General features: G+C 40.9%; 45 protein-coding genes (1 of these 45 running past the window's edge). 28 read left to right on the top strand and 17 right to left on the bottom strand.

The window, feature by feature from the left end:
• The 9 genes from NG55_RS06260 to NG55_RS06220 all read right to left on the bottom strand — a co-directional run.
• Window positions 1-135, bottom strand: the 5' end (the start) of a protein-coding gene (locus NG55_RS06260) for a DUF2058 domain-containing protein (RefSeq protein WP_065342746.1). The gene continues 405 nt to the left of window position 1, outside the view; only the first 135 of its 540 coding nucleotides appear in the window; its start codon is at window positions 133-135; its stop codon lies off the left edge, out of view.
• Between the two features lie 3 nt (window positions 136-138).
• Window positions 139-819 carry a YoaK family protein gene (locus tag NG55_RS06255; RefSeq protein ID WP_065342745.1) on the bottom strand — a complete coding sequence of 227 codons (681 nt, stop codon included), beginning with the start codon at window positions 817-819 and terminating at the stop codon, window positions 139-141.
• A 6-nt stretch (window positions 820-825) separates the two neighbouring features.
• Window positions 826-2,028 carry a serine/threonine transporter SstT gene (gene sstT, locus NG55_RS06250; protein ID WP_065342744.1) on the bottom strand — a complete coding sequence of 401 codons (1,203 nt, stop codon included), beginning with the start codon at window positions 2,026-2,028 and terminating at the stop codon, window positions 826-828.
• Window positions 2,029-2,225: 197 nt separating this feature from the next.
• Window positions 2,226-3,926: a SulP family inorganic anion transporter gene (locus NG55_RS06245; protein ID WP_016540383.1), complete on the bottom strand. Its 1,701-nt coding sequence runs from the start codon at window positions 3,924-3,926 to the stop codon at window positions 2,226-2,228.
• An 81-nt stretch (window positions 3,927-4,007) separates the two neighbouring features.
• The gene (locus NG55_RS06240; protein ID WP_065342743.1) at window positions 4,008-4,319 is read right to left on the bottom strand and encodes an ArsR/SmtB family transcription factor; all 312 of its coding nucleotides are present in this window, start codon (window positions 4,317-4,319) and stop codon (window positions 4,008-4,010) included.
• Window positions 4,320-4,880: 561 nt separating this feature from the next.
• Complete coding sequence (locus tag NG55_RS06235; RefSeq protein WP_065342742.1) at window positions 4,881-5,447, bottom strand: TetR/AcrR family transcriptional regulator; 567 nt, start codon at window positions 5,445-5,447, stop codon at window positions 4,881-4,883.
• A gap of 477 nt (window positions 5,448-5,924) precedes the next feature.
• On the bottom strand, window positions 5,925-6,437 hold the full coding sequence (locus NG55_RS06230; RefSeq protein ID WP_065342741.1) for a hypothetical protein: 513 nt from the start codon (window positions 6,435-6,437) through the stop codon (window positions 5,925-5,927).
• Between the two features lie 37 nt (window positions 6,438-6,474).
• Entirely contained in the window at window positions 6,475-7,530 is a 1,056-nt protein-coding gene (locus tag NG55_RS06225; RefSeq protein WP_065342740.1) for a linear amide C-N hydrolase, read from the bottom strand.
• Between the two features lie 198 nt (window positions 7,531-7,728).
• The gene (locus NG55_RS06220) at window positions 7,729-8,895 is read right to left on the bottom strand and encodes a cupin domain-containing protein (RefSeq protein WP_016540378.1); all 1,167 of its coding nucleotides are present in this window, start codon (window positions 8,893-8,895) and stop codon (window positions 7,729-7,731) included.
• Between the two features lie 202 nt (window positions 8,896-9,097).
• Here NG55_RS06220 and dnaX point away from each other — a divergent pair, with 202 nt between their 5' ends.
• From dnaX to NG55_RS06125, 19 genes are all read left to right on the top strand, one after another.
• Window positions 9,098-11,146, top strand: coding sequence for a DNA polymerase III subunit gamma/tau (gene dnaX, locus NG55_RS06215; protein ID WP_065343053.1), 2,049 nt, complete (start codon window positions 9,098-9,100; stop codon window positions 11,144-11,146).
• 109 nt (window positions 11,147-11,255) lie between these two features.
• A complete protein-coding gene (locus tag NG55_RS06210; RefSeq protein WP_016540376.1) occupies window positions 11,256-11,894 on the top strand; it encodes a vWA domain-containing protein in 639 nt (212 codons plus the stop codon).
• 34 nt (window positions 11,895-11,928) lie between these two features.
• On the top strand, window positions 11,929-12,570 hold the full coding sequence (locus NG55_RS06205) for a TerD family protein (RefSeq protein ID WP_065342739.1): 642 nt from the start codon (window positions 11,929-11,931) through the stop codon (window positions 12,568-12,570).
• A gap of 37 nt (window positions 12,571-12,607) precedes the next feature.
• Window positions 12,608-13,243, top strand: a complete 636-nt coding sequence (locus NG55_RS06200; protein ID WP_004807629.1) for a vWA domain-containing protein — start codon at window positions 12,608-12,610, stop codon at window positions 13,241-13,243.
• A gap of 30 nt (window positions 13,244-13,273) precedes the next feature.
• On the top strand, window positions 13,274-14,332 hold the full coding sequence (locus NG55_RS06195) for a TerY-C metal binding domain-containing protein (protein ID WP_065342738.1): 1,059 nt from the start codon (window positions 13,274-13,276) through the stop codon (window positions 14,330-14,332).
• A 21-nt stretch (window positions 14,333-14,353) separates the two neighbouring features.
• Window positions 14,354-16,162: a PP2C family serine/threonine-protein phosphatase gene (locus NG55_RS06190; RefSeq protein ID WP_065342737.1), complete on the top strand. Its 1,809-nt coding sequence runs from the start codon at window positions 14,354-14,356 to the stop codon at window positions 16,160-16,162.
• Complete coding sequence (locus NG55_RS06185) at window positions 16,155-17,684, top strand: helix-hairpin-helix domain-containing protein (RefSeq protein WP_065342736.1); 1,530 nt, start codon at window positions 16,155-16,157, stop codon at window positions 17,682-17,684. The genes NG55_RS06190 and NG55_RS06185 overlap by 8 nt, the downstream gene beginning before the upstream one ends.
• Entirely contained in the window at window positions 17,681-18,736 is a 1,056-nt protein-coding gene (locus tag NG55_RS06180) for an ATP-grasp domain-containing protein (protein ID WP_081408979.1), read from the top strand. The genes NG55_RS06185 and NG55_RS06180 overlap by 4 nt, the downstream gene beginning before the upstream one ends.
• Window positions 18,737-18,778: 42 nt before the next feature.
• On the top strand, window positions 18,779-19,918 hold the full coding sequence (locus NG55_RS06175; RefSeq protein WP_065342734.1) for a phosphoribosyltransferase domain-containing protein: 1,140 nt from the start codon (window positions 18,779-18,781) through the stop codon (window positions 19,916-19,918).
• Window positions 19,911-20,732, top strand: coding sequence for an HAD family hydrolase (locus NG55_RS06170; protein WP_004653179.1), 822 nt, complete (start codon window positions 19,911-19,913; stop codon window positions 20,730-20,732). The genes NG55_RS06175 and NG55_RS06170 overlap by 8 nt, the downstream gene beginning before the upstream one ends.
• A complete protein-coding gene (gene stiP, locus NG55_RS06165) occupies window positions 20,716-21,867 on the top strand; it encodes a cysteine protease StiP (protein ID WP_065342733.1) in 1,152 nt (383 codons plus the stop codon). The genes NG55_RS06170 and stiP overlap by 17 nt, the downstream gene beginning before the upstream one ends.
• Window positions 21,868-21,871: 4 nt before the next feature.
• Window positions 21,872-22,753 (top strand): HpcH/HpaI aldolase/citrate lyase family protein, encoded by an 882-nt coding sequence (locus NG55_RS06160; protein ID WP_065342732.1) that lies wholly within the window; start codon window positions 21,872-21,874, stop codon window positions 22,751-22,753.
• A 26-nt stretch (window positions 22,754-22,779) separates the two neighbouring features.
• Entirely contained in the window at window positions 22,780-23,979 is a 1,200-nt protein-coding gene (locus tag NG55_RS06155) for a TerD family protein (RefSeq protein ID WP_065342731.1), read from the top strand.
• Between the two features lie 103 nt (window positions 23,980-24,082).
• Window positions 24,083-24,661 carry a TerD family protein gene (locus NG55_RS06150; protein WP_016540365.1) on the top strand — a complete coding sequence of 193 codons (579 nt, stop codon included), beginning with the start codon at window positions 24,083-24,085 and terminating at the stop codon, window positions 24,659-24,661.
• Window positions 24,662-24,720: 59 nt separating this feature from the next.
• Window positions 24,721-25,791, top strand: a complete 1,071-nt coding sequence (locus tag NG55_RS06145; RefSeq protein WP_023269938.1) for a DUF475 domain-containing protein — start codon at window positions 24,721-24,723, stop codon at window positions 25,789-25,791.
• A gap of 87 nt (window positions 25,792-25,878) precedes the next feature.
• Window positions 25,879-26,454 (top strand): TerD family protein, encoded by a 576-nt coding sequence (locus NG55_RS06140; protein ID WP_016540363.1) that lies wholly within the window; start codon window positions 25,879-25,881, stop codon window positions 26,452-26,454.
• A gap of 81 nt (window positions 26,455-26,535) precedes the next feature.
• Window positions 26,536-27,834 (top strand): VWA domain-containing protein, encoded by a 1,299-nt coding sequence (locus tag NG55_RS06135; protein WP_016540362.1) that lies wholly within the window; start codon window positions 26,536-26,538, stop codon window positions 27,832-27,834.
• Between the two features lie 14 nt (window positions 27,835-27,848).
• Complete coding sequence (locus NG55_RS06130; RefSeq protein WP_004807604.1) at window positions 27,849-28,568, top strand: TIGR00266 family protein; 720 nt, start codon at window positions 27,849-27,851, stop codon at window positions 28,566-28,568.
• Window positions 28,569-28,609: 41 nt separating this feature from the next.
• On the top strand, window positions 28,610-29,191 hold the full coding sequence (locus NG55_RS06125) for a TerD family protein (protein WP_016540361.1): 582 nt from the start codon (window positions 28,610-28,612) through the stop codon (window positions 29,189-29,191).
• A 79-nt stretch (window positions 29,192-29,270) separates the two neighbouring features.
• Here NG55_RS06125 and NG55_RS06120 read toward each other — a convergent pair whose 3' ends face one another.
• Together NG55_RS06120 and NG55_RS06115 are read right to left on the bottom strand one after the other, a co-directional pair.
• The gene (locus NG55_RS06120) at window positions 29,271-29,705 is read right to left on the bottom strand and encodes an acyl-CoA thioesterase (protein ID WP_065342730.1); all 435 of its coding nucleotides are present in this window, start codon (window positions 29,703-29,705) and stop codon (window positions 29,271-29,273) included.
• Window positions 29,702-30,862 (bottom strand): iron-containing alcohol dehydrogenase, encoded by a 1,161-nt coding sequence (locus NG55_RS06115; RefSeq protein WP_016540359.1) that lies wholly within the window; start codon window positions 30,860-30,862, stop codon window positions 29,702-29,704. The genes NG55_RS06120 and NG55_RS06115 overlap by 4 nt, the downstream gene beginning before the upstream one ends.
• Before the next feature lie 550 nt (window positions 30,863-31,412).
• On the opposite strand from NG55_RS06115, the gene NG55_RS06110 reads away from it, so the two are divergent.
• Entirely contained in the window at window positions 31,413-31,874 is a 462-nt protein-coding gene (locus NG55_RS06110; protein ID WP_065342729.1) for a hypothetical protein, read from the top strand.
• A gap of 65 nt (window positions 31,875-31,939) precedes the next feature.
• Here NG55_RS06110 and NG55_RS06105 read toward each other — a convergent pair whose 3' ends face one another.
• Together NG55_RS06105 and NG55_RS06100 are read right to left on the bottom strand one after the other, a co-directional pair.
• Window positions 31,940-32,695, bottom strand: coding sequence for an SDR family NAD(P)-dependent oxidoreductase (locus NG55_RS06105; RefSeq protein WP_023269933.1), 756 nt, complete (start codon window positions 32,693-32,695; stop codon window positions 31,940-31,942).
• 239 nt (window positions 32,696-32,934) lie between these two features.
• Window positions 32,935-33,177 carry a hypothetical protein gene (locus NG55_RS06100; RefSeq protein ID WP_016540355.1) on the bottom strand — a complete coding sequence of 81 codons (243 nt, stop codon included), beginning with the start codon at window positions 33,175-33,177 and terminating at the stop codon, window positions 32,935-32,937.
• A gap of 931 nt (window positions 33,178-34,108) precedes the next feature.
• On the opposite strand from NG55_RS06100, the gene NG55_RS06095 reads away from it, so the two are divergent.
• From NG55_RS06095 to NG55_RS06075, 5 genes are all read left to right on the top strand, one after another.
• A complete protein-coding gene (locus tag NG55_RS06095; RefSeq protein WP_065342728.1) occupies window positions 34,109-34,807 on the top strand; it encodes a hypothetical protein in 699 nt (232 codons plus the stop codon).
• 547 nt (window positions 34,808-35,354) lie between these two features.
• A complete protein-coding gene (locus tag NG55_RS06090) occupies window positions 35,355-35,864 on the top strand; it encodes a low molecular weight protein-tyrosine-phosphatase (RefSeq protein WP_016540353.1) in 510 nt (169 codons plus the stop codon).
• 13 nt (window positions 35,865-35,877) lie between these two features.
• Window positions 35,878-36,912 (top strand): UDP-N-acetylmuramate dehydrogenase, encoded by a 1,035-nt coding sequence (gene murB / locus NG55_RS06085; protein ID WP_065342727.1) that lies wholly within the window; start codon window positions 35,878-35,880, stop codon window positions 36,910-36,912.
• 8 nt (window positions 36,913-36,920) lie between these two features.
• Window positions 36,921-38,057 carry a YdcF family protein gene (locus NG55_RS06080; protein WP_016540351.1) on the top strand — a complete coding sequence of 379 codons (1,137 nt, stop codon included), beginning with the start codon at window positions 36,921-36,923 and terminating at the stop codon, window positions 38,055-38,057.
• A complete protein-coding gene (locus tag NG55_RS06075) occupies window positions 38,057-39,085 on the top strand; it encodes an alpha/beta hydrolase (RefSeq protein ID WP_016540350.1) in 1,029 nt (342 codons plus the stop codon). The genes NG55_RS06080 and NG55_RS06075 overlap by 1 nt, the downstream gene beginning before the upstream one ends.
• A 30-nt stretch (window positions 39,086-39,115) precedes the next feature.
• Here the strand turns inward: NG55_RS06075 and NG55_RS06070 are convergent, their stop codons facing one another.
• Window positions 39,116-40,786: an FMN-binding glutamate synthase family protein gene (locus tag NG55_RS06070; RefSeq protein WP_023269926.1), complete on the bottom strand. Its 1,671-nt coding sequence runs from the start codon at window positions 40,784-40,786 to the stop codon at window positions 39,116-39,118.
• 273 nt (window positions 40,787-41,059) lie between these two features.
• Here NG55_RS06070 and NG55_RS06065 point away from each other — a divergent pair, with 273 nt between their 5' ends.
• Window positions 41,060-41,809, top strand: a complete 750-nt coding sequence (locus NG55_RS06065; RefSeq protein ID WP_016540348.1) for an IclR family transcriptional regulator — start codon at window positions 41,060-41,062, stop codon at window positions 41,807-41,809.
• 43 nt (window positions 41,810-41,852) lie between these two features.
• Here the strand turns inward: NG55_RS06065 and NG55_RS06060 are convergent, their stop codons facing one another.
• The 3 genes from NG55_RS06060 to NG55_RS06050 are packed head-to-tail and all read right to left on the bottom strand — an operon-like array spanning window position 41,853 to window position 45,977.
• Window positions 41,853-43,349, bottom strand: a complete 1,497-nt coding sequence (locus tag NG55_RS06060; protein WP_065342726.1) for a CoA-acylating methylmalonate-semialdehyde dehydrogenase — start codon at window positions 43,347-43,349, stop codon at window positions 41,853-41,855.
• A gap of 35 nt (window positions 43,350-43,384) precedes the next feature.
• Window positions 43,385-44,548, bottom strand: coding sequence for an iron-containing alcohol dehydrogenase (locus NG55_RS06055; protein WP_065342725.1), 1,164 nt, complete (start codon window positions 44,546-44,548; stop codon window positions 43,385-43,387).
• 37 nt (window positions 44,549-44,585) lie between these two features.
• Window positions 44,586-45,977 (bottom strand): GntP family permease, encoded by a 1,392-nt coding sequence (locus NG55_RS06050; RefSeq protein ID WP_065342724.1) that lies wholly within the window; start codon window positions 45,975-45,977, stop codon window positions 44,586-44,588.
• A gap of 432 nt (window positions 45,978-46,409) precedes the next feature.
• On the opposite strand from NG55_RS06050, the gene NG55_RS06045 reads away from it, so the two are divergent.
• Both NG55_RS06045 and NG55_RS06040 read left to right on the top strand, forming a co-directional pair.
• Window positions 46,410-48,116: a ShlB/FhaC/HecB family hemolysin secretion/activation protein gene (locus tag NG55_RS06045; protein ID WP_065342723.1), complete on the top strand. Its 1,707-nt coding sequence runs from the start codon at window positions 46,410-46,412 to the stop codon at window positions 48,114-48,116.
• 57 nt (window positions 48,117-48,173) lie between these two features.
• Window positions 48,174-57,671, top strand: a 9,498-nt coding sequence (locus NG55_RS06040; RefSeq protein WP_065342722.1) for a two-partner secretion domain-containing protein, incomplete at its 3' end; no start/stop codon positions are given.

Here is a 57,671-nt window from a genome sequence, read left to right as displayed (position 1 = left end):
GTCAGCTTTTAAGATAGCATCATCATTTTGCCCAAGACGTTGTTCATGCTGTACTTGCTTGGTTAATTTTTTTGCTTTTTTATTGTCAACTAAGCCTGCTTTTAACAGTTGAGCTTGCAATGCATTTTTAACCATAATTCAATCCAAATTTGAGTTTGATGAAGAACGAAAATAGAAAATCCAGTAGGCCAGACTCATGGCTAAGCTTAACGCAGCTGGAATGAGAAAGGTCTGTAAGTTTAAATAAGGATAGAGCAGACTCGCAATCAGTCCACCACATAAAAAGCCAATCAAAATTAAGAGATGCAGAAAAATACGGCGCGTTTCTACATTTAGGCCTCGTGCTTTATAGCCTAATGCTAAACCGATATCGGTCAGGACGCCAGATAAATGCGTTGTACGGATAATTGCACCTTTATAATGACTCACCATCGCATTCTGTACGCCCATGGCAACACAGGCCCATAACAGGCCGTAGCGTGGAAAATAAGGCAGTAAGAGCCAAGTGAGCACCAGAAAGATCGCAACTAAACTCAGCGGTAGGCCATAACGTCGACCAAAAGCAACGCTCCCATTGCCCAGGATTAAGCCACTATAAAAAGAGCCAATCACAAAGCAAAGGATAACTAGGCTAAGGTAGATAAAATGCTCAGGCTGCCAGTCAAGCAAACTCATTGCTAACATACTGACATTGCCTGTCATGTGTGAAACAGATTGATGGAGGACTGTGAATAAGCCCAAAACGTTTACCATTCCTGCATTCAGTGCAAGGAAGAAAGCACCAAGTTGAATCCAGTTGGGTAAACGTTGAAGTGGCATAGTAACCTATGATCTTGGATGGTCTTTAAAATCAACAGCAGCAGTAAACAGGACGTCAGTTGAAGAATTTAATGCAGTTTCTGTTGAATCTTGCAATACGCTGATAATCATCCCAATTGCAACGATTTGCATCGCAACCTCTGATGATATACCAAATAAACTACACGCAACAGGGATTAATAATAACGATCCACCGGCCACTCCAGATGCGCCACAAGCAGAAACTGTTGCAACCACAGATAAAATAATCATGGTACTTAAATCAACAGGGATACCAAGCGTATGTACAGCAGCGAGTGTTAGCACCGTAATGGTGACTGCTGCGCCTGCCATGTTGATGGTTGCACCCAATGGAATAGAAACGCTAGCCGTTGCTTCATTCACACCTAAACGCTGTGCCAAATCTAGGTTTACTGGAATATTGGCAGCTGAACTACGGGTAAAGAAGGCGGTGATACCACTTTCTTTCAAGCATGTGAATACGAGCGGATATGGGTTTGCTTTCATGGTAATCGCAACCAAGATTGGATTAATCACAAGAGCAACAAATAGCATTGTGCCGATGAGGACGGCTAATAGATGTGCATAACTAGTCAGGGTTGCTAAGCCTTCACTTGCAAATGTCACCGCAACCAAACCAAAGATACCAACTGGTGCGAAACCAATTACGGTATGAATGATTTTATTGACTGCTCCAGCCACATCAGTCAAAACTTGCTTGGTCGTGTCGGAGCTATGGCGCAACGCTAGACCTAAACCAATTGCCCAAGCCAAAATACCAATAAAGTTGGCTTCACCAATTGCTTGAACAGGGTTTGCAATAAAACTTAAAAGTAAATTCTTTAGAATCTCTGCAAGGCTACCTGGTGCTTGAAGGCTAGTTTCTGCCGGTAAATGTAAAAATAGTTGGCTTGGGAAAAATACGCTGGCGGTGACTGCACTGAAGGCAGCAAGTAGCATTCCGACTACATATAAAACCAGCACAGGTTTGATATTTGAGTTCTGACCAATCTGGAAATTTGCAATTGAAGATAAAACTAAAACAAAAACTAAAATCGGTGCAACAGACTTTAATGCTTTAATGAATAATTCACCCAATAAACTTAAATAGGGTGTAAAGTTAGGAAAGAGCAAAGCGACGCCAATCCCTAAAAAAATAGCGATAATAATTTTGCTAACTAAGCTCAAGCGAGACAGTACATTAAACATATAAAGGCCTTATAAACCTATGCACGGTTTAAGGTTAAACAAGCGCGGTATTCTATACCTAAGAACCGTGAATAATAAAATTTTTTTTGCAATTCAATTACTTTAAAAATCCCGAAAAAATTAACACAATGTTTTTAAAAAAAAATTATGAAAACATGACACATCCTTTTGTATAAAAAAAAATCAATAAAAGCTGCTTATTCTACAAGCATTTCAGGCGAAAGTGTTTGTATTGCTTGATAATGTGATAAAAATATTTGGCCTGTCAGATCATTTTTTAGCTGCGATTTACATAGTCGTTCCATTACTGGACTCTTTACTTCGGATAGATGCAATTGGATATTTAACTGAGCCAACTCTCGATTGAGGTGCTCTAACATTTCTAAAGCGCTGAGATCAATATTGCTTATGCTTGAGCAGTTGATCACGACATGTTGCAATAGCGAATTTTGACTCACTGCTGTAATTACATGACCTTTAAGTACATGGGCATTTAAAAAGTTGAGATTTTCATCAACACGCAAAGAAACCACAGCTTGCGTTGTAATGACACTGTAATTAGAAATATTTCTAAAGTGTTGAGTTCCTTCAATTAAACCAATTACAGCAATATGTGGTCGACTGATCCGCCAAAGCAGCAGAACAAAAGTCAATACAATACCAATAATGAGTCCAGTTGAAATATCTATACAGGTGACACCAAAGAACGTCACCCACATTGCTAGTCCGTCAGCTTTTGAATATTTCCATGTTTCAATAAATGGTGTCAGTGTTATCAACTTCCAGATAGAAACAAAAATTGTGGCAGCTAATACAGCTAGAGGTAGGTTTTGAAAGAAGCCTGTAAAGTAAAGACTGACAGCAATCATCAATAAAGATGAAATAACACCAGACATTGGGGTTTTTGCTCCTGCATCAGCGTTGACAACAGTACGAGATAAGCTACCAGAGACTGCAAAACCAGAATTGAGTCCTGCGGCAATATTGGCTAAGCCTAAGGCAATCAGTTCTTGGTTACTGTCTAAGTCATCACGCTTTTGTAGTGCCGTGGCTTGTGCAATGGCTAGTGATTCTACAAAGCTAATCATTGCTATCATGAATGCACTTGGGAGTAGTTGCAGAATCAGCTCAGTGTTCCAGGTCGGAAAATGGAAATTAGGTAGACCTGTTGGAATGACACCGACAGTTTTGATTGCTTGGTCATCATTCCCAAGCAAAGTAATGATTGCAATCGATGCCAAGACCATGAGTAAGGGTAATATTTTATTTAGAAAACTGGATCGAATCAGTTTTGGAAGCATGAACAGGAGTAAAACAGAAATTAGCCCAAAGCTTATGCCTGTCAACGTAACTTGGTGCAAGTTTTGAGATAAGCTCAGTAAAAATTCAGGAATATTGCCTGCCTGTAATGGAATATCCAGTAAAAACTTAAACTGTCCTAAGGCGATGAGTAAAGCGGATGCAATAATAAAGCTTTGAATAACAGGATGACTAATCAGCTGAATAAGAAAACCGAAACGCAATAAACCTAAAAGCAGAGAAATGATTCCGACAAGTAGCGCTAATAAATATGCAGCCTCTATATAGGCAGTTGATCCAGCAGCAAATAGAGGATCAAGCGCTGTAAATACCATCATCGAAATAATGGCAACAGGGCCAATGGAAAGAGTAGTGCTACTGCCAGTAAAGGCATAGACAATCATGGGTAATATACTCGCGTATATCCCCATAATTGGTGGTAGCCCTGCCAACATGGCATAAGCCATACCTTGAGGTACAAGCATGGCTAATACAATGCAAGCAGCGATCAGATCAGACTTTAAACTAGAAAGCTGATACTGGCTTAACCATTTTCGCGCAGGAAATAGTTTAGATAGGTTTGGCTTTAACATTTTCATGCACAGCAGCCTAAATCATAAAATGATATATATTATGCAGAAAAAATGCTAAAGAGGGTATGATGGAATTTGTATAGAGAATTATGCCTGAGGACAATAATGCTCATATAAGGTGTTTAAAACGATTTTCAATTTAGGATCTAAAATTGAATAAAAAATTTGTTTGCCGTCGCGACGGGTTGAAACAACATTACTTTTTCTTAGCATCATCAATTGCTGAGAAAGCGTCGGTTGGAAGATTTGGGTCAACTCTTCAATTTGTGAAACATTAAGTTCTTGTTTAGCTAAATGACACAAAATAATTAAACGATCAGTATTTGCCAGAGATTTCAGTACAGTTACAATTGTACTGGCAGATTCTCTCATTGCGTCGATCTCGAAATCCTTTTGCATGCATATACTCTCTCGGTTACAGCCGTGGCTAGTATAAAGTCACATAACGGAAAAATTGTAGTAAAACTGAATAATTGCAATGGTTTTTAATGAAGAAGTATATCAGTAAAAGTGATAACAAATAGCGATACTGTTGAATAATCGGTAATTAATGAGAAATATGTGATTTAATTCACATTATTGTGATTTTGATAGTTTTTTATCAAGTTGGTGGTAATCAAAATCGAATCTTGGTCAAACAATTTGTTAAAATTACTAAACAATAAAATTAAGTAATTAATATAATTAATAAATATAAAAAAGTTCAAAAAAAGATTGTGCTTTACAAAAAAATATATATAATGAGAGACAAGACAGAACGATCTGTCTGCATAAGAAGGATCGGAAGTGCGAAAGTACGACCGCCAGAGGGTAATAATACTTATTATTCTTTTTACACTCAGACGCAAGCGTGAGCCACAATAATAACTATAAATCACGCTTTATTTTTTTATTCTGATATATCTTTATTCTTTTTTTCATAAAAAAATATCCCTTTATCTATAAAGGGATACTTGATAATTACGCTAATGCTTTTTCAAAACTAATTAGATGCTCTACGCGTTTCCAGTATTCATCCATTTCAACGGAGTGTTTGTTAACATGTGCTTGAATGGTCATACCATCTAAAATGCTAACAATCAGAGTTGCTAGATGAGTTGGATTGCGAATATCTAAGTTCTTTAATAAGTTTTCAATTAAAGCCGTTAACCAAATTTTGTACTGGGTGGCTGGCTGCAGCGTGGAAGGGTAGATTTTAATCACTTCTTCCAATGCTTTTTGAAACATACAACCATTAAAATCTTCGCTATTAAACCACGCAGCATACCATCCAAAAATTGCTTTAAGCTGGGCAAGATGATCATCTGGATCACATTCTGCCAAAGTCGCATTTAAAGAAGTTTGGAGATTAATGTTGCGTTGCACTAAGCATTCTTCAATTAACTTCTCCTTAGATGGGAAGTATTTGTAGAAAGTCATTTTTGCAACGCCAGACTCACTAATGATTCGATCTACACCGATCGAGTTATAGCTATGCGAATTAAAAAGTCTTAATGCAGTGGTAATAATATCTTCTTTTTTTGACATACAACGCCTCGAGTTCGCCCATCGCCAAGAGCATCATGTTGCATTTCATCATGCAATTTTGGCAGGGATTTTACATGGTATTTTGAAAATATCATAGGAAAAAATAACATTATTTATTTAAATGATTCTTTAGTCCGCATTTTCAAGTGCAGGGTTTAAAAATAATGTTCTATATCTATAGAAAATAACTATTAATTAAATCTTAAAATACGATAAAACATTAGAATAATTTAAAATTATTTGATTGGTGATTATTCATCTAATTGTTTTCAAAGGACAACTAGTTTTTTAGGCGATTTTGATTTAATAATCGGACTATATTGAGATCTATTCTTGTTTGTAATTTTGTGTATATTTAAGCAACGGTTCTAATTTTTAATGTTTGCTCAGGAATCTATTTTGAATAAATACATAATATAAAAGCCAGTTAGTTATAGTTAAAATAAATAACTGACTTTCATCGTATAATTTTCTATTTTAAGATTTACTTTGTTGAGATGGCAGGGTTGCAATCAGCTTGATAAAGTTGTGATACAACATCGATTGCTGGCTTGGTGTGTAGACAGAACGCTTGATGTTGCCTTTGTCTGTTTCGATTGAAAGTTCAACATTTTGGGCTTTTTTCAGCTCATATAGAAATGTGCTTGGCAGAACAAAGCTATTCGATGAACGTCTTGGAATCAGTCGATTGATGTCTTTTTGCTGTGTTGGACCAACAGGCTGATAAGTGAATGCTTTATCATCAATTAAGAAAGTAAGGCTTTTTATATCATAATAATCATAACTGCTATTGAGTACCGTCTCGACTCTTAATTGCTCTTTATGTTGTTTATCCCATTCAACAAAAACATTTGGGCACAGTTCGTTTGCTTTGCAGTTCAAAGAGCCTGCGGTTGCAAGATTGCCTGTTGAGCTGGCAGAAGAGTCAGGTAAGGTTGCACAGCCACTCATCACAATACAAAGGCTCAGTAAACTTAAAGTTTTTTTCATCTTTTTAACTCTCTAGGATGTACTCAATATTTCAGTGTTAATGATGTAGTTGTGGACCAAGAAATTCAAATGGTTTTGATATCTTAAATTGATCGGTTGCATCACCAGCAAAAGTATTTTGTTGATCTTTGCCAAGGTCAAGTTTACGCGCTAAACCATCTTTAAAGTTAATTTTCTTTAAATCAACCCAAAATACATTTGGGGAAACAGCGGATTCAAAGAAATAGAGTTGCTGCTTATGGTCTGCGACGGTTCTCCAGCGTGTCGATGAAATATTAGGTTCTTCTGCTGTATTTAAGCCATAAGGCACAGAAGCATTACGAATCACACTAAAAACTGACGCTAATGCATCTTTAGGATTGTCATTTTTGGGGATGGCATTAATATAAAAAGAGGCGCGCGCAAAGCGGTCGGCAGCACGATTGGTACCTGGTAACATAATCGTTCCGCCAATTTGTTGCCAATACGTATTCAGCGCCAGTTGTTGATCAAATATTGGGGAGTTGGTCATGACTTGATATTTTTTGTTGTGATGAATGACTTGCTTGCCCCCGATATATTCGATAATGGCGCTATCACCTGTTTTGTCCGAAATGGATAAATGCAATGTTGCAAGGCGTTGTTCTCCAGGCACACTGTCAGTTATCAGATCAAAAGGTTCTTTTTCTAAGGCACTGATTGCTTCAGCAACGCTTGCATAGTTATCCAGAACATATTGCGCCCAAGCCGAAATGCTGAGTTGCGGTTTTTTAGATTGTTTGGTGTCTGGATATTGAGATTCAACTAACCATAATACATTGGCAACCAATCCTGCTTCATTCATACCGTCGGTCGTTGAAATATCATAACCTGTGGCAATCACACTGCCGTATTTGGCTTTCCATTTTAAAGATTTTGGCCCTGCATTGCTGTCACGAATTACACCACTGGGTAAAATCCAGAGGTTGGTGCCTACATCAACCTTCCAGTCCATTGATCGAGCGGTAATGATATGGTCATTATGACCTAAATAGACTGCTCGGGTGCAGGCGTGGCTTGTCTGTAGAATGAAAGAGGATGCGAGAAAGGAAAAACATAATATTTTTTTAAACACAAGTCATACTCCTTGCTGTTGTATCAAAATGATTTCTATCAAATATTTTTATAATGACTTGGCTTTAGTCTATTAAAAAAAAATTCTTATTCAAGCATTAAAATGTAATCATTATAAAAAGTAGGGTTTTATTTTTGGATCTGGATTTTAGATACATGTGGATAGAGATTAATCTCTATCCACAGAGAAATACATGTTCTAGTTGTCGTTTGGTGGTAATAACATCACAACGGCGGTATTCAGCAGTGTTGTGATATCTTCTAGAATTTCGACTTGATTAAATCGGTCATCTAACAATAAGCTTTCACCATCTGCGATTTGCTTTAGATAAGGAGTGAACGTTTCTGAAACACAGACTGTATCTCCATTCGCCCAAAACTCTAAAGATTCTCCTTGTTTTCTATATAGCAAGCGAGAGGCTGGCTCTAGAATAATTTGATAATCCGCCCCAATAATCTCGGCAACATCATGAGTATCCACTTCTTCGGGCTCTGGAATGTTGTTTGGATAGCTTGCTTCGCTCATATAGGCCATGATCGCTGCATCAAATTCAGGTGCCTGAGTGAGATAATCAAGTAATTGAGTCTTTAAATATGAAAACTCAGTACTGTTAATTTCCCCTAGATGTGCTGTCTGCTGACGTGCAATATCGATCAATGGATTTTTGAGTAAGGTATTCTCTGCAAATTTATCACTGACCTGATCAATCATTTCTGAAAGATTAGGCATGCGGAAACCAAAAGAGAAGGTTAAACAATCATCTTCTGCAACGCCATAATGTGCAAGACCTGGTGGGACATAGAGCAGGTCACCAGGTGCAAGTACTTCATCAAACTGAATATCTAATTCAGCTAAAAGTTTCAGTGGCTGATCTGGTAAAAACTCAGTTGATTCATCGCACATTTGGCCCAATTGCCAACGACGATGGCCATGACCTTGTACCAAAAAGACATCATAAAAATCGAAGTGTTTACCAACAGAGCCACCTTTAGGTGCGTAAGACACCATGATGTCATCACGACGCCATTGAGGGATAAATGGAAACTTCTTCCAAAGCTCTGAAATATCAAATGAATAGTGATCTACTGCTTGAACCAAAAGGGTCCAAAGATTCGGCAGCTTTTGGAAATCACCTTTGGTTAAAGGAGATGATTTCACATGCCATTCATTTGGATTTTTATTTTTTTGACGAATTAAGCGAGCAGTAACGTCTTCTTCTAACGCCAGTTCTTGCACATCTTCTGGCTCTAATAAACCAATGATTTCAGGCATTGCATTACGAACCAGCAACGGCTTTTTCTGCCAATATTCGTTAAGAAATTGTTCTGCGCTGATACCGCCGAGTACCGTTAAAGATTGAGACATGGGAAATAAAACCAACAACATATAAATTAGTGCGTATTCTCCCTTGAGTTGAATATTGGTGCAAGTCTTGTCTGAATGTGATGAAAAGCTCCGAAATAGTCATCAAAAGTGCAGCAATGTATTTAATCTTGATCAATTAGAAGCGGATTCATTCACAGACTTTCAAAAAAACAGTATGCTTAAGACGCAAAAAGGAGCATTCATGTATCAAGTACTGGCAAGAAAATACCGTCCACGTAATTTCAATGAGTTAGTGGGGCAAAACCATGTTTCTCGTGCTTTAACCAGCGCATTAGAACGTGGGCGTTTGCACCATGCCTACTTGTTTACAGGAACGCGTGGTGTTGGTAAAACCACGATTGCCCGTATTTTAGCCAAATGCTTAAACTGCGAGACAGGCGTGACTTCAACGCCGTGTGAAGTCTGTGCAACCTGTAAGGCCGTAAATGAAGGTCGTTTTATTGATTTAATTGAAATCGATGCGGCATCACGGACCAAGGTTGAGGATACACGCGAATTACTCGACAATGTGCCTTATGCGCCAACGCAGGGGCGCTTCAAAGTTTATCTGATCGATGAAGTGCACATGCTTTCAACGCATTCATTCAATGCCTTGCTCAAGACACTGGAAGAACCACCAGAGCATGTGAAGTTCCTCTTTGCAACCACTGATCCACAAAAACTGCCGATTACCGTCATCTCACGCTGTTTGCAATTTACCTTACGTCCTTTGGCTGTTGATGAAATCACAGAACATTTGACAGCAATTTTAAATAAAGAGCATATCGAAGCCGATCAAGATGCGATTTGGCAAATTGCAGAATCTGCACAAGGTTCATTGCGTGATGCATTGTCTTTAACAGATCAGGCAATTGCCTATGGTCAAGGTGCAGTCCATCATCAAGATGTTAAAGATATGCTCGGTTTGATTGACCGAACCATTATTTATGATTTGATTCTGGCAATTCATCAAAATCAGCAAGCACGAGTAAGTCAGCTACTTCTACAATTTAGACAGCAAGCTTTAGATGTATCTTTGGTTTTGGATCAATTGGTTTCGACCTTGCATGAACTGGCATTGTTGCAATATTTGCCTGATCTTGCACTGAAATATAGTGAAGAAATTAACCAGAAGATTCTACAATTGTCGAAACTCATTTCTGCTCAAGATTTGCAGTTGTATTATCAAATTGCCTGTAAAGGTCGAGCTGAGTTGCAACTTGCAGTGACGCAAGAGCAAGGCTTTGAAATGACTGTGTTGCGTTTACTGGCGTTTAGACCTTTGACTTTGAATGAAGTTACCGTAACTGCAACACCTGTTACGCAAATTACAGCACCTGAAGTGCATCAGCCAGTACAGGATTTAAGTACAGAAAATCAGTTTGCAGTTCAGCAAGAAACGGTTAGCGTTGAACCTGAACCTGAACCTAACCGTACAGAAAATCAGTTTGCAGAACCTGAACCTGAACCTGAACCTGAACCTGAACCTGAACCTGAACCTGAACCTGAACCTGAACCTGAACCTGAACCTGAACAGCACAATCAAGAACCTCATCTCATGGTGTTTGATGCCGAGGAAGGTCAGTTAATTGGATTGGATCTATCAGTGCAACAACACACGATTCAGTCGAATATCGTTGCGGCGGATGATGTGCTGGTTTTTCCTGTCGAGCAAAGTCCTCAAGTACCGCTGCAGCAAGTGAAAGTTGAGCAAGTACTTGATCTCGTATCGGAGTCAGTAGCTGAAGTGGTTGTTTCGGAACCGAATGTTGTTGCAGACAAGCCAGTTGCACCCGTAATAAAACAGCAAGATTATGGACAAACTGATCTGATGCCTCAAGATATTTTAAAACTGCGTGAGCAGGTTTTAGAAGGCGAGTGGAATTTAGAGAAATGGGAATATTGGTTTAGAACCAGCCAGCTTTCACCTGCGGTTCAAGAGTTAGCCCAACATGGTGTGATGCAAGGACAGATCAATGCTGTTTCTGTTTTTCAGATTCCTCAAGAATATGAAGGTATGTTGTCACAATTGCAGCATGGCTTGGAGGATGCGTTAAAAGCACAATGGCCACAAACACTGTTTAGTGTGCAATATGCTGCGGTAGATTCCAATACACCTTTAATGATGCAGAATGAGCGTAAAGAAAGAGCCTACCATCGTGCAGTCGAGTTATTACATCAAGAGCCGACGATTAAGAGTTTGGTCGATACTTTTGATGCCGAATTGGTCAATATTAAGCTTAATCCTTAGCTGAAATAGACAGAAGAGTATTTATTTTTTACTTTGTAATGATTTAGATAAGCTAAAAGTGTAATCTATGCTTAAAATTTAAATCATAACGAAATAAGGGTAAAAAATAATGCGTCGTTTACCAGTTTATTTATTACTTGATACCTCTGGCTCTATGCATGGCGAACCTATAGAAGCTGTAAAAAATGGGGTACAAATTTTACTTTCGACTTTGCGTCAAGATCCATATGCGCTGGAAACGGCTTATTTATCTTTAATTAGTTTTGATAGCCAAGCCAAACAGTTAGTCCCATTAACTGAATTGGCTGTTTTCCAAGCGCCAGATTTGCAGGTCACAGGCACCACCGCCTTGGGTGATGCTTTGGCGCTGTTAGCCGATAAAATTGAACAGGAAGTGGCAAAAACCACCGCAGAGGTCAAAGGTGACTGGAAACCTTTGATTTTCATTATGACGGATGGTGTGCCAACAGATGATTGGCGTAAAGGGTTGCAACGTTTACAACAAGTTAAAACAGGGGTGATTGTGGCCTGCGCAGCGGGACATGGAGCCGATACTTCAATTTTAAAACAAATCACAGAAGTTGTGGTTGAATTGGCAACGGCAGATTCAAATACGATTAAAGCATTCTTTAAATGGGTTTCTGCCAGTATTTCAACAGGCAGTCAGAAAGTGGATGCAGGACAAAAAGAAGTTACCGGTTTGGGCGATTTGCCACCACCACCACCTGAAGTCAACATCGTACTATAAAAGTAAAACAAAGTTTAAATAAGAGGGTAAAACCATGGCTGTGAGTTTAAATAAAGGTCAAGGAATTAGTTTAAGTAAAACTGAAAATAATTTGTCTCAAGTAACGATTGGTTTAGGTTGGGATATTCAGGAACAGAAAAAAGGCTTTCTTGGTGGATTATTTGGTGGTAATGGCGCTGAATATGATTTGGATGTGATCGCCTTCCTTGTGGGGAGCAATGGCAAGGTCAATAATCTGGGGCGAGATGCGCAAGGAAATGTCACCTTAGAAAATAGTGACGTTATCTTTTTCAATAATCAAAAACATTCTTCTGGACATATTTGGTTAACTGGTGATAACCGTACAGGTGCGGGAGATGGTGATGATGAACAAATTGTCGTAAAGCTCAATGACCTTGGTCAACAATACCAAAAAGTCGTTTTTGTGGTGCAAATATATAAAGCTGCTGAGAATAAACAACATTTTGGGCAAGTCAAAAATGCATTTATTCGTGCAGTGGATACTACAGGCAAAGAAATGGTCCGTTTCGATTTGTCAGGTACTGGGCAATATGATCAGCAGCGCTCACTACTGTTTGCTGAACTTGTTCGTGAATCGGCAGGATGGAAATTTAATGCAGTCGGACAGGCATCCCAGTCTGATTCATTTGTGGAATGGTTAAAACAATACGCTTAAAAAATTGATTTTCGGCTAAAGAAAGGTTAAGAACAACATGCGCCGTTTACCCGTTTATATTTTATTAGATACCTCTGGATCAATGCGAGGTGAGCCAATTCATTCGGTGAACGTCGGCTTGCAGTCCATGTTGAGTGCATTGCGCCAAGACCCTTATGCATTGGAGAGCGTGCATTTAAGTATTATTACCTTTGATTTGGAGGCGAAGGTTTATTTGCCTTTAACGCCTTTAGATCAAGTACAACTTGCAGATATCGATGTGCCGAGTGCAGGTGCAACATTTATGGGCGCTGCACTTGAGTTGCTGGCAGAGCAAGTGAGTCAGCAATTACAAAAAAGTACCGATGAGGTCAAAGGAGACTGGCGTCCACTGTTATTTGTGATGACTGATGGCTCGCCTTCAGATGTCTACGCCTATCAGCAAGCAATTCCAGTCATACAACAGTTAAATTTTGCCAGTATCGTTGCTTGTGCCGCTGGACCGAAGGCCAAACAGGAACATCTCCTGCAACTTACTGATAAAGTAGTGGTATTGGATACCATGGATGCGGCTTCTTTTGCAGGATTCTTTAAGTGGGTGTCTGCCAGTGTCGTCGTTGGAAGCAGTAGTGCTGGGATTTCAGGTTCTGTTTCATTACCACCACCGCCGCCTGAAGTGCAGTTGGTGTTGTAAATAAAAAAATACATTAAGGATAATCAGAAGATGCGCCGTTTACCTGTTTTTTTCGTATTGGATTGTTCTGAGTCGATGGCAGGGCAAAATATTCAGCAGATGCAACAAGGCATCCAGTTGATTATGCAACAATTACGTCAAGATCCATATGCCTTGGAAACCGTGTATGTTTCTGTTATAGCATTTGCTGGGATTGTTCGAACTTTAGTTCCTTTGGTTGAGGTGTATGCCTATTATCCTGCGAAATTACCTTTGGGTGGTGGGACGCATTTAGGTAAGGCCTTAGAACATTTGATGAATGAATTTGATCGTCATTTGATTAAAACAACGGAAGACACCAAAGGGGATTGGAAGCCAATCGTATATTTGTTTACGGATGGTCGTCCAACTGATGAATGTAAAGATGCGATTTACCGATGGCAAAAGAAATATGCACGACGTTGTACGCTGATTGCCTTGGGAATGGGTAAAAACGTTGATTATGCAACGCTCAAGCAATTAACAGAACACTGTATTGCTTTTGATGAGTTGAATGAGCAAGACTTTAAAAAGTTTTTCCAATGGATTAGTGCTTCTGTCGTTGCACAAAGTAAAAGTATTGGGGATGGGCAGCAGCAAAATCATTTACCGCCAATTGATGAGCGCTATATGCGTCTGGTCAAGGATTTGCCAGCCAAGAAAACCTTGGTGGATGAAAACTGTGTCACTTTTGTGGGGCGCTGTGGCAAGCTGAATCGACCCTATTTAATGAAATTTGAACGTGAAATTCAGTATCAAGCGCCTCAAGATCTAAATATCAACCTGAATTTATATCATTTTCAATTGACTGAATGCTGCAAAATTGATGAGGACTATTTCACTTGGTCTGATCAAACCCAGCATCAGCAGCAGGTCAATACCACGTCGTTACAAGGCACCCCAGAATGTCCACATTGTTTGGCTGAAACGGCTTTTGCGATGTGTGGTTGTGGCCAATTGATGTGTTATGACGGTTTTAGCGAGGACGTGACTTGCCCATGGTGCCGTCGCCAAGTCTGTTTTGGTTATGGTGGAATGGACGGCTTCGATGTGCAACGAGGACGTGGTTAAAAGTTGGATTGAGGAAAAGCCATGTCGCAAACATTGACTCATGAAGTTCAGACTGTTTTTTTGAGTACATTGAAACAGCTGTTACAAGATCAAACTCAACCGAACCAATTTGTGGTGGATGATGAGTCCTTTAATCAATTGTTGAAAAATAAAAAAATTTATAATGCCTATCATGATTTGGCTGAACAGATATATGTGCTGATGAGTTTTCAATTAGAGCAGTCACCAGCCTTCCAGCATTCTTCATTACAGCGCATTCTGGAGCAGGGTCGCTTACCGATTTATGCTTCTATCAGCGCTGGGCTTGATCGTACTGAACCAAATCGACAGCAATTCGATCATACGCAAATGATGTTGAATCCAATCAATGAGGCTGATGCATTGGAGTCAATTGATCAGCTTGATTTTTTAGATGAACTTTATTTGTCTGCACCTGTTGATGCAGAAACTGAGCCTTCTTTGATCAATGATCGTTTCGTTGTTAAGCCATGCTCTACAGCGCCGTTGCTACTTAGTACAACTGCAAATATCGACTCCAGTAATACAGACCACAAGCAGAATAATCCCTCAGGAAAACAAAATCATGAGGTGAAAATGGTGAAAAAAATGCCTCATTTTCAGATCCCCAATGCGCGTGTTGGGCAAGACTATCAAGCACGTATTCAAATGCAATATCCGGTCAAAGAGGATGTGCTGATTTGTTCTGAATCGATCAAAATTCCAGAAGACTTAGGTATTGTATTTGATGATGAAGCCCAACAGTTACAGGGCATACCGTTGCAAGCAGGCGAATTTAAACTGGCATTTCAGTATAAAAATAGTGAAGCCGCACAAGCATGGTCTTCGGGTGAAGTGACCTTTATTGTTACTGCTGATCCACGTAGTTTGTGGCAAGTTAATGAACCTGATATCAATGCGCCTTATCAGAAAGCACATAGTGACCATCAACTGATTCAGACTGAGTATTTTAACCTCGCGGCCTGTAGCCAGCGTGGACGCTCACATGAACATGCGGGGACTTTCCGTGACGATGACTTTCTGATTGCTCGTGTTGCTGAGAGCGATTGGTCGGTATTAATTGTTGCAGACGGGGCTGGCAGTGCCAGTTACTCTCGACAAGGTTCTTTGCTTGCGGTGCAAAGTGCAGCAAGAACGCTGACGGATTACCTCGAACAGCATCATCTACATCTAGATCTGTTATTGCAGCAATGGCAAGTTGGCAGTGATGATGAAATGACCAAGTCGGTTGCACAGCAGATTTATAAAGATTTTCACGATACTTTCTATAAAACAGCACAAGTGGCGATTGAGGCTATTGAGCAGGAAGCCGAGTTAAAGCAGGTTGCAGCCAAGGCGTATGCCACAACTTTATTGGTGGCTGTGGTTAAACAATGCGAGCAAAAAACCTTTATTAGCACCTTCTGGATGGGTGATGGCGCGATTGCTGTATATGCCAAAGATAAAGTGCGTTTAATGGGTAAACCAGATGGTGGAGAGTTTGCTGGGCAAACCCGTTTCTTAGATCGTAGTTTTGCGCAACAGTTTGGTAGTCGCGTCAATATTGGCTATTACGATGATTGTGAAGCTGTGATTCTAATGACAGATGGTATTTCCGATCCGCGTTTTGAAACGGATGCTGGACTTGCAAACCACGAAAAATGGCAGGCATTATGGCAAGAAATTGAACCTCAGTTACAGCAACCACACCCAGATCAAGCTTTATTAGCGTGGTCAAAGTTCTTTAGTGCAGGACATCATGATGATCGTACGTTAGCGATTTTATGGAATAAGCCTGTGATTGTGGATGTAGAGGGTCTTGCCCATGACTAAGATTATCCAGTGTCAAACTTTAGATGGTCGGCCAGTCGCATTCGTTGATGAGGTTATTGGCTCAGGAGCAATGAAAGATGTCTATTTTTCGCCTGATAAATCTTATGTGGTGTGTTTTTTTAGCAAAGAAAAAAACCATTTTTATCAGTCGCATGCTGAGCTGGAAAGACAGAAGGACCGCTTAAAGGAAATTGTTGGCAATAAATGGCAAGGTATTTTCAACAGTGCAGGTGGGGATTATTGGAAAAATGTCTTTTGCTGGCCCGATGGTTTGGTGGAGTATAATGGTTTATTGGGCATTACCGCCCCGACGTACCAAAAACAGTTTTTCTTTGAGTATGGTTCTAAAAATAATGATTTTTTAGGCATTAAAGGTAAGGAAAAAGAAGGGAAATGGTTTGCTAGTGCCAATAATCAAAATCGGTTTTTAGATGAAAAAGAAAAAGGCAATTGGTCGAATTATCTGCGAATTTGTATTCTGATTGCCCGAGCTGTGCGCCGTATGCATGCGGCAGGTTTGGCGCATTCAGATTTATCCTATAAGAATATTTTAATTGATCCTGTAACTGGGCGTGCCTGTGTGATTGATGTTGATGGCTTGGTTGTACCTGGTAAATACCCACCTGATGTCGTGGGGACGCCTGACTTCATTGCGCCAGAAGTGGTGAAAACCAATCACTTTAAAAAGGATGATCCGCTACGTAGTCTCCCAAATATCATGACTGATCGCCATGCCTTGGCCGTATTGATCTATATGTATTTGCTGTATCGGCACCCGTTGCGTGGTGGTAAAGTCCATGATGTGAATGATCCGCAGCGCGATGAAAATCTGGCAATGGGTGAAAATGCCTTATTTATTGAGCATCCAACTGATCCAAGCAACCGGGTGAAAGTTAGTCAGGTGCGTCCAAGCGCTTTACCATGGGCCGATCCAGAAAAAATTCCATTCACCGTGACAGGTCCTTATTTAAAAGAACTGTTTTTACAAAGCTTTGTGACGGGTTTACATCAACCGCAGCAGCGACCATCTGCTAATGATTGGGAAACTGCTTTGGTTAAAACGGTGGATTTGATTCAGCCTTGTTTAAATAGCGATTGCAGTCAAAAATGGTATGTATTTGATAATACAACAAAACCAGTATGTCCATTTTGTGGCACAGCCTTTAAAGGCAAGTTACCTGTATTGAATCTCTATTCGGCACGCCGAGAAGGCAGTTTTAGACCTGATAATCACCGTTTAATGGTCTGGACAGGGCAGTCGCTTTACCCGTGGCATGCCAATAATCTGATTGCGCCGAATGAGCGTTTAACAGCAGAACAAACCAAACGTGTTGGCTACTTTGTTTTTCACCAAAATCAGTGGTGGCTAGTGAATGAAAATCTGCCCGATCTCATGGATGTGGCAACTAAAACAACCATTCCAATTGGTGAAAAAATCGAATTGCTGGATGGAAAACAAATTTTACTTTCACGTCAGGATGGAGGTCGCTTAGTGGTGGTGCAAATGGTGGAATGTATATGACGCAAATAATAGTGAATGAGCTTGCTCAGATTGGCATCGCAGAAAACTCGATCGGGATTTGGTTTACCCAAGCGCATTCTTGTCAACGTGATTTAATTTTGGCAGCAAAAACTGCGCCTTTTAATCTCCCAATTCATGTGGTGGCATCACATGCAGACGATCGTCCTGAAATTACTTCTGTTGCCGATATTGCTTTACAAGAACCGTCTTTGTCAGAGCGAGTCGAGTGGGTGTTACAACAGGCGCAGCGCTTAAACGTCAAGTTGATCATTGCTGGGCATCATGCTGCAATTTATCTGGCTCAAAAGCATCGCTTCGAGCAATTGGGTATCCGTCTGATGGCGGGCTGTGATACGGTGGAGCAGGTCGAGCAACTGAATGACAAATCACTGTTTACTCAAATTTGCGTGACTCACGGTTTGGCGGTTGCACCAGCAACCATTGTTGAAAATGCTGAGCAATTACAAAATGCATATCATGACTGGCTGCAAAAAGGCGATGTGTGCGTCAAGCCTGCCAAAGGGGTTTTTGCTTCAGGGTTTTGGCATTTAGATCCTAAAGCGGATGCTTTTGATGTCTTTGCCAATAGCATGAGATTTAAAGCACATCCTGAAAGTTTTATCGAGAGTTACCGGCAGTTAGAACAACCCCCTGTGTATTTAGTTATGCCATTTCTATCTGGGCTTGAGTGTTCAGTCGATATGTTGTGCATACATGGTCAGGTGCATGGTGCGATTGCACGTTATAAACAGAACAATGGTTGCCAAAACTTAACTTTTGAAGATCCAGCGATTGAGTTGGCACATCAGGTGGCTGCACTATTTGGTTGTGATGGACTCGTCAATATGCAGGCTCGATATAATGATCAACAGCAGTTATATATCTTGGAGGTGAACTCTCGACCTTCAGGTGGCATAGCACATACCTTTATGAGTGGCGTGAATTTGGTTCATTTGGCGATTGCTCAAGCACTACAGCTCAATTATCAACCTGAAAAGATGGAAAGTTCGGTCACTGTACGCAGCATAACTCAGAGTATTTGTGTAATATAAAGACCATTATGTATATTATTTTAACTTAGATTTAAGAATTATATGATTGAGATTGAATTACAACGTGGCAAACTGGATTTACAGCCCGATGACAATAGCCATTGGAAATGGCAGGATTTACTCGGTTTTGCTGAACGAATAAATCCGAAAAGAGCTTTTTTATTTGTTTCAAAAGTCTTGGGAAGACATATTCCGGTGAGTCCTCAAGTGATGCGTCATGCGTTTACTGATTTAGCTCAACTGATTCCGAGTGATTTACCTGAACCAATTTTGGTGATTGGAATGGCAGAAACTGCGGTAGGTCTTGGTGCAGGTGTACATCAAGTTTTACAAGCACGCTATCCCGATGCACTGTATGTCACGACGACTCGTCATCCCGTTGATGGTGCACCATTATTGGCTCGCTTTTTAGAAGAACACAGCCATGCGCAAGATCAGTTGCTGTATGGTTCTCCTGATGCGGATATCCAAAAGAAAATTTTAGCCAGCAAAAGTATTGTATTGGTCGATGATGAAGCTTCTACAGGAAAAACCTTTATCAATTTAGTGTCGGCACTACAGGCGGCTGGTTTTGATCAAATTTCCCATATTGTGACGGCCACTTTAGCAGATTGGTCATCAGGTATTCATATTGCTGGATTAGATTGTCAGTCAGTGGCATTGATGACAGGTAAGTGGCAGTGGCAGGATGCCGAAAATCCACCACAGATCAATATGCCCAAAGTCGATACCGTGGCATTTGGTGAGTATGCAACCTTGTCTGAACCGACTTGGGGGCGGTTACCGACTCAAGATACTTCTGCCTATATTCGTTTGAAGGTCGAACCTCAACAACGGATTTTAGTGTTAGGAAGTGGTGAATATGTCTGGTCTTCATTCTTATTGGCCGAAGATTTGCAGCGACAGGGTGCGGAGGTGAAATTTAGTGCGATCACGCGCTCACCAATCGCAGTAGGACATGCAATTCAATCTGCTTTGGCTTTTTCAGATAACTATGGTTTGGGTATTCAGAACTTTGTTTACAATATCAACCCATTAGAGTATGACCGAATCTTCATTACAGTGGAAACCTGTGCTGAGTCTGTCGCCAATAGCCTATTAGACGCGATTCCAAATGCTGAAGTCATCAGCGCAGTAGAATTTCCACATCAAACTTTTAATCTGTGTAGTGTGAATGACTAATTTCTTATTTGACGCGCAAAATATTGCAACGCCGCTTATGTTGGTTGATCTGGATGATACTTTATTCCAGACCCATCGCCGTATTGTTCCCCAAGCTGACTTTAAAATGGTCACCACGGACAAACAGGGGCAAGCATTGGCGTATATGAACCCGATTCAGCAGCACTTTGTGCAGTGGTTGTTGCATAGTACACATTTGATTCCTGTTACGGCACGAAGTGCAGAAGCATTGTCTCGGGTCCATTTACCTTTCCAATACGGGGCCGTCTGCTCCCATGGTGGTACGGTACTGAATGCCGATTTCAGTGTAAATCTGGATTGGCATGCGCAGATGCAAGATGCATTGGCTCCTTATCAAGCGCGACAACAGGCTTTGATTGAGGTGGTACAACAACAGGCAACCCATTTTGGTTCTATCCGTACTTGGGTGGTTGAAGAGCAAGGTTTGGGCCTATACGTGGTTGCCAAGCAAAATACTGAAAATGATAATCCCTATGCACCGAATTTCTTACCAGAATTATTAAATAGCTTAAGCCCAGCAGTTTTGGATGGGTTCTATTTTCATTTAAATGGCAATAATTTGGCTTTGATTCCAGAACCTGTGAGTAAAGCCAATGCTGCCCGTTTTTTATTGCAACAGTTTGCGTCTCAACAACGCCCGATTCTCGGTTTTGGCGATAGTTTGTCCGATGTAGAGTTTTTGAATCTCTGTCATTGGTGGGGCATGCCAAACCACAGTCAATTGAATCGTTGGGTAAAACATAATTTGACGCAGCAATATAAACAAGAAGGATATTATGGCGATTATCAATAAAGATAAAGCAAGTGAATTAATTTTAAAACAAGGGTTTAGTGGTAGTTACCAATCGGAACAAGTGACTTTTTTACTTAAACGGACGCATATTGAACCAACCGATACCATCGAAAAAGAACGCCTGATTCAATCGGGAGAAAAACATTATTCGCAAATGATCAGTTTGGAGAGTGAACCGACTGAACGTCATTTACAGTTGTTTGAACAGGCTATGCAGCAAGGGCAACAACGTTTGGCTCGAGAAGTTCAACAGTTGGCACAAAGCTTGATTGCACAATTCAAGGAACCAATTGTATTGGTGAGTTTTGTACGTGCGGGCGTACCCTTAGGCGTACTGCTTTATCATGCGATACATGACTTAGGCTGTGACTGTGTACATTATGGCATCAGTATTATTCGAGACCGTGGTATCGATTTTGCTGCCTTGGAAACCATTATTGCTAAACATGGACACGAATCGATTGTATTTGTGGATGGTTGGACGGGGAAAGGTGCGATTCGCCAAGAATTACAACGTAGTTTAGGTGGAGATCCTCGTTTTGCAGGACGACCTTTACCGTTGGTGGTTTTATCTGATATTGCCGGTTGTGCATGGTTGGCGGCCAGTGGCGATGACTGGCTGATTCCATCTGGTATTTTGGGTTCGACCATTTCAGGTCTTATTTCACGTAGCATTTGTGAAGGTGAAGCCTTGAGTGCCGAGGAAATCAATGCGGATAACATTGATCAATGGCACCGCTGTATTGAATATAGTCATTTAAGAGAATTTGATATTTCGCAGCAGTTTATTCAGCGCATCAACCAGATTCGCACACAGCTTAATCCTCAACCGAATGCTGTTTGGGGGCAAACACAGCAACTGACACAACAAGATCAAAGCCAGCAGGTGGTACAGAAACTGGCCCAAGAATACGACATTCAAAATATTAATCGGATAAAACCGAGTATCGCAGAAGCAACCCGAGCGATTTTAAGACGAGTACCTGATCTGGTTTTACTTCGCGATGCTGATGATGCCGATACCCGTTTATTACGTTATTTAACGCAAGTCACAGAGACACCAGTACAAGTGGTTGGTGATCAAATTGCGCCGTATAGAGCGATTACATTGATTCAAAAATTGGGGAAAGGATAATTTTATGTTATCTGCATTATCTTTAGGGGCAACATTATATATGCCTGCCACGCGTCCAGACTTATGGGCTGTGGTGAAGGGTGAAAAATATCCAGAGTTGCGCTCATTGGTGATCTGTCTGGAAGATGCCATCACTGAACAGGAAATTGAGTTTGCCAAACAAAATCTCAAACAGTTGTTGCAGCAAATTCAGCAACAACAGCGCCTAGAACAACATCCAAAAGTTTTTATTCGCCCTCGTCATATTGCAATGGCCGCTGAGTTGGCAGAATGGCAAGAAATCACGGCTTTAGATGGCATGGTGTTGCCGAAATTTGGTTTAGCCAGTTTTAAGCAATGGCTTGAAGTTCTTCCACCAGAACTTTATTACATGCCTACGCTTGAAACAGCGGACAGTTTCGATATGGGGCAAATGAAAGAGCTGAGACAAGTCTTGCCAGAATTTCATAAAGTATTGGTGCTTCGGGTCGGGGGCAATGACTTACTGAATTGCTTGGCTTTACGTCGGCCGAGTGATATGACTTTATACCAAACGCCTATCGGCACACTCATTGCAAATCTAGCAGGTCAGTTTTTGCCTTATGGTTTTGCACTGAGCGCACCTGTCTGTGAGCATTTTAGTCAGGTGAAATTGTTGCAAGATGAATTATATTTGGATTTACAGCACGGCTTATCTGGTAAAACCGTGATTCATCCTGCACAGATCTCGATTGTGCATCAGGCTTATCAGGTTAATGAAATCGAGTTAAAACAAGCGCAGGGTATTTTGTTGGATGGCAGCAAGGCTGTATTTGCCTGTCATGGCAGTATGCTTGAACCTGCAACACATCGTCGGTGGGCGGAACGAATTTTAGAGCGAGCAAAAGTGTTTGGGCTAAAAGTATAAAATCAAAAAATATAGGAATAAAATCGATGCAACAACTCATTACAGGAGCCAATCTGGCATTGAGCCAGTCACAGTGCCAAGTGAAAATTAAAAGCTCATTAGCGGCTCATATTGGTTTAGATGTTACCGCCTATGTCTTGAATGCGCAGGCGAAGGTGCGTGGTGATGCGGACATGATCTTTTATGGGCAAAAGCAGACGCCGAACCGTAGTGTGGAATTAATCGAGGCGACAACAAAAGCCCCCTATATCGCGCAATTTAATCTGAACACTCAATTGTTCGATGCAGACATCAGCAAGCTTGCGATGTGTGCAACGATTGATGGGCAGGGCGCAATTAATGCGATTCAAGATATTCAAATTGAATTATGGGAAAACGGACAGCTCACGGCATCAGCAACGGTAAAAAGTGCTGAAAAGACTGAAAAAGCTCTGATTTTGGCCGAAGTTTATCGTCATAAAGACCAGTGGAAATTCCGCTTTGTGAATCAGGGTTTTAATGGTGGCTTACAACCGTTAGCCGAACATTTTGGGGTAGAAATTAGTGATCAAGCAACAACGCCTGAGCCTGTGCCTCAACCTGTACCTGCGCCAGCACCTCAGCCTAAAATTAATTTAAGCAAAATTACCTTAGATAAACGCAATAACCAGATTAATTTACAGAAACAGGCGCATGGTTTTGGTGAGATTAAAATTAATCTGAATTGGAATCAACGGACTCAGCAAGCACAAGCAGGAGGCTTCTTTAAAAAGCTGCTTAACCAAAATCAAGGTATTGATTTGGATTTGGGTTGCCTGTTCGAGATGCAAGACGGTAGCAAATCGGTGATTCAGGCTTTAGGTGATCGATTTGGTGATTTTAACGGTTTCCCCTTTATTCAGCTTTCTGCCGATGACCGGACTGGTGCATTGACAGAGGGTGAGTGGCTTCGGATTAATGGACAGCACTGGTCGCAGATTCGCCGTGTGGTGTTGTTTGCCTTTATTTATGAAGGTGTGCCGAACTGGGCTGAAACAGATGCTGTGGTCACGATTTATGTTCCAGATCAACCACCGATTGAAATCCGTTTAACTGAAGGGCAACCTTTAGGGATGTGTGGAATTGTTGAGTTAGTCAATCAAGGCGGTAGTATCCAAGTACAACGTCATGTGCGCTATGTGCCTGGACATCGTGAGCTGGATCAAGCCTTTGGTTTTGGTCTGCGCTGGGTTGCAGGCAGTAAATAAAATTGATATTTAATGATGTATTAGATAACAACACTTTCGATATCTATGTAGACATTATTAAGACCATTGAATTTTAAATGTTCAAACGAGGAGAAAAAACAAAATGGCAATTAGTTTAAATAAAGGTGGAAATTTATCCCTAAGTAAAACAGATCCAAATTTAGTTCGCATTTTAATTGGATTGGGCTGGGATGAGCGTGCGACTGATGGCGCAGCATTTGACTTGGATGCGAGTGCATTCTTATTAACCGCAACAGGTAAAGTACGTGGCGATCACGACTTTATTTTCTACAACCAACTTAAATCGCAAGATGCTTCAGTCGAGCACACAGGTGACAACCGTTCAGGTCAAGGCGATGGTGATGATGAAACATTGTTGGTTGATCTGTCAAAAGTTTCACCTGAAATTGAAAAAATTGCGATTACTGTGACCATTCATGATGCGCAAGCACGTGGCCAGAATTTTGGTCAAATTGCCAATGCCTTTATTCGTGTTGTCAATCAAGACACCAATGTCGAAGTGGTTCGTTTTGATTTGGCAGAAGATTATTCTACTGAAACTGCCATGGTGTTTGGCGAAGTTTATCGCCACAATGGCGAATGGAAATTTAAAGCCGTTGGTCAAGGCTATTCTGGTGGGCTTGCTGCGATGTGCCAACAATATGGTATTCAGGTCGGCTAAGGTTCTCATTTCAACACATAAATGATGAATAGCTCTAAGCTGTTTAGAAAAGGAAAACAATGAAACATTTTCGTTTCTCAATTATTTTTACCGTAATCTGTCTCGGGTTATCGGCATGGTGGGGCTTTACGCACGGCCCAAATGCTGGTTTCTCGATGATGCTTAAAGTTTTATTGATTACGACTGTACTGGCGGTCATGGAAGTTTCCCTGTCTTTTGACAATGCTGTTGTTAATGCTTCAGTGTTAAGAAACTGGGATGAGTTCTGGAAAAAACTGTTCCTGACTGTCGGTATTTTAGTTGCTGTATTTGGTATGCGTTTAATCTTCCCATTGTTGATTGTTGGTGTTACCGCAGACATGGGAATGGTCGAGGTTGCGAAACTGGCGCTGAATGATCCAAAAACTTATTCAGAAAAGTTACTTGCACACCATGCAGAGATTGCAGCCTTTGGTGGGATGTTCCTACTGTTGGTGTTCTTAAACTTCTTGTTTGATGATGGTAAAGATACACACTGGTTCCATTGGTTGGAAACCCATTTATCGAATCTAGCAAACATTCCTGCGATGTCAGTATTCGTATCACTGATTGCTTTGCTGACTATGGCTGCATTTGTGCCTGAGCAGCAAAAACTGATTGTGATTGTCGCGGGAATCTGGGGCATCGTGGTTTACATCGGTGTACAGGTACTGGGTCATTTGCTTGAAGGCAGTAGTGAAGATGATGAAGCCGATGAAAAACAGGTTTCGGGTACATCAAGTAATATTGTCAAAGCTGGTATTGGTGGTTTCCTTTACCTCGAAGTATTAGATGCGTCATTCAGCTTTGATGGCGTGATTGGTGCATTTGCGATCACAAGTGATGTCGTTGTGATTATGCTCGGTTTGGCAATTGGTGCTATGTTTGTCCGTTCTATGACGATTTATTTAGTTGAGAAAGGCACATTAGAAGCCTTTATCTATCTAGAGCATGGCGCACATTATGCGATTGGTGCTTTAGCTGCAATTATGCTTTATACCGGAACAGGTGGTCATGTGCCTGAAGTTGTAACAGGCTTGATTGGTATTGCATTCATCATTTGGGCTGTATTATCTTCGATTGCTTACAGTAAACAACAAACACAAGCTTGATAAAAATGCATGGATACATCATTTATATGATGTCCATGATTCAAATGAAATAAACAATGAGTTGATATTTAATAAGGAGAAACTCAAATGGCAATTAGTTTAACCAAAGGCGGCAACGTTAGCTTAACCAAAGAAGCGCCTGGTATTACAAAAACGACTGTGGGTTTAGGTTGGAATCCACGTGTGACTGATGGTGCTGCATTTGACCTTGATGCAATTGCATTCTTAGTCAATGAAGGTGGTAAGGTTCGTGCTGATAATGACTTTATTTTCTTCAATAACTTAAAGTCATCTGATGGTTCAGTGGTTCACAATGGTGATAACCGTACCGGTGAAGGCGATGGTGATGACGAAACCTTAAGTATCGATTTAAGCAAAGTTCCAGCTGACGTTGCAAAAGTGATCTTTGCGGTTACGATTTATGACGGTCAAACGCGTAACCAAAACTTTGGTCAAGTTGCAAATGCTTACATTCGTGTAAGTAACGATGCGGGTGGTACCGAAATTGCACGTTATGACTTGTCTGAAGACAGCAGCACAGAAACTGCAATGATCTTTGGTGAACTTTATAAACATGGTAGCGAGTGGAAATTCCGCGCAATCGGTCAAGGTTTTGCTGGTGGTTTAGGGCCTTTAGCGGCTTCTTATGGCGTTTCTGTTTAAGATGCCTGTGGAAGATAGTGTTTAGGCACTATCTTCTTTTTTCGATATTTATAAATGATAAAAAATAGGTTATTGCTTGATATGTTGAATTTAGTTCGCGGACAAAAAATAAAATTAAATGATGTTTTACAGGGGCAATCCTCTTTTTATATCCAGATTCAATACCAAGCAGCTTTTGATTTAGACATCGCCAGTTTTGGACTTGATCCGCAATATCGTTTGAGTGATGAGCGATACATGAGCTTTTATAATCAGCCTGAAACGCCATGCCAAGCGGTTCGTCTGATTGAAAACCAGAATAAATGCAGCCGTTTTTTAGTTGATTTAGCAAAACTACCTGCAAGTATTCAACATCTGGTTTTGACCGCTGCCATTGATGGCCAGAATGTCATGTCACAATTACAGCAAGCCACGATTCAAATTCTTAACTTGCAGTTTCAGCCGATCGCTGAACTGAAGTTAGATGGTAGCATCTTCGATCAAGAACGTGCCACCATGCTGATCGAGATTTATCGAAAAGATGGTATCTGGCGTTTAGCAGCGATTGGACAAGGCTTTAATGCAGGTCTTGCTGCTTTAATTCAGCATTTTGGTGGTGAAGTCGCTGAAGAGCCGGCAGCACAACAGACGACACCGGTAGCACCACAATCGAATATTGATTTAAAGAAAAAATTATCTTTGCAAAAAGCCGAAAAAACGGGCAATGCATCCATTATCGATCTGACCAAAAAATCATTGGTTCAACTGGAAAAGAGAAATTTACTGGGCGTGACCGCACGTGTTGCCTTAGTTCTAGATGCATCTGGCTCAATGGATGGGCAATATCGTCGTGGTGATGTGCAAAAGGTGGTGAATCGCCTAATGCCACTGGCCATTCATTTTGATGATGATGGTAGTTTTGAATGCTGGGCTTTTGCGGCTAAAACCACACAACTGGATGATGTAACCCTCAGCAATGTCAATGATTTCATTAATACCACCCAACGCGGTTGGAAGAACTGGCAAGTGGGGGCGCGCTATAATGAGGAAATTCCAGCGATTGAAGCTGTGATTAACTATTTCCAAAAGTTCAAAGATCAAATCCCAACTTATGTTTTATTCATTTCAGATGGCGGCGTGGGCAGCCGTAGACAAATGCAGAAAATATTATCGCAAGCCGCCAAACTGCCTATTTTCTGGCAATTTGTCGGGATCGGTGGACGAGATTATGGTGCACTAGAAAAGTTAGATGAAATGTCAGGGCGGATTGTCGATAACTGTAATTTCTTTAGTTTGGATCGCATTGATAGTGTTTCTGATGAACGCCTATATGAATTGTTATTGCAAGAATTTCCGGATTGGTTAAATGCAGCCAAGCAACATCAGATTGTCAGAAATTAAAAGGAATAAAGACGATGGCACAGTTTAGTTTAGTGGGTTCACCAGAGCCGTTCTTACATGTTTCGATGCGTCGTGGCGATAAAATCTATTGTGAAAGTAATGCTATGGTGATGATGGAAGCACCATTGGAATTAAAAGGGCGTTTGCAAGGTGGTTTAATGCAATCTCTATTACGCCGTTTTGCCAATGATGAATCGTTATTCCAGCAGCATATCGAAGCGGTACGTGGAGATGGCGATTGTCTATTGTCAGCAGCATTGGATGGCGATATGCAGATTTTGGATGTCGGTGCGACGCAGTATTTGCTAAGTGACGGGGCTTTTGTGGCAGCGCATGACTCTGTTGAGGTTAAAGCACGTTTAAACAGCAGCCTTGGTGGTGCCTTTTTTGGCAATACCGGCGGTTTTCTGGTGATGGAAACCAGTGGGCAAGGCCAAGTGGTGGTGTCTGGCTGTGGGACCTTGTTTGAACTTGAGGTTGAACCAAACAAAGAAGTCATTATTGATAATGGACATGTGGTCTGTTGGGATTCACGCTTAAATTATAATCTGTCTGTATCGACTTCACAGAGTAGTGGTTTTCTTGGCAATTTGGTCAATAGTGTGACCAGTGGCGAAGGGATGGTATTGCGTTTTTCAGGTCAAGGTAAGGTAGTAATCTGTTCTCGAAACCGCAACAATTTCCTGCAATGGCTAACCTCGAAGTTAAACTTAAACCGTAATCAATCAAATTAAAACAATCATTTTTATCGTTCTATCCAGAGGAGTAAAAGTACATGGGAATTAACTTAGAAAAAGGCCAAAAAATCAGCTTGCAAAAAGCAGATGGCAGCAGCTTGCAACAAATCTTTTTAGGTGTGGGGTGGGATGTAGCGAAGAGCAAGGGCTTTTTCGGCTTTGGCGGCGGCGGTGGGGATATCGACCTTGATGCCTCTGTCATTTTATTTGATGATAACAAACAAGTATTGGATGTGGTTTACTTTGGTCAATTACAAAGTAAAGATGGCAGTATCCACCATTCAGGCGACAACTTAACTGGCGCGGGCGATGGTGATGATGAAGTCATTCGTGTTAATTTGAACCAGATTCCTGCACAAGTAAAATCTTTGGTATTTACTGTGAGTAGTTTCCGTGGACAGACCTTTGAGAAAGTCGAAAATGCATTCTGTCGTTTGGTCGATCAATCCAGCAATCAGGAAATTGCAAGCTATAAGCTGTCTTCACAAGGCGCCCATACTGGTTTGATTATTGCAAAAATTTATCGCCACAACGATGCATGGAAAATGCATGCGATTGGTGAAAATGTGCATGGCCGTACCTTCCAAGATATCGTGCCTTATGCTTTACCACATATCTAATGATTTAGATTAATCATGGCATGCCGAAACATTGTTCATGACAATGTTGCGGCATGTTCTTCATTTCTGCGATCTGAAATTACAATAAATAGTGGTTTAGAGCGTCCCGCATCGCTTCTGGAATAGCAGTACTTTTTCGACTTTCTCGGTCTACAAAGACATGGACAAAATGCCCTTGAGCAGCGGCTTGCTGCTGACCTTGTTTAAAGATCGCCAGCTCATATCTGAGTGATGAATTCCCAATTTTACCAATCGCAACACCAACCTCAATGACTTCTGGAAACGACAGTTCCTGTTGAAAGCTACAAGCTGAATCAACCACTAAGCCAATAATTTCACTGTGATGAATATCGAAACCTGTTTTCTGAATCAGTAATGAATTGGCTGCGGTATCGAAATAACTATAATACGTCACGTTGTTGACGTGGCCGTAAAGATCGTTATCGGCCCATCGGGTTTGGATTGGAAAAAAGAACTTAAATTGTTCGCGCTGTTTTAAAGTCGGTTTGCTCATGCGTAAATCGCCTGATAGATATCTAATGCGTCTTGCTCAGTCATTTCTCTTGGGTTGTTTTGCAACAGTCGAGTTTGCAACATAGCATCTTTGGCAAGTTGTGGTAGTTTTGCTTCTGCAATATCGAGCTGGCTTAACTTCAGGGTTAAGCCACTTTGGTCTAGATGATTCTGCATATGGTCAATAAATAGGTCACATAAACCATCCGTACAACCTGTACTGCGAGGGTCTAATAATTGCATTAATTCTGCATAGTGTTGTTTGGCTTTGGGCGCATTAAATTTTAAAACTTCAACCAGTACCAAAGCATTGGTATGTCCGTGTGAAAGGTGAAAATGCCCACCCAATGGATATGCAAGGGCATGTACCGCGCCAACGGGTGCATTGGCAAAGGCTTGACCCGCTAACATCGAACCCACCAACATGTTTTGGCGTGCTTCTAAATCAGCACCATTTTTCAAGACTTTGGCTAAATTATGATTGAGTAGTTTCAATGCATTTTTAGCCAACATATCGGCATAAAAGTTCTTTTTGATATTTGAGGTATAAGCCTCAATGGCATGCACCATGGCATCGATGCCTGTCGCCGCAGTAATATGTGCAGGTAAACCTTGGGTAAAGGTTGCGTCTAAAATGGCTACATCGGCGTATAGAATTGGAGAAACCACGCCCATTTTAGTGGTTGCACCTGTGGTGACAATGGAAATAGGAGTGACCTCTGAACCTGTGCCTGCTGTGGTTGGGATAAGAATCAGTGGTAAACGTGGAGTTTTGGCTTGGTTAACACCATAGATTTCACTCAGATTCTGTTGCTGTTTCGGGTGAGCGAGCAAGGCAATGATTTTTGCCACATCCATGGAACTACCACCACCAAAACCGATGATCACATCAATTTGCTCTTGTTTCGCAAAATCAACAGCCTCTAATACAATATGCTCTGGTGGATCTGCTTGAATATCGGAATAAATAATATACTCGAGACCAATCTGAGTCAGGATTTCTAAAATAGGCTGATGCAATTGATGCTGTATCATCCCAGCATCGGTGACAATCAATGCTTTATGGTAATTTTGTTGTGTTAAAACATTTTTAAGTTCTTGTATTGAACCGAGTCCCGCAATGATGTTGGGAACAGTTTGAAATTGAAACGAGTTCATACATACATCCTTATTTTTCATAATAAATACAACATTTTTATATCAAGTGATTAGAGGTCTCACTGTGTAAATAAATTAACACAAGACACACTTAAAAAGTGTAGCTTTGACGTGTTGAGTCGTCAGAAGTTTGAGCTATAGACATATCCTAAGCGCGAGAAATCTTAGAAAATGAGATTTCAGATTTTTGAGGAGAAATCTTTAGCGTTTGAAGACAAGGCGGGTGTCGAAGGCATTCATCTTGAGGCTGAGTTTATTTTGCCTGATGACAAAAGTGCGAATTTTTTTATTTCCTGAGTGTTTAGAGGAACCGATCTGTAATGAAACCAATCCTGAACAACTTCCTTCGAGTGAGGGCTCTTGTCGGGTCTATTTACTTTATTTGTGAACTAAAAATATTACAGTTGGTCACATCCTTAATACTCAATAATAGAGGTTATGATTTTATAGAATAATTATAAGTTTTTGTTTTTAATATTTAATTTGAAATAATTGTGAAGAAATAATAAAATATACACTTGTCTTTATTTTTTTTGTGTTGAGTATTTTGGTGAAAAAAATAGTAATTCTTCTTATAAGTACCGTTGTTTGTGGTTCAGTGTATAGTGCTGATGATATCTTCAAAAAAAATTCATCGCTTTTAATTTTAAATAATAAAGAGCCACACCATGAGATTGAAAGTAGTGAACAGTTTGATTTTTTTGAATCAATGAAACAACAAGAACAAGATATTATCAATCAACGTAATTATGATTTAGAGCAAGCGCATCAAACACAACAGCATACATCTAATATGAGTCCTCATGATAAGTCTCAATATTATCTAGAACATAGACATTTCGACGCTTTAAATGCTCTAGGACATGAGCAACAGTTCAACTCAATGTTGAAGGCGAAAAACAAAGGTTTAATTTCCGAAAAAGACTATCAGCAGAAAATTGTGAAGCAAAATCCGTTACCTTCAGCCCATAAAACGAATCAACTTAGATTTTCAATCCCAATAGGGGAATAAGAAAGTTAAGCACTAGAGCTCATCGGAAGATGGGCTTTTTTGTTGTCAGTAAACTCGATTTATACTTAGGTCAGATTTAATCCACCATCGGAAATTAGAATTTCCCCAGTCAGATAGTCTGAAGTTACTAACATTGCAACTAAATGAGCAATATCCTCTGGTTTTGCTGCTTTACGCATAGGTGAGCGCTCATTCCAAAGTTCATGGGCAGAAGTCCAATTTTTTGTCAAAGGTGTGTCTACTAAACCTGGGGCAATTGCATTTACACGTATATCTGGAGCAAGTGATAATGCAAGTAAGCGCGTCATATGGTTTAGTGCGGCTTTGGATGTTGCATAGGGGATAGAAGCACCCTTTGGGCGGATACCAGCGTGTGAGCTGATATTAATGATACAAGCAGATCGACCATTTTGCGCTGATTTTCTCAGCGTAACTTCTGCTTCAGCTATGAGTCTAAATGGTGCGATGACATTGACTTCATGTAGTTGATTCCAAATCTCTGGCGATGCGGCCATTAGATTTTCATGTGGAATAATACAACTGATACCTGCATTGTTAATCAGAACATCTAATTGGCCTTTCCAAGATACAGCCTCATGGATAAGTCTTATTCTATCCTCATCATTTGATAAATCTGCTTGGATGTAAATTGCATTTCCTAATTCAGCAGCCATGGCTAGTCCAGTTTCGATGGAATTGCGTGAATGAATAACTAATGCATAGCCATCCTTAGAAAGTCTGCGGGCTACCGCTGCACCAATTCCAGATGTAGCACCCGTAACAAGTGCAACAGGTAAGGCGCTTTTTAAAGATTGATTCAAAAAATTACGTCCCATTAAATTGATTACTATTTATTTGATCTTCAATATATACGATATCATATATATTCTGTGGGCTGAGTGATAATTAATGATCTGCTGAAAGGTATATTTTTTTGAATATAGATTAGGTTTATTTATTATTATAATGGCTTTGGTCTTTATTTTTTGTAGATGAATTAAGTTAGAGCTGATTAGGGCGCTTCTATGATGTCAAAAGAAAAGCCCCGAAGGGCTTAACATTATTTTGGTAATTTTTCAGTGTGGCTCATGCAACTACTCATAGCCACAATAACAAAATTATAATATTGATATTGACCGCTACCTGTACCGTTTGAATTTAAAATTTCACGTTTCCAATAGCATGTTTTTGTCACACCTTGTACAGATTCATTAATATAGGTCCACCAACCATACATTGCAGCATTAGCTGAATTGAGTGTTGTTAATAAAATTAAACCAAGCAACAAACTTTTAATTTTCATGAAATTTACCTTTTTATTAATTGAGTTGAGAGAGTAGTGTGAATCTTAAAAATTCTCAATAGACTAATTTAGTTGGTTTTTATTGTGCATTGCTTCAAGTTTTGCAAAGAAAGTTTGATGAACTTTGAATAATTGTTTAGTGCGATTTATGAAAGAAAAATTTCATTGTAAATAGGTTTAGTTTTATTTAATTTTTAAAATAATATAGATAAATATAATTTGTAAATTTGTGTAAACTTTAATAAGGTGATTCAGCTTTTTTTTAATGGATTATTTAAAACGGAATGCTAAAATATTATAAAATTAAGTATTTTTATAATATTTTATGAGTCTGGTTGTTGGCGTGGATTTTAACTTGCTTAAGAGTTTAGCAATAAAGATCAATTAGAAAGTTGCAGCTGAACTTGTCAGAAATCAAGCCATATTTTTACAAAAAATAATATCAGCTCATAAGAGCAAAAAATAGCAATTAATTTATATTAGCAGTCTTAGAGTTTTTCATTGAAAGTAGGACTTAATCGCAAAAGAACCAATTAATGAAGAAAATCAAAAAAGCAAGCTAAGACTATTGCAAATAGTTGGTCTATGTATGTTGTAGCCGTTTCTCATACACGAATGATTTGAATGCGGTAAAGACGATTGATTTTGCTCTGTCTTTTATTGCTTCAAGCAAATTTTTGTCCTAGTAATTACATTATTCTTTATCAATATCCTATGCAAGAACAGTAACTTGATTAACACACCTTTGGGTTTAATTGTAAGGACGATGACAACTGTGTGTAGTTGCTACTTCAGTATTTTGTATTTCACAAAAATCTCATGTTAAAAATAAAAGAGTAGTTAATGCACTACCGAATAGCCTGTAAGGGCAATTGTTTAAATAATTTAATTTTTAGAAGCAACGATTACATCATTATAAAGGAGTTTGCTCGTGGTAAATAACGCAGTAGAAATGCGATCTAGACTTTTAACAAATACTCATATTCCCGAAGGCCATATTGCATTGGTACGGATTCAAGATGAGCTCAATTATGATCAGGTGATGACGAATCTTGAGCAGGTTAATGTATTACCTGGATTTACAGTGATTGGGGTTACCAGTATTCCTAATTCTAATACATCAGATTGGACACTGACTAACTGTGTATATGAGAATGGAGTATTGAGTTGGACAGAAGGGCAGCTTGATTTGGGAACGGACAGCTCTCCTGACCTGTCATATGGTTATCATGCTGGCATTCAGGCAAATATTGGAGATAAGCTTGAAATGATTGTTCCCAATGTTACGGCGTTAGCATCTGGGGTCTTAAGTGGTGCACGACTAGCAGATGTGAATGGTGTTGCTGCAGGTCAATCCAATATTGGATTTAATTCAGGAAATTCGGAGCAGGGATTAACTCTGCTTGGCACTTCCTACCAGACAAAGGACTTGCCTGTAAAATATGTAATGGCTTATCTATCAGCAACTGCTGTGGAGCATGTTATAACTTCAACGGATGGAACACTTGAACTTTTCCGTGAAATACAAAACATCCCAGCATTTGAAGGAACAGCATATTTTAATGTGATTGCTACGGTCAAAGACGATAATCAAATGTTTAGCACAACTGTTTCAGTTAATTTAAATTAGCCCCATATTGGGTTTTTTGCAGAGGAAATCACACCAGCTTGCCCATTCTACTTCGGTTGTTAAAAAAGAAGAAAATAGAATGGGTTAGTGCTCGTCGTCAGCCGTCTTCGGGTGGTTTCTTTCTAGAGCTGACTGTAAGATGTTATTTTTATTGGTTTTAACTAAGCTTTGATTGTAGCGCTTTGTTTTAAAAACCCATAACCACAATGAAACTTTCCTTAGCAATTTCAATTATGAGCGGCTTTTATATTTGTTTTATGCAATCAATCTTTAAAAATTAAGTTTCTTTATCTGCTTGCTTGCTCCGTGTAGCAGCTTTATAGGAGATAGATATTCTTAATTTCAAAAAAGTACATATTCATACAGAATATTCATTAGAGATAAACACTATTTCCTTTCAAATCAATGCAATTTTTGACAAAATAGTGGATGTCAGAATGGTCAATTGAGGCATAATGACAGTGAATCGTTTTGCGTTTATTTTGCAGGAATTTTGCATGAAATATTTTAATTTTCTTATAAGACAGAATGTTGGAATGTTTTTCTGATGGCAACACAATATAAGGTGTTATGTGTCTGTTTAGGAAATATTTGTCGCTCGCCAACTGCTGAGGCAATTCTTAGACATTATTGTGATGCGCACGGCTTAAATGTGATGGTCGATTCTGCGGGAACCAGTAATTATCATCCGAATAAAGCACCAGATGCACGTAGTCAAAAACATGCAGTAAAACGTGGTTATGATTTATCTGCGCTACGTGCCAGACAGATTGTTTTAGCAGACTTTGTTGAATTCGATTTGATTTTAGCAATGGACCATGAAAATTTCGATGATATTCAAACACTCATGTCACAGGCTGTGCAACAGTTCGGTACACATCAGATTCGAGCCAAGTTAGCTTTGATGAGTGAGCATGATCCGCAGTTTAATCAACAAGCGGTGCCTGATCCTTATTATGGTGGTGCAGATGGATTTGATCGCGTACTCGATCAGTGTGAATCTAGCAGCCAAGCATGGGTCAATATTTTTAAAAAGCAAATGAAAGCAGGGCAATAGGATTTAATTTAATATGCAGCTACATGCGCAGGTTCAGCTTAAAAACTTAAATACATTAAATTTGAATGCGATTGCTTCACATTATGTGCAAATCAATCATCCTGATGAGGTCATTACTGCATTAGCATTTGCGGAACAGCAGCATTTAAACGTTTTGGTGCTCTCGGGTGGTAGTAATGTGTTATTGCCACAGCAAATACAAGCCTTGGTAATGCATTTAAATATTCAGGGTATAGAAGTACTTTCTGAAGATGAAAATACCATTACCGTTAAAGTAGGTGCTGGCCAAGTCTGGCATGACTTTGTGTTGTATAGCACCCAGCAGCAGTGGTTTGGACTGCAAAATCTTGCTTTGATTCCTGGGTTAGTCGGTGCTTCTCCTGTACAGAATATTGGTGCTTATGGCGTTGAAGCAGGTGAGTTTATCGAATCTGTGCAAGTCTATGATCGTGAATTGAAACATTTTACTTCGATTGCAGCAGAAGATTGTCATTTTGCTTATCGTCATAGTATTTTTAAAGATCAGCCCAATCGTTACATTATTGTCAGTGTGACATTTAAGTTGTTGAAAACAGCTGAACTGAAATTGAGTTATGGTGATCTTAAGCAAGCTGTTGGTGATGAACTGACTGCAGAGAATTTACAAAATCAGGTGATTCACATTCGTCAGAGTAAACTACCCAATCCGAAAGAATTCCCAAATGTTGGCAGTTTCTTTAAGAATCCGATTTTGTCACAAGCTGAATTTGACAAAATTACTCAACAATTTCCAAACATACCGCATTATCCGCAAGCAAACAGCAATGTTAAAGTGGCAGCAGGTTGGTTGATTGACCAAGCAGGTTGGAAAGGTAAGCAACTCGGCTCTGTCGGCATGTTTCATAAACAGGCTTTGGTATTGGTGAATTATGCAGAGGCGACACTAGCGGATGTACAAAATACCTATCAAACTGTACAAAGTGATGTAAAACAAAAGTTTAGTATTCAGTTAGAACCTGAACCTGTGTTATATAGTGAACAAGGGTTAATTCAAGCTCATCTTGGATGAAGAAATCTATGGCGAAAGTACATTGGATGGTCAGTTTAGTACGGGTAATTACCATATTATTCGTGCTATTGGGCTGTTTTGTGCTTTTTTTATATTCGCCTTTTTACTCTCAGCTGGTCGTGAAAGGTCTGAACCGCTTTGTTCCTGTCGATGTCAATGAAGTCGCAGCACAGAGTCAGCGCCCCGCAGCGTTGAGTGAACATGAAACCTTAGAACCTGGTTCGAATCTCTGGATTGCTCGTCAGGCTTATTTGAAACTCATGGAGCGGAGCTTTCAATCTGAGCAATCGGAAGATTTAAGGTTAATTCAAGCACGCTATAAGTTGTTGCAGGAATTGATTGCTGAGGAGCAGGAAAAAGAAAGCCAAAATGAGAAAAAGCAACCCAGTATTCCGTTGATAAATGATCAACAGTCTGAACAGGATCAAGAAAGCTCAGCTGTTGTAATGAATACACCATTAGATTTTTTACAGTGGAATACGCCTGATAATCAGGCACTCATGGGGAAATATATTGCCTTTTTAGAAACCTATCCAATTGCATTACCAGTCAATGAAGAGGATAAAGATCAGACCAATAAAGACCTGATTGAATTGAAAAATAATAAAGAGAATTTGGTTGAGCCGCAAAGTGCTTCACAGCCGAATGCGATTGTCGTACTCGGCGGTGGTCTGACCTTAGGTGCGAATGGTAAAGATATTGTGGTGAATAATTACACCCGCTTACGCTTGGAAAAAACCTTACAAGTGGAGAAGAAATATGCTTTACCAATCGTACTGAGTGGTGTTGAGGCGCCTTATATGCAGGCGTGGTTAAAAGAGCGTGGCGTGGATGCTAAATTGTTAGAAAACCGCAGCATGAATACTTGTGAAAACTCTCGATTTAGTTCTTTATTGCTACAAAAGAAAGGTGGCGCACCAACCGTTATTTTGATTACTGATGAGTATCACATGCCACGAACACGACGTTTATTTGCTTTAAATGGTATTGAGACTGTGCCTGTCATGGCCCCAATGCCAACGACCTTAACGCAATGGCGGCCAAGTGAACAAAACTATGATCATAGCCGCCGTGCCAACTATGAAATGCTGGCTACGATTCGTGATATGTTATTTGGCTCAAGTGATTGTCGAGAGATACCCTAATGTCTGATATTCCATTTTTAAATCCGACAATTTTAAAACAATTAGATTTACCTGTACCGAATCGAGAGACCACACCACAGTTGCTTGAACCTTTGGATCTATCTACTGTCACTGAGATCTCTAAGCCATTGCAAGCTTATCGCAAACTATATGGTTTACATTTACTTGACTGTGAACATTGGCAGGGCTATGTGGAAATGCCTTTGTTTCGCCTGCATGTGCAAGTCTTTCAGCCGAAACAGCAAAAAATACAAGGTACGGTGTGCTTGTTACATGGCTATTTGGAACATAGTGGTATTTATCAACCGATCATTAAAGAAATCCTTGAGCAAGGTTTTAGTATTGTTACCTATGATCTGCCTGGGCATGGTTTAAGTAACGGTTCACCCGCCAGTATCCAAAATTTTGATCATTATCAACAAGTTTTACATGCAGTTTATGATGCAGTCCGTGGTGCGAAACAACTACCTAAGCCGTGGTTAGGGATTGGACAGAGTACGGGTGGTGCAATTTGGATGCATCATTTACTGGAATATGCTGAACGTCGAGAAGACCCTATTGTCGATCGCGTATTATTATTGTCGCCATTGATCCGACCAGCGAAAACAGCATGGTGGCACAACTCTGTGGGTCTGGGCATTATTCGTCGCATTAAAAGCCAAGTCCCACGACATTTCCGTCGTAATAATCATAATCCTGAGTTTTTACGTTTTGTGCGTTTAAAAGATCCTTTGCAACCTCGAATGATGGGCATGGACTGGATTTTAGCGATGTCAAAATGGATGTTGGAAATGGAACAGCGACCAGCATGTCGTATTCCTGTGTGGCTCGCACAGGGTGCTTTAGACCAAACCGTAGATTGGCGTTATAACATTGAATATATTCGCCGTAAGTTTAGATTGCAGACTTTATTGATGTTGGAAGAAGGCTCACACCAATTAATCAATGAGCGTGCTGATATTCGTGCTGCGCTGACGGGTTTAATTCCTGCTTTTCTACATGCAAAACCAAATCACCACTATTACTAGTGGTGATTTTTATTGGTTTAAACGTTTATCTTAAAAGTGATTGGCATCCGCCATTTTCCACATACGATAATAGAAATTCTCGTCATCATTTAAATCGCTGTGCAGCAATTCATTTTCTTTTAAGAAGAAATGGATTTGCGCATAATTTTTAATTTCACGGTCATTCATACGCTGTGCCAAATGATGCGCTTTAATGTCAGATGGATGATGTAAACCTGCAGCTGCAATCATTTCAGATAAGGCATGCAGGGTGTTTTTATGGAAGTTAAATACACGTTCAGCCTTACTTGGTACATCAATCGCTTTTTGGCGATCTTTATCTTGTGTCGCGACGCCAACAGGGCATTGGTTGGTATGACAACTTTGTGCTTGGATACAACCGACGGCAAACATAAAGCCACGTGCAGAATTGACCCAGTCCGCACCTAAGGCAAAGGTGCTGGCAATGTCAAAGGCGCTGATCATTTTACCGCTGGCACCAATTTTAACTTGATCACGAAGTCCTGCACCCACCAAAGTATTGTGTACAAAGCGTAAACCTTCTCTCAATGGTGTACCAATATAGTCACTAAATTCGATTGGTGCTGCGCCAGTTCCGCCTTCAGAACCATCCACCACCACAAAGTCAGGTACAATTTTGGTTTCGAGCATGGCTTTGACAATACTCATGAATTGCCAAGGTTGACCAATACACAATTTAAAGCCGACAGGCTTCCCACCTGAAAGTTCTCTAAGCTTTTGAATGAAATGCATCATTTCAATCGGTGTGTTAAAACTTGGGTGCTTGGAAGGAGAAACACAGTCATGATCTCTGGAAATACCCCGAATTTGGGCAATTTCTTCAGTGATTTTATGTTTGGGTAAAATACCGCCGTGACCTGGTTTTGCCCCTTGTGAGAGTTTGACCTCAATCATTTTAATATTTGGATTTTTAGCTTGCTGTGCAAACTTATCTGGATCAAATAAACCTTCAGCTGTGCGGCAACCAAAATAACCACTGGCAATTTGCCAGACAATATCGCCACCATGCTCTAAGTGGTAGGGACTCAGACTGCCTTCACCAGTATCGTGATAGAAGTTACCTAAATGTGCACCTTTATTCAGCGCACGAATTGCGTTGGCGCTGAGGCTACCAAAGCTCATCGCTGAGATATTCATGATCGAGGCGCTATACGGCTGGCTACATTGCGCATTGCCAATCAGCACACGGAAAGACTCTGGATTGGCTGGTGGGCAAGGGGCTATCGAATGCACAATGAAGCGATAGTTTGGGTCATAGACATCAATGATAGAGCCAAATGGTTTATCTGCATTTTCATTTTTTGCACGTTGATAAACCAAGCTACGTTGCATCCGCGAAAAAGGCAGTGCATCCTGATCTGATTCAATGAAATATTGACGAATTTCAGGGCGAACATCTTCAAACAGAAAGCGAAAATGTCCAAGAATTGGATAGTTTCTTAAGATGGCATGCTTCTTTTGTAGTAGGTCACGTAAACCAACGATACTGAGTAGTCCCGTTACCAACCAAAGACCGTTTAAAAGTGTATCGGAAATAAAATAGTAAATTGAATGTGGGGTATAAGTAAATTTAAACCAAGTAATGGTTAAAGCGGTAAAAATACAAAGAAACCAAACAGAATGTCTTGAAAAGAAAGTGTTAAGTAATTTATGTCTTATAGCTTGCGCTGGACTAGCCATCGGCAGGAGATTCCTATAATGAAGCAACTGACAAACGATGCCAAGAAGCCAACATAAGCTCAAGTAATGAATTGTTAGATATGAGAATTATTCTCTTATAAATTTCCTTATTTGATTTTTACTGGAAAAATCAACTTGAGCGTTTACAGGATAATATTTACTTGAATCCAAGTTCCTAACCCGATTACTATCGGGGATATTGGTAACTTTCATCAATATAGATTCATCGTATTCAAAAAAAGATTGGCGATATGCAGGTGTTGGGACTTAAAAATGAATAAAAAAGGTTCATCCATTACTCGAGTTTTAGACATTATTGAGGCAATTTCTACTGCAAAACATCCACCGTCACCTTTAGATCTTTCGGTAGAGCTGGATATTCCAAAACCGAGCATTCATCGTTTATTACAAACGCTAGAGCAAGAAAAATTTGTGAAGATGGATATGTATGGTGGTTATATTCTTGGGGATCGAACCTATAAGCTGCTAATGAGTTCTTGGGAGCAGGAACCTCGTAAGATGGAACGCTTGGCTATCCTGCAAAAATTATCAGATCAAATTAATGAAACCTGTGGTATTGCCATACTTAGTGATAATCAAATGCTTTACACCGACAGGGTGCAGGCGAATTGGCCGCTACAGGTGTATTTACCTGTTGGTGCGACAGTGCCTTTGTGGTGTACTTCGAGTGGAAAACTATTTTTAAGTTTTCAGCCTGTGAGTCGCAGGAAAAATATCTTAGCGCATTTACCGATTGTACAGCTCACCAAAAATACCATTACCGATCCAGTCTTACTTGAAGATAATTTGGATCAAATTTTTCTAAATAAACTCGGCACTGATAATGAAGAGTTTATTTCGGGTATGGTGGCTTGTTCCGTCCCCATTCAAAGAGCAGGTAGCATTGTGGCATGCCTCTATGTTCATGCACCTACGATTAGAAAATCGCTTGATGATCTCTTAACTTTTGAGCCTTTACTACGTCAGGCTGCACATGATTTAAATAAACTGATTGATGTTTAAAAAGAGTGAGTTGAATGCTCACTCTTTTTAGTGGGTGAATAAATTAGTTGAGTGTCGGCATTGAAAATTGTGCGCCTTCACGGACATTGGTGCTCGGCCAGCGTTGAGTAATGGTTTTACGACGCGTATAGAAACGGGCGCCATCTGGCCCATAGGCATGTAGATCACCAAACAGTGAACGCTTCCAACCGCCAAAGCTATGATAAGCCACAGGTACTGGAAGTGGAATATTAATGCCGACCATCCCCACTTTAATGTTGTCACTAAAATAGCGTGCAGCCTCACCATCACGCGTATAGATACAAGTGCCATTTCCATATTCATGGCTGTCAATCAGATCCATGGCTTCTTGCATGGTTTTTACACGAATAACTTGCAGTACGGGACCAAAGATTTCTTCTTTATAGCTGGTCATATTCGGTGTGACTTGATCAATGAGTGTCGCACCCACATAAAAACCATTTTCATAACCTTCAGGCGCTGCATTGCGTCCATCGACAATCACGCTGGCGCCTTGTTGTTCTGCACTATTAATATAGTTGACGACTTTGGCTTTATGTTGCGCGGTAATCACTGGACCAAAATCATTGTCTTTATTTGAGTATGGGCCATATTTGAGCAAATCGATTTCTTTGGATAGTTTTGCGATCATTTGATCAGCAATTTCATCACCGACAGCGACTGCGACAGAAAGGGCCATGCAGCGTTCGCCCGATGAACCAAAGGCTGCACCTAATAAAGAACTGACCACATTATCTAAATCTGCATCGGGCATGACAATGGCATGGTTTTTTGCACCACCCAAGGCCTGACAGCGTTTACCTGCTGCAGTTGCGGTTTGATAGATATATTCTGCAATGGGTGTGGAACCAACGAAGCTAACCGCTTGAACACGTGGATCATGCAGTAGCGTATCGACCGCTTCTTTATCTCCATTAACGACATTCATTACACCATCAGGCAGTCCCGCTTGTTTGAGCAGTTGAGCAATAAATAAAGTGGAGGATGGGTCGCGTTCGGAAGGTTTCAGCACGAAAGTATTTCCACATACAATGGCCATGGGGAACATCCAAAGTGGAACCATAACTGGAAAGTTAAATGGGGTAATTCCTGCAACAACACCTAAAGGCTGGAACTCACTCCATGAATCGATTGCGGGTCCGACATTTTTACTAAATTCACCTTTTAGAAACTCGGGTGCGCCACAGGCATATTCAACATTCTCAATGCCACGTTGTAACTCTCCTGTGGCATCATGTACGATTTTGCCATGTTCTTCACCAATCAACTGGCAGATTTTTTCAGCATTTTGTTCAAGTAATTCCTTAAATTTAAACATGACGCGCGCACGCTTAATTACAGGGGTATTGCGCCATTCTGGAAAAGCCGCTTCTGCGGCAGCAATTGCTTCTTCTACAGTTGCTTTACCAGCAAGCGCAACCTCTTTGACTTGTATGCCTAATGATGGGTTGTAAACAGCTTGCGTACGTGCATGCGTTGTATGGATTGCACCATTAATAAAATGTCCAATAAGTTCCATGTGAATTTATCCTCTGTTATAAAAAATGAAAGCTTTTATGCTGACCAAAGTTGTTGATACAAGCTGACCATTTGCTCAATTGTCGGCACGATAGGGTTATTGGATGGTGAGCCTGAGGCCAGTGCCTGCTTGGCCATGGTCTGAACGACCTCATCAAAATAGTGTTTGTCGACCCCAAACTCAGCCAATGTGGGGACTTTTAAATCTTGATTAATCGCGATCAAGGTTTTGATGAGCTTTTGATTCGCAAGCTCAATCGCATCATCTGAATGCGCGCAGCCGATTGCCTTGGCACAGTCAGCGTAACGTTCTGGTGCTGCTTGGATTGAAAACTCAGTGATGAGGGGGAGTAACATTGCATTGGATAGTCCGTGCGGAACATGGAAAAAAGCACCAATGGGGCGGCTCATACCATGCACCAAGGCAACCGAGGCGTTTGAAAAAGCAATCCCTGCCAAAGTCGAACCGAGCATCATTTTTTCACGTGCTCGCTCATTGCTGGGTTGGTGATAAGCGATCTGTAAATTTGGACCAATCAGTTTCATCGCTGCGAGTGCTTGCGCATCACTATATGGACTGGCTTTCTTACTGATATAGGCTTCAATGGCATGGGTAAGCGCATCAATACCTGTATCTGCAGTGGTGCGTGGGGGCAGCGAAATGGTAAGTTCGTAGTCGATGATTGCTGCGATTGGCAGAAAACCAAGCCCAGCACACAGCATTTTCTCATTGGTTTTGTCATTGGTAATGATGGTAAACCGTGTGCATTCAGATCCTGTTCCTGCGGTGGTTGGAATGGCAATGATAGGCAGACCGAGTTCATTGACTTGTCTAGGAAATTTATAATCTGAAATCTCCCCACCATGTTTACTCAAGATACTGATTGCTTTGGCACTATCTATCGGGCTACCACCACCAATTGCAATAATGGCATCATACTGCTGTGCCTGAATATATTTCACACCTGCTTCGATGGAACTAGAGGTCGGCTCTGGAATGGTTTCAGCAAAATAGTCACTGTCTATATTCGCTGCTTTTAGCAGGTCTTGAATTTGCGTGATATAGCCAAGTGAAACCATCATTTTATCGGTAATAATGAGTGGCTTGTTTGCACCTAAGCTTTCTAAAATCATCGGAAGCTTAGCCCGCGCATTTTTTCCAATTTCCATAATCCTTGGAAGGTGAGTTGAAAATGACATTTTTAATTCTCCGTATTAACGTCAAAATTGATTGTTTTTAGAAAGAACCGAATACTGTTCCTAGCGTGATCACACCACTGAGCGCAATCAATGGAATGATGACGGCGACAATGAACATGTCGTAATAAGATTGTTTATGGGTTAAACCACACAAGGTAATAATGGTAATGACCGCACCATTGTGAGGAAGGGAATCCAGTGCGCCAGAAGCCATAGAGGCAACTCGATGCATCAGTTCGAGTGAAATACCATGTTGCAAGGCCAAATCCTTATAGGTTTCTCCCATGGTATTCAGTGCAATACTCAAACCACCTGAGGCAGAGCCCGTGATACCTGCTAATACATTAATCACGATGGCTTCTGAAATAAGCGGATTGTTGGGTGCAATGCCGACAAGAAAGTCACGTAAGATGATAAAGCCAGCCAAAGACGCAATGACCGAACCATAGCCGACTTCTGAGGCGGTATTAAAAATAGGTAAAAAGGATGACGAGACACCCTGTTGAATTGAATTTTTAATATCGACAATAGACTTCCAGTTCAAAACAATAATGCTTAAACAAGCCAGAACCAATGCACATATGATTGCCCATAATCCAATCACTGAATTGAGCGAAGTATTCCCAAATTGATCCGTGGCTAAATAGGCAGTGTCCAGTGAGGGTAAAATCAGTTTAGTGAGTACTAAATTGCTCACAATCACAATAAAAATTGGAGCAAATGCGACCATAAGACTTGGCTTGGCAGATATTGAATTCTGCTCAAGATGATTCTCGATATGGTTTCCATATCCTTCATTACTCAAATCCGCTTTTTTTACCCGTCTATTGAGCCACCACATGCCAGTGATCAAAATAAAGATAGATGCTAAAACACCAAGTCCAGGTGCAGCATAAAGATCGGTATCAAAGAAAGGCATTGGAATTGCATTTTGAATTGCCGGTGTGCCAGGTAATGCGGTCATGGTAAAGGTGAGTGCACCTAGCATAATCGCTGCTGGGATCAGGCGTTTAGGAATACCAAGTTCTTTAAATAATGCCGAGGCAATTGGAAAGACAGCAAAACCAACAACAAAAAGTGAAACGCCTCCATAGGTTAAAATTGCACAAGACAGAACAATAGACAGCATGGCTCTGTGATGTCCGAGTTTTTCAACAAAGAAATTGGCAATGGTTTGTGCAGAGCCAGAATCTTCCATTAATTTTCCAAATACCGCACCTAGTAAAAATAGAGGGAAGTATTTGATGATATAACCGCCTAAACCTGTCATAAACACTTGGGAATAAAACCCAAGGAGTTGATTGCTGAGACCGCTCCATGCGACAGCAAATAATGCCAGTAAGGGTGCAAGTACAATTACGCTAAATCCTTTATATGCTAAATACATCAACAATATTAAGGACAAGACTATTCCGATTAGTCCTACCATTTTATACACCTGTTTTTGTAGTTTTGTATAATGATACGAAACGTATCATTATTAATGTATATAATTTAATCGAGTTGAAGTCAAGCGCCGAAAGTAGCGTGAAAATGAAAGATGGCTAATCATTTTTTGTATTTGAAATTTTGGGGGGCATTCGGGAGATTTTTAATCCTATGAATAAAATTATCTTTGATTGAATACTTATAAGTTATTTAATTTAATAGGATTTACTTTTAAATGAATCCAAATGTCTAAAAGATGAATTGAATCTCATAAAACCAAAAAATCATTAAACAAATCACCTAAATGGTAAAAAATGAGATAAAAACCATTTTTTTATTTACAGCACTTAACCAATTGGTAATAATTCAACTGAAATTTTTACTATTTGTTTAATGTGAATCTAAAAAAATGAAAAAAAACCAAATATTCATTATGTTAAGTTTACTTGGAACATCCATTTATGCTGCTGAACCACCAATAAGTGGAGCAATACAGTCTGATGCTACACAGCGGCAACAACAACGCGATGAAGCCTTACAAAAACAAATACAGCCTGAGCCATCAGTTCAAACTGGGTTAGAAAAGCAATTACAAAGTAAACCACAGCTTCAGTTTTTGAAGTCGCATAGTGAAGAAGTTTGCTTTGAAATCAAAAAGTTTGTATTGATCGGCGAAGATGCTCGTCAGTTTACTTTTGCCATGCGTCCAGTAACGCAGGGTCAATATAATTTGATTGGACGCTGTATTGGGGTACAAGGACTCAATCAAGCTCTGGATCTGATTCAGAATGATTTGATTAGCCACGGTTATGTCACTACACGGATGTTATTGCCACAACAAAATATTGCTTCGGGCACAATTCAACTTAAAGTGGTTGCGGGTAAGGTCGATCAAATTCAATTTATTGAAGGTACTTCAAAACGTGCACATATATTTAATGCATTACCAGTGAAATCAGGCGACATTCTCAATCTACGTAATATTGAACAAGGTTTAGAAAATTTTAAACGAGTGCCAACCGTTGAAGCTGATTTTAAAATTAAGCCTTCAGCGCAGCGCACTGAACCGGGTTACAGTGATTTAGAACTCGCTTGGCAACAGTCTAAACCCTATCGCTTGCATCTGGGTATTGATGATGCAGGATCGGACTCAACTGGCAAATACCAAGGCACTGCAACATTGTCTTTAGATAATCTATTGACCGCAAATGACCTGTTCTATGGCAGTTATAATCACGACTTAGGAGGTGGTGACTCTGGTAAACGGGGTACAGATGGCTTTTATCTCAGCTATAGCATTCCATATCATTACTGGTTATTGAACACCAGTTATAGCCAATCCAATTATAACCAGACGGTCGCTGGTGCGAACCAAAGTTATAACTATAGCGGTAAAAGTAAGTTGATTGGCGCTGATCTATCCCGTGTGTTGTATCGTAATGCCAAACGGAAGACTTCTGCGAGTGTTGGTGGTTGGTATCGCGAGTCGCAGAACTTTATCAATGATGTTGAAGTAGAAGTACAGCGTCGAAAAACGGCCGGCTGGAAAGCTAGCTTAGATCATAGTGAATATTTAGCCAATGCCACGCTGACGGGTAATGTCACCTATAAACGTGGTACGGGTGCATTTAGTGCCATGCGTGCACCAGAAGAACAATTTAATGAAGCATATACCCGTGTCGGTATTTTACAAGCCAATGCCAGTTTGCAAGTGCCATTCCAAGTCGGTCAGCAGAACTTACAATATTTGGCTGAGTGGCGCATGCAGCATAGTAACAAAGCACTGACACCGCAAGACCGCTTCTCGATTGGTAACCGTTATACCGTGCGTGGTTACGATGGTGAGCAGACTTTGATGGCCGATAATGGCTTCTTGGTTCGCAATGAATTGAGTGGATCGATTGCGAAATTTCCGATGCAATGGTACGGCGGCATTGATTATGGTGAAGTGGGTGGAACCACTGCACAGTATCCAAATCCATTGGTTGGCACCAGTTTGTTGGGTGCGGTAGTAGGCTTACGTGGACAGGTGCTTAAGTCAGTGAGCTACGACGCTTTTGTTGGTGCGCCGTTGAAAAAGCCAGAATATTTTAAAACCGATGATTTTACGACAGGTTTCAGTGTGAACTGGATGTACTAGTCCACACTTTTTGATGTTTTTTAATGAATTAAATAAATAAAGATTGAGTATTTAGGTATGAATAAGAATCGATATCGCGTTATTTTTAGTCAGGCACGTGGTCTGTTTATAGCGGTTGCAGAAATTGTAAAAAGCCGAACCAAAACAGCAGGTCAAAGCGGTGCTGTAGCACCCGATGCGTCTGCGACGCCATCAGTCCATTCTTATAAAAAACTGAATCCTCTGAATTTCGCCGTGATCAGTATGCTGGGCGCAGTGGTCTATATTATGCCACTAAGCAGTATTGCAAACACCCAAATTATTGCAGACCGTTCGGCACCCAATAATCAACAACCGCAAATTCTCAATTCTGCCAATGGTACGGTACAGGTCAATATCCAGACCCCGAGCGCAGGTGGTGTATCACGGAATACCTATACACAATTTGACGTTGGCCAACAAGGTGCGATCTTAAACAATGCACGGAATAATACCCAAACCCAGATTGGCGGTTGGGTACAGGGCAATAGCAACCTTGCACGTGGTGAAGCCAAGGTTATTCTTAATGAAGTGAATAGCAGCAACCCAAGTCAGCTCAGAGGTTACCTTGAAGTTGCAGGCAAGTCGGCACAGGTGGTGATTGCCAACCCTGCTGGTTTGGTCTGCGATGGTTGTGGCGTGATCAATGCAGATCGCTTTACCTTAACGACGGGTCAAGCAGTAATGAATCAAGGCTATCTTGAGTCATTTCGGGTGCGTGAAGGACAGGTCACTATTGAGGGCAAAGGTCTCAATGGAAGTTTGACCCCATTTACCGATATCTATGCGCAGGCATTGAAGGTCAATGCCGGATTATATGGCAAAGAACTCAATGTGGTCTTGGGTCAAAATGATATTCAAGTCAAAGACCAAACCACACCCCAATACACCCCAAACCCAAATGCGAATGGTTCAGCAAGCAATTCGTCAGGCTTTGCACTGGATGTTGGAAAATTGGGAGGTATGTACGCAGGCAAGATTTTTTTGGTGGGGACTGAACAAGGCCTTGGAGTACGCAATGCAGGTTCGATCAGCAGTACAGAATCGACGCTAAAGCTCAATGCCAATGGAGATCTGATTAACCAAGGCAATATTGTAGCCGCCAAAGATCAAATCGAGCTTAGGGCACAGAATATTAGCAATACTGGCAATATTAGTAGTACCAACAATAAAATCCAGTTACAGGCAAAGGATATTCGTAATGCTGGTTTGATTGCCAGCATGGATGAAGTCAAGTTGGATGCCCAAGGCGATGTTAATAACAGTCAAGGGGTCATCAATGCAGGCCGTATTGATTTAACTGCAAAAAATTTGAGCAATGAAAAGGGCCAAATTGAACAAGTGGGTGGGCAAAAACTCAAAGTCAATGCCAATAGCCTAGACAACCAACAAGGTCGGATTGGTCGTGCTGTACAAGACAGTTCAAATGGCAATAGTGGTTCAGACAATAATACCGCACCGCCAACCGTTAAAAATCCAGGACAGAACAGCAGCGCACAGGACGCCAGTACAGTTGAAGTCATTCAACCTAAAGACATCGTTCCAAAGACCTTTGCCGATGGCGTAATTCTGGTTGAGAATCAACTGAATAACCAAAGTGGTAAGATCAGCAATAACAATGATATTGCTTTGAATATTAGCAATAAGATCAACAATACAGGTGGAGAGTTACAACTGCCTGAATTGAAATTCGCAGGGCAAGTATTTGAGAACCAAGGGGGTAAGCTCTCTGCCAATCAGATCGATATTCAAGCCAGCAATGTCAATAATCAGAAAGGTCAGTTAAATGCGGTTCAAGCTCTGGATATCCGCTCACAACAGTTAAATAACCAAGCGGGCAGTATTCAAAGCGAACAGGCACTGAAGATTGATAGCAAGACGATCAATAACCAAGACGGTAAATTACTTGCAGTGAACAATGTCGAGCTGCAATCGGAGCAACTGAATAACCAGAAAGGTGTAATTGCCTCGACCAAGCACGATGTTACGATCAAAGCGGATCAACTTGATAACCGCGCAGGTCAAATTTTAGGGCAACAGTTAACTATTGAATCTCAACAGGTCAATAATCAAAGTGGCACGCTTCAAAGTCAAAGCAAAGATTTAGTGTTAAAAGCCACACAAATTGAGAATGGCGTCAGTAAAGATACAGCGGGCAATATCATTGCCGCTAAAAATCTAAAGATTCAAAGCCAGCAATTGCAAAATACAGGACAAATCTATGCGGGAGACTCGGCACAGCTACATGTCAGTCAGTTACAGCAGCATGGGCAGCTTGCGGCACAGAATCAAGTTAAAGTTCAAGCTGAACAGATCCAGAGCAATGCTGACAGTGTTTGGGCAGCAGGCTTAAGCCCAGATGGCAAGCTGAATAATGATGCTGCAACACTGGAGATGAGCGCGGAGCAGGCGCAGATTGCAGGCAAGCTTTTGGCGGGTACTGAAGTTAGTATCGATGCGAGTCGCCGTGCCGACCTGAGTGGCAGTGAAGTTCAAGCCAAGAATATCAAGGTTGAGACAAGCGAGTTAACAACCCGTCAGGCGAAGTTACTTGCAGAACAGCAACTCAACTTAAAGGCAACCAACAGTATCGACAATCAGGACGGTCAATACAGTGCAGCCGATATTCAGCTCAATACCTTAAAACTCAATAACAAGAAAGGCTTGATTCAACAGACAGGGAAAAACAATCTGGTTTTAGATATTGCTGAACGGATTGATAACGATGCTGGGCAAATCATCAGCAATGCAGCCAACACAGAAATTAACACCCAAAATCTGAGTTCGGTTGCAGGCGCTATCCTGCATGCAGGAGATCAGCAACTCAAGATCACGGCACAACAAATGCAAGCTCAGGATGGCAAGATCCAAAGCAATGGCAACATGCAACTTGAATTAGGTTCGGTCAATCTTGATCGTGCGACCACCTCTGCCAAAAATATTGAATTGCGTGCCGACAGTTTGAGCCATCAAAAAGGGCAAATGTTGCAAAGTGCCGAAGATGGCAGTTTACAGCTCACGGTGAACAAAGAACTCAATAACCGTGAAGGCGAGATTAGTGCGGCTGGCAACAGCAGCATCAAGGCAGACAGCTTGAATAATCAGGCTGGTAAAGTACTGAGTAATGGGTCAATGGATTTGAGTGTGACCGATCTGAATAATGAACAAGGTACACTCTATAGCAAAGATCAGTTGGGCTTAAATGCTGCGGGACAAGTCAATAACCAATCGGGTTTGATCATTGCCAAGCAAGTCGAAATCAAGGCGCAAGCACTGGACAACAGCTCGGGGCGGATTCGTGCGGAACAAGGTGTGTTGGATTTAACGGTTCAGCAACAACTACAGAATCAAGCTGGGGAAATTTATGCGGCGGATGATATCAATATCAAAGCCAAGCAAGTTGGTAATCAGAAAGGTCTGATTCAGAGTAAAAATAAGATCAACCTAAGGACTGACCGATTAGATAACCAGTCTGGTACGATCTATGCTGCAACTGACATGGCGGTACTGACACAGGCTGAACTGAATAATCAGCAAGGGATTTTGGCGGCAAAAAATCAGCTGGATATTCGTAGCGGTGCACTGAATAACCAGTCTGGTATTATCCGTGCCGAACAAGGCGATACTCAGCTTCAAGCACAAGGACACGTACAGAATAATAGTGGTGAAATCTCAGCTGCGAAAACGCTAAACGTGGTGGTGCAAGGCTTGGATAACCAAGCTGGGCAAATGTTGGCACAAGAACAATTGCGTGTAGATACCCAACAACAAAATTTAGAAAATGCCAATGGACGTATTCTATCGAAACACGTCAATTTGAAAACGGGGACATTGAATAACAAGGCGGGTTTGATTCAGGCGGAAAGCACCCTACAAATTGATACGCAAAATCATGATTTGATCAATCAGGATTCAGGCGATAAAGGGGGAATTCTCAGTCAGGGCACATTACAGCTCAACAATATTCAGCAGTTACATAACCAACGTGGTTTAATTGCGTCTGAGGGCAAGACCACGATACAGGCGCAACAGCTCGAAAATCAGTCTGGGCAAGTGAGCAGTCAGACCGATCTGCTGATTGAACAGAAAAATCCGGCTGGGGTGTTGAACAACCAAGGTCAGATACAGGCACTGAAAAATGTGCAAATCAAGGTGGATCAGGTCAATAACAGTGGCAATGCAAGCCATATTGTGGCGGGAGATCAGTTAGCAATACAGGCAAAACGTATTGATAACCGCGATAATAATGTCAAAGATGTAATTGGTGGTCTGGATGCGAAAAATATTCAGTTAATTGCCCAAGAACTGAATAACCAAGCGGGTGCCATCCGTGCCAGTGACACTGCAAATTTAAGCATTCAAACCCAGTTAAACAACCAGCAAGGCAGTATTTCCAGTCTTGGTCAGCTCAATATCGGCCAAGCTGAGCAAAGCTTGAATATTGATAATACTGCGGGTGAGTTATTGGCGCAGCAACAACTCAATATTCAGGCCAATGAACTGATTAATCAAGGTAAAATCATCAGTCTGGGTGATGCCGAGATCCGTTTGAAGCAAAACTACACCCAACGTAAAGACAGCGAGCTGAAAGCCAATGACAGCCTGAAACTCAGCAGCGATAAAGACATTATTAACCAATCTGAAATCAGTGCAGGCAAGCAACTGCATCTGAATGCACAGAATATCTTGAATCAAAAAGACGCAAGCATCAACAGCGCCGAAATGCATTTGATTGCGCAGAATAAAGTCCATAACCAAGGATTGATCAATGCTGGACTGACGCATATTCAAGCACAGCAGCTTCATAATGATGGGGCACGGATTTATGGTGACCATGTTGCGATACAGGCACAAACCCTCGATAACAAAAGCAACCTTGAGGGCGTAGGCGCCGTGATTGCTTCACGTGGCGATATGCACCTTGGGATCGGCACACTGAATAATCAGGCTGGCGGTGCAGTCAATGCTGTTTCCAAAGACAATGCTTGGATTCTGAGCATGGGACAGCTCAAAATAGGCGGTTCACTAGATGACAATTATCAGGCACAGGGCAAAGCTGATCTGATCAATAATCGTAGCGCAACCATCGAATCTCAAGGGGATATGCAGCTTGATACCAAACGTATAGAGAACATCAATGAAAACTTTGAGGTCAAGGATGCTGCGATTTTAGAGTCATCGGTCAAGGTTCATGGTTATGAGGATAACCGCCATCCGGGGATTGATGTTTCAGAGGATATTGTTGAATTCCAGAAACAAGGTAACTTTTTGTGGATGTTACTCAAAGATGGTCGTCGTTTAAGAACCTATAACATTTTTGAATACGATAAAGAAACCTATGTGCCAGAAGTGATCAGCAGTACCCCAGGGCAGATTATCAGCGGTGGCAATATGTTGATCAATGCAGAGGGTATTCTGAATGATCAGAGTCAGATTCTAGCTGCCAAAACCTTAACGGTTGAAGGTACAAGTATTGAGAATAAAGCATACACGGCCAATAAAACCACGAAGTTTAAGAATCCAATCAGATGGTTCTATGATTCAGGAAGAAAGACCCAAATCGGATTTAATCCTGCCGATGAAACAGAACCTTTTGTACTGAGTGGTCTCTATGGTGGGGATCAGGTCATTGGTACGCCGACCCACCAAATCAAAGCAGTAGAGCCAACACAAGCTGAGACAGATATTCAGGCTTCGCAGCAAGCTGGGAAAGTTGAACTGCAACAGCAGCAAACTGAACAAAAGCAGATTGATACAAAATCTGGTCAGCCTGTCAATCAGGACAACCAGAACGGTTCGAACAATGTTGATGCGGCCAAACAACTGGATGCATCGCAACAAACCCTAGGGCAGACCGAGACTTCAACAGGCTATGAAGTCCGTACGGTTCAGCAGAAAAGCATTCGCTTGCCGAGTAATGCATTATTTATCCAAACCAAAGACAGTCAGGCAGGCTTTTTAGTCGAAACTGATCCAGCCTTTAGTAATTACAAAAAATGGCTGTCATCAGACCATATGTTGAATGCACTCGGTCTTGACCCTGCGAAACAACAAAAACGTCTGGGCGATGGTTATTATGAGCAGCGTCTGGTGCAAGATCAGATTGCGCAATTGACGGGTCGTCGTTTCTTATCTGGCTATGGCAATGATGAAGAGCAATACAAAGCCTTGATGAACAATGGCCTGACTTTTGCCAAGCAGTTTAATCTGACACCGGGTATTGCCCTGACTTCAGCCCAAATCGCGCAGTTGACCAGTGATATTGTATGGCTGGAAGAGAAAACCATTCATTTGCCAGATGGCAGTACGACTAAAGCGTTGGTTCCGCAGGTCTATGTCAAATCTCAGGTGGGTGATTTAAAAGGTGACGGGACTTTAATTGCCGCAGAGCAAGTGCAGTTGGATATGCAAGGTGACGTGCTGAACAGTGCCACCATTGCAGGCCGTGAAGCCTTAAAGATCAATGCCAATAGTATCAATCAACTGAATGGCCGTTTAGAGGCGAACCGTATTGGGATCAGTACCAAACAAGATCTGAACAATATCGGCAGCCAGATTATAGCCAAAGATGCGCTTAGCATGGAGATTGGTGGCAACTTTAATCATAGCAGCACTCTGAGCAGTAACAGCAATAAATCAGGTCAAAATGAGTTTGGCTTTACCAAGATAGATCGTAAAGCGGGTATTTATGTTGGCAATGGTCAAAATACCGATACGCTGAAAAATACACTGAATATCCGTGTGGGTGGAAATACCAGCCTAAAAGCTGCTGATATCATCAACAGTAATGGTTCAAGTGTGATTCAAACACAGGGTGATGTCTCACTGGACACGCTGCAAACTGAACGTGTTACCAATAGCTATACCAATAAAAAGAATTTTGATTTTGGTACGCAAAAGCAGGATGTGGGCAATCAGATTCAATCGAAAGGTGATTTGGCGCTAACTGGCAAAAATATTGATATTACAGGTTCGCAGCTCAGTAGTGAGCAAGGCAAGACTTTAGTCAGTGCCAGTGAAGACTTAACCATCAAAGAGGGTCGTAAGAGCAGCAGTTATGAGCATGCTGATGAAACCAAAAAGAAAGGCTTTTTAAGTAAAAAGACCACACAAAACTATATTAAAGATGTTTCAAATGAAGCTGTAGCAAGTACGGTAGATGGAAAGCAAGTCATTCTTGATGCCAAGAATATCAAGATTCAAGGTAGTGAGGTGGTGTCGGATGAGTTAACGCAACTGCAAGCCAAAGAAAATATTGAAATCAGGGCAGCAGATAACTCCTACTTGAATATACATAATACGCAGACTAAAAAATCAGGATTGAGCGGTAGCCTGTCAGGTGGAGTTGCCAGCATTGGCTATGGTAAATCGAGCCTAAATACACAGCAGAACAATCAATCAACAGGTATAACCCAAAGCGTTATTGGAAGCATTAAAGGCGATACCAATATTATTGCTGCTAAAGATTTAACAGCCGAAGCTGCAATCATTCAATCTGGAAAAGACATTAATCTAGTCGGCGAGAATGTGAATCTTAATGCTGCATCTACCCATACTGAAAATAAAAGTGCTAGCCAGTCCAAGCAATCGGGTATTTCGGTTGGTGTGACTTATTCACCACTTGAAGCAGCAAGATCAAGTTATAAAGAAAGTACTGCGAATAACCAATTCTCGAACAGCGCTGTTGGACAAGTAATGGCTCAAGGTGAGGCTGTACGAAAAGCTGGTATGGCAGCAGCAACTCCTATTGTTGTATCTGGTGGTAAACAGCGAACACAGCAATCTTCTAATTATTCATCCACACAGGCTGTAGTGACTGAGGTTGCTGCACAGGGTAATCTCAATATCATTGCCAAAGCTGGTGATATAAACAGTCAGGGTGCAAAAATCTCAGCGGAAGGTGATGCTCTTTTACATGCACGAGACGATATTCTTTTAGGCACAACTCAACAACAGCAAACTCAATCTGCAAATAGTCAACGTAGCGGTGTTAGTATTGATAATCGCGAATGGACTGCTCCAGCAGGCACATATAAGGATAAAAATAAGGGCAATGGAAACATTGTTCAATCCGTGGGGACACAAGTTTCTGTAGGGGGGAAATCGACGCTGCAAACAGAAAAAGGTGATATTAATATTATTGGCAGTACCGTGGTATCACAAGGCGATAACACGATTAATGCAGCTCGAGATATTAATATTCAGTCGAGTCAGAATAGTCAAAGCCAACAAGAGTCACAGAGCAGTAAAGGGATTGGGAATGCACAAATCTCGGATACAGAAAAGTTCTATGGCTACATGAAGAGTCAAAATAACAGTCAGAGTCAAGCTGTTGAGCAGCAACGCAGTCAGGTCGGTAGCCTAGATGGCAATGTCAATATTCAGGCTGGAAATAAATATACCCAACAAGTGGCGGATGTGCTCGCAGGTAAAGATATCAATATTAAAGCCAAAGATATTGCGATCTTGGAAGATAAAAATACTGGCCGCTCAAGTCAATCTTCTAAAGACTTGAAAGTTGGACAATTCAGTCGCGTCAGTTCACCCATCCTTGATGTGATTAATGCTGGTGATCAAGCAATCAAGAGTAAGGCAGATCAGCGTACCCAAGCTTTACAGGGTGCAGCAGCAGTTGCCCAAGGTTACCAGAGCTATAGTGACTTACAAGGTGGTGCCATTGCCAAAGCTGAAACAGGCATTGGTTTTAAAACCAGTAAGAGTGAACAAAATAACCAATATGCCAATTCACAACAAAATCTTTTGAATGCTGGTGGCAATATCAACCTCACCAGTACCGAAGGTAATATTCATCTACAAAATACGCAGGTTAAAGCCAAAGATACGATTAATTTAGATTCCGCACAGCATATTTTACTTGAGTCTGGACAAAGTCAGCAAAAGGCAGAGGGTAAAAACAGCAATGCAGGGCTCAGTGTGGGTGTTGGTGCATCTGTTGGCGCACAAACGGGTGTGTATATTTATGGCGAAGCGGGTTATGGCAAAGGCAGTAATCATAGCGATAATAACATTCATAGCCAGACGAGCTTAGATGCCAATAAGGTCAGTATCAAGAGTAAGGGTGATACCACTTTGAATGGTGCGCAGGCAACGGCAAACCGAATTGATGCTGATGTTGGTGGAAAGCTAAGTATCCAAAGTCAGCAAGATCGTATCGAGCAAGACATTAAACAAACTGGAGCAGGTGCTCGGGTACAGGCGTCTTTAGGTACTGCATGGCAGGCATCTGGCAACTATAACAACAGTAAGGCACAAGGTTCTTCAAATAGTGTTAACCAGCAATCAGGCTTATTTGCTGGAGATGGTGGTTACCATGTCAAAGCAGATCAAGTTGATCTCAAAGGTGGTGCAATTGTTTCGACTGCAAGTAAAGACAACAATAACCTGACTGCCAACAGCCTGACCTTTAGCGATATTAAAAACCAAAGTCAGTATGATGCGAAAAGTGTCAGTTTATCTGGTGGAACAAGCTCTGCGAAAGATGGTAACGCTGCGAATCCAACCAATAATGAGAATTGG

The sequence above is a fragment of the Acinetobacter gyllenbergii genome (assembly GCF_001682515.1).
GTDB classification, from domain to species: Bacteria; Pseudomonadota; Gammaproteobacteria; order Pseudomonadales; family Moraxellaceae; genus Acinetobacter; species Acinetobacter gyllenbergii.
The sequence above is the reverse complement of the archived record's forward strand: the minus strand, read 5'-3'. Positions and strand labels throughout refer to the sequence as shown.

Coding starts and splice junctions, on each gene's coding strand:
- NG55_RS06200 (WP_004807629.1), top strand. CDS start 12,608: ATGCGCCGTTTACCCGTTTATATTTTATTAGATACCTCTGGATCAATG.
- NG55_RS06090 (WP_016540353.1), top strand. CDS start 35,355: ATGGCAACACAATATAAGGTGTTATGTGTCTGTTTAGGAAATATTTGT.
- NG55_RS06150 (WP_016540365.1), top strand. CDS start 24,083: ATGGCAATTAGTTTAAATAAAGGTGGAAATTTATCCCTAAGTAAAACA.
- murB (WP_065342727.1), top strand. CDS start 35,878: ATGCAGCTACATGCGCAGGTTCAGCTTAAAAACTTAAATACATTAAAT.
- NG55_RS06245 (WP_016540383.1), bottom strand. CDS start 3,926: ATGAAAATGTTAAAGCCAAACCTATCTAAACTATTTCCTGCGCGAAAA.
- NG55_RS06130 (WP_004807604.1), top strand. CDS start 27,849: ATGGCACAGTTTAGTTTAGTGGGTTCACCAGAGCCGTTCTTACATGTT.
- NG55_RS06100 (WP_016540355.1), bottom strand. CDS start 33,177: ATGAAAATTAAAAGTTTGTTGCTTGGTTTAATTTTATTAACAACACTC.
- NG55_RS06180 (WP_081408979.1), top strand. CDS start 17,681: ATGACGCAAATAATAGTGAATGAGCTTGCTCAGATTGGCATCGCAGAA.
- NG55_RS06240 (WP_065342743.1), bottom strand. CDS start 4,319: ATGCAAAAGGATTTCGAGATCGACGCAATGAGAGAATCTGCCAGTACA.
- NG55_RS06115 (WP_016540359.1), bottom strand. CDS start 30,862: ATGAACTCGTTTCAATTTCAAACTGTTCCCAACATCATTGCGGGACTC.
- NG55_RS06145 (WP_023269938.1), top strand. CDS start 24,721: ATGAAACATTTTCGTTTCTCAATTATTTTTACCGTAATCTGTCTCGGG.
- NG55_RS06135 (WP_016540362.1), top strand. CDS start 26,536: ATGTTGAATTTAGTTCGCGGACAAAAAATAAAATTAAATGATGTTTTA.
- NG55_RS06120 (WP_065342730.1), bottom strand. CDS start 29,705: ATGAGCAAACCGACTTTAAAACAGCGCGAACAATTTAAGTTCTTTTTT.
- sstT (WP_065342744.1), bottom strand. CDS start 2,028: ATGTTTAATGTACTGTCTCGCTTGAGCTTAGTTAGCAAAATTATTATC.
- NG55_RS06195 (WP_065342738.1), top strand. CDS start 13,274: ATGCGCCGTTTACCTGTTTTTTTCGTATTGGATTGTTCTGAGTCGATG.
- NG55_RS06125 (WP_016540361.1), top strand. CDS start 28,610: ATGGGAATTAACTTAGAAAAAGGCCAAAAAATCAGCTTGCAAAAAGCA.
- NG55_RS06045 (WP_065342723.1), top strand. CDS start 46,410: ATGTTAAGTTTACTTGGAACATCCATTTATGCTGCTGAACCACCAATA.
- NG55_RS06065 (WP_016540348.1), top strand. CDS start 41,060: ATGAATAAAAAAGGTTCATCCATTACTCGAGTTTTAGACATTATTGAG.
- NG55_RS06230 (WP_065342741.1), bottom strand. CDS start 6,437: ATGAAAAAAACTTTAAGTTTACTGAGCCTTTGTATTGTGATGAGTGGC.
- NG55_RS06140 (WP_016540363.1), top strand. CDS start 25,879: ATGGCAATTAGTTTAACCAAAGGCGGCAACGTTAGCTTAACCAAAGAA.
- NG55_RS06170 (WP_004653179.1), top strand. CDS start 19,911: ATGACTAATTTCTTATTTGACGCGCAAAATATTGCAACGCCGCTTATG.
- NG55_RS06205 (WP_065342739.1), top strand. CDS start 11,929: ATGGCTGTGAGTTTAAATAAAGGTCAAGGAATTAGTTTAAGTAAAACT.
- dnaX (WP_065343053.1), top strand. CDS start 9,098: ATGTATCAAGTACTGGCAAGAAAATACCGTCCACGTAATTTCAATGAG.
- NG55_RS06075 (WP_016540350.1), top strand. CDS start 38,057: ATGTCTGATATTCCATTTTTAAATCCGACAATTTTAAAACAATTAGAT.
- NG55_RS06190 (WP_065342737.1), top strand. CDS start 14,354: ATGTCGCAAACATTGACTCATGAAGTTCAGACTGTTTTTTTGAGTACA.
- NG55_RS06185 (WP_065342736.1), top strand. CDS start 16,155: ATGACTAAGATTATCCAGTGTCAAACTTTAGATGGTCGGCCAGTCGCA.
- NG55_RS06050 (WP_065342724.1), bottom strand. CDS start 45,977: ATGGTAGGACTAATCGGAATAGTCTTGTCCTTAATATTGTTGATGTAT.
- NG55_RS06255 (WP_065342745.1), bottom strand. CDS start 819: ATGCCACTTCAACGTTTACCCAACTGGATTCAACTTGGTGCTTTCTTC.
- NG55_RS06060 (WP_065342726.1), bottom strand. CDS start 43,349: ATGGAACTTATTGGACATTTTATTAATGGTGCAATCCATACAACGCAT.
- NG55_RS06175 (WP_065342734.1), top strand. CDS start 18,779: ATGATTGAGATTGAATTACAACGTGGCAAACTGGATTTACAGCCCGAT.
- NG55_RS06080 (WP_016540351.1), top strand. CDS start 36,921: ATGGCGAAAGTACATTGGATGGTCAGTTTAGTACGGGTAATTACCATA.
- NG55_RS06210 (WP_016540376.1), top strand. CDS start 11,256: ATGCGTCGTTTACCAGTTTATTTATTACTTGATACCTCTGGCTCTATG.
- stiP (WP_065342733.1), top strand. CDS start 20,716: ATGGCGATTATCAATAAAGATAAAGCAAGTGAATTAATTTTAAAACAA.
- NG55_RS06235 (WP_065342742.1), bottom strand. CDS start 5,447: ATGTCAAAAAAAGAAGATATTATTACCACTGCATTAAGACTTTTTAAT.
- NG55_RS06070 (WP_023269926.1), bottom strand. CDS start 40,786: ATGGCTAGTCCAGCGCAAGCTATAAGACATAAATTACTTAACACTTTC.
- NG55_RS06155 (WP_065342731.1), top strand. CDS start 22,780: ATGCAACAACTCATTACAGGAGCCAATCTGGCATTGAGCCAGTCACAG.
- NG55_RS06160 (WP_065342732.1), top strand. CDS start 21,872: ATGTTATCTGCATTATCTTTAGGGGCAACATTATATATGCCTGCCACG.
- NG55_RS06220 (WP_016540378.1), bottom strand. CDS start 8,895: ATGTCTCAATCTTTAACGGTACTCGGCGGTATCAGCGCAGAACAATTT.
- NG55_RS06055 (WP_065342725.1), bottom strand. CDS start 44,548: ATGTCATTTTCAACTCACCTTCCAAGGATTATGGAAATTGGAAAAAAT.